The organism is Streptomyces sp. NPDC029044, assembly GCF_040637495.1.
Classification (GTDB): Bacteria; Actinomycetota; Actinomycetes; order Streptomycetales; family Streptomycetaceae; genus Streptomyces.
The window spans coordinates 1-57,109 of the sequence record NZ_JBEZWN010000047.1 but is presented as its reverse complement, the minus strand read 5'-3'; the positions used below and the strand labels follow the sequence as shown (position 1 = coordinate 57,109).

The window sequence follows — 57,109 nt, the reverse complement described above, 5'->3', positions numbered from 1 at the left end:
GCGGCGCTGAAGGTGGTGGGGGCGTCGGATGCGTTCGCGCTGGGGATCGCGATCGCTGCGGCGGCAACGAGGCCGGTGGAAACGGCGATCAGCCGGGTCCGTCTCGAAATGCCACTGCGGGGGGTGGTGCGCTTGATCCTCACTTTTCGTTCCTCCACAAAGGAAGTAGGGGGCCCTCGTGGGGTTTCGGGCCCGTGAGGCGCAGTCCTGGACCGGCTGTTCGGATTCCGAACACGCCGTGCCCCTGACAAGCGCTGGGGGGAGTATTCGGCCGAACGGCCGGTCGGCGCAAGAGTGCCTTTCGGACTTCAACCTCTGAGCGATCTTTGCGGAGCCGCCCCGCGGCCGGTTCCCGGGCCCTCGCCCGCACCCTTTCCGGAGGGTCGTACGGGTCTTACGGGACGGGTCCTACGGGTCTGCGCCGTGGTCGGGTCAGCCGTCGCAGGGGCAGCAGCAATCGCACCCGTCGCAGTCGCAGTCCCGGCAGACACCCTCGCGCTTCTTGCGGGACCACGGCCCCTCGTACTCCTTGGCGCAGCACAGCTTGCAGGTGCAGCACAGGAGCCAGAACATCCCGCAGCCGGCCCAGAACCCACGCCGGCGGGGCGGCTGGGGCACCGGCGCGCCGCCTCCGAACCCACCGCCTCCGAACCCACCGCCTCCGAACCCGCCGTCGCCGAACCCGCTCCCGCCGTACGCGCCTCCCCCGCCCGCGTACGGGTGCCCGCCACCACCCGCGTAGGGGTGGTGCGGGGAGCCGTAGGGCCCCTGCGGCGGCTGCCCGTGGGGTCCCTGCTGCCCGTAGGGTCCGCCGCCCTGATGGGAGGCGCACACCGGCACCGTGCCGAACGCCCGGTCCACCGAGCGCCGCAGTTCGTGCACGAGCAGCAGATGGACGAGCCGGGCGTCGGCGAAGTCGGCGTCGCGCAGTGCCAGCCGCACCCCGTGCACCGCGTCGTCGGCGAGCCGCCGTACCTCCGCCAGGGAGGTGCCGGTCGCGGCGATCGGGTTCCAGGCGCCTGACGCGGCGTCAGCGTGCAGGTCCTCCACGGCGTCCAGCAGGTGCGCGAGGCGTCCGAAGAGCCGTCCGGCCTCGGCGAGGGGCACGGCGTTGTGCGGCCGGCCGGCGAGGACGGCGGTGTGCGCGAAGGCCGCGGCGGTCGCGGTCTCGGTCGGTTCGGTGACGGCCAGGAGCGGCGTCCCGGGCCCGGCCAGCGCCTCGATTCCGGCCTGCCGGTCCACGGCGTCGACCAGGATCGCAGTGTCGAATCCCACAGCGGTGCCGGTCCGGGCACCCGCCGTGTCCCAGCTCGCGGCGACCCGGCGCGCCGCACGCGCCACCGGCCTGCGGGCCAACAACCCGTCACCGTCCGTGACGTGGTCGCGGACTTTCGCCGAGGCCAGCACCAGGGAAACGGCCGCCGCGAGCCGGGCTCCCTCGCCGTGGGCGACGGAGGCGGTGCGCATGCCGCGCAGCGGGCACGGTCCGGCCGTACGCCGGCCGGTCCCGTCGCTCTCCGACTGAGCCTCCGTCAGAACCGAGACGAGCAGCCCATCATAATTCGTGACTATCCGGGCGAACTGCCCGTGGTCACCCCGTAGGGCGAGGCAGAGCCCGCACAAATGCGCCATCCACTGGCCTGCGAGCTTCTCCCCGAGCCGGTGTCTACAGGGCCTGACGATTCCGAACACAACGCTCCCCCGAGGTTCGTGACGACGTTGAGCTGCGGCATCGTATCGGCCCCGGCATTCACCCGTACGCCCCGGCGTCACCCGTACGCCGAGAAGAATCATATTTCACTCACAGTCAGCAGCCGTTTGGGAAACGGCCCTTGGGACACACGGACTCTCGACGGATTCGCTGTGCACCAGTACCGTCACAAACCCCCCGTGCGGCGTCTATCCACTTGGCGCGCCATCCGCATCATGGACGACCATAGGGATGCGGAAAGCAGAAAGACCGCTGTGAGAGGAGGCGTCCATGGGATCGGTACGCAAGGCAAGTGCCTGGCTTGGCCTCGTCGACGACAACGAAGACGAGCGTTACTACGACGACGACGACTACTCCGACGGGAACGAGCCCGGGGAGGCCTGGGTCACCGATCCGCGTGTCAAGGTGGCCTCGGACGTCGCCGAGGAGAAGGGCCGCCGTATCGGCACGGTGACCCCGGACAGCTTCCGGGACGCACGCGCCATCGGCGAACTGTTCCGCGAGGGCGTGCCGGTCATCATGAACCTCACGGCCATGGAGGCGTCCGACGCCAAGCGCGTGGTCGACTTCGCGGCCGGGCTGATCTTCGGCCTGCGCGGTTCGATCGAGAGAGTGTCGACCCGCGTGTTCCTGCTGACCCCCGCCAACACGGAGATCGTCAACGGCGACCCGGCCGGGCACCGGACGGACGGATTCTTCAACCAGAGCTGAGGCAGGGCCGCTCACCGGCCCTGCCCCCGCGCAGGGTTACCGGACCGGCCTACCGGAAGGCGTCGAGTCCGGTGAGCGCCTTGCCCAGCACGAGCTGGTGCATCTCGACGGTGCCCTCGTAGGTGAGCACCGACTCGAGGTTGGTCGCGTGCCGCATCACGGGGTATTCGAGCGAGATCCCGTTGGCGCCGAGAATGGTCCGGGCCGTGCGGCAGATCTCGATCGCTTCCCGGACGTTGTTGAGCTTGCCGAAGCTGACCTGCTCGGGGCGCAGGCGGCCGGCGTCCATACGCCGCCCCAGGTGATGGGCGAGCAGAATCCCCTTGTGCAGTTCGACCGCCATGTCGGCGAGTTTGGCCTGGGTGAGCTGGAAGCCCCCGATGGGCCGCCCGAACTGCTCCCGTGACTTCGCGTACTCGACGGCGGCCTCGAAACTGCTGCGGGCCGCGCCCATGGCGCCCCAGACGATTCCGTACCGGGCGTGCGACAGGCAGCTGAGGGGCCCGCGCAGGCCGGTGCCCTCCGGGAGGACGGCGTCGGCGGGCAGCCGCACGTCGTCGAGCACGAGCTCACTGGTGACCGAGGCCCTGAGGGACCACTTGTGCTTGATCTCGGGAGCGGCGAACCCGCCGCTGTCGGTGGGCACCACGAAGCCGCGCATCCCGTCCTCGGTCTGCGCCCAGACGACGGCGACGCCGGCGACCGACCCGTTGGTGATCCACATCTTGCGGCCGTTGAGGATCCAGTCGGAGCCGTCGCGCTTGGCGTACGTGCGCAGGGAAGCGGGGTCGGAGCCGTGGTCGGGCTCGGTGAGCCCGAAGCAGCCGATCACCTCGCCGGCGGCCATCCGCGGCAGCCACTGCTGCTTCTGCTCCTCGCTGCCGAAGCGGTGGATGGCGTACATGGCGAGGGAGCCCTGCACGGAGACGAGGGAACGGATGCCGGAGTCGGCGGCCTCCAGCTCAAGACAGGCCAGCCCGTACTGCACGGCGGACGCGCCGGCACACCCGTACCCGTCGAGCGACATGCCGAGGGCTCCGATGCCGCCGAGTTCCCTGGCCAGCTCCCGGATCCCCGGCAGCTCCCCCTTCTCGTACCACTCGGCGACATGGGGCAGCACCCGGTCCGCGGCCCAGGCCCGCACGGTGTCCCTGATCCCGAGGTCCTCCGGCTCCAGGAGGTCGTCCAGGCCGAGGGGATCGGCGGGATCGAAAGGAGGCAGCTTGGATGAACCGGACATGATCGACACCCTCCGAAGCTCATTAACTAGCAGCGCTAGTCAGACGCTACGGCCTCGACCCGTCCCCGCACCACCCGTGCCGCGAACCGCAAGCCGCCGACGGCGAAGCACCCCACGGGCGACCCTCACCCCTCAGCCGAGAGCCACGGGCGGTGCGGTGCGCGGGTGGGCGAAGGGGTGTCACACCGAGACGCGGGACTCCGCTGCGTCCCTGGGGGCGGGCAGTTCCACCGGCTCCGAGGACTCGCACTGCATGGCCCGCGGCAGCCGCAAGGCCATCACGGCCCCCAGCAGCAACAACCCCGCACTCACCAGCAACGTCACATGCAGGCCGTGCACGAACGCGTCCCGGGCCGCATGCCGCAGAGCGGCACCGGCGGACCCGCCCAGCTGCGCGGCAACCTCGTACGCCTCCCCCAGCGAATGCCCCGCCGAGGCGGACGCCGACGCCGGCACCCCCGGTACGCCCGACAGCCCGGGCGCGTACGCCGCGTTCATCACCGTGCCGAGCAGCGCGATCCCGATCCCGGCCCCGAGCTGGTACGACGTCTCCCCGATCGCCGCCGCCCCACCGGCCTGCTCCGGCGGCGCCTCGCTCAGCATCGATTCGTACGCCCCGAACAACGTCGTCTCCAGCCCGAAGCCGAGCAGCACGAACCCGCTCAGCATCAGCGCGCAGTCGTCCGTCCGGCCCAGCGCCGTCAGCAGCACCACCGCGAACGCCGTGAGGCAGAACCCGGCGCACACCATCCGGCGCGGCCCGAACCGCCGCAGCATCCGCGCCCCGGCCAGCCCGGCCGCCATCGCCGCGAAGGTCAGCGGCAGCAGCCGCAACCCCGTCTCCAGCGGCGACAGCCCGAGCACCAGCTGGAGGTACTGCGCCGCGATCAGCTCCAGCCCGACCAGTGCGAGCATCGCCAGCACGATGCACCCGACGGACGTACTGAACGCCGGCCGCGCGAACATCTTGAGGTCGACCAGCGGGTACGTCCGCCGACGCTGCCGCCGTACGAAGCCCGCCAGCAGCACCGCGCCCACCACCAGCGGCAGCACGGTGAGCAGGCTGCCCACCGACTCCCCGCTGCCGAGCCGCTTCACGCCCAGTACGACACCGAACAGCCCGGCCGCCGCCATCAGCGCACCGACCACGTCCCAGGGACCCTTGCCGTCCCCCTTCGACTCGGGCAGCAGCAGTCGTCCCACCGGGAGGCTGACCAGCATCAACGGAATGTTGACGAGGAACACCGAGCCCCACCAGAAGTGCTCCAGCAGGAAGCCGCCGAGCAGCGGACCGACCGCCGCACCCACCGCGGCCACGGCGCTCCAGATGCCGATCGCGAGCGCCCGCTCGCGCCGGTCCGGGAAGACCTGCCGCAGGATCGACAGGGTCGCGGGCATGATCATCGCGCCGCCGACGCCGAGCAGCGCCCGCGCCACGATCAGTACCTGGGCGCTGTCGGCCAGGGCGGCGAGGCCGGAGGCGACGCCGAACAGCGTGTAGCCGAGGAGCAGCACTCTGCGGCGGCCGATGCGGTCGCCCAGCGTGCCGAACAGGATCAGCAGCGAGGCGCAGACCAGTGGGTAGACGTCGACGATCCAGAGCAGCTCCATCCCGCCGGGCCTCAGGTCCTCGGTGACGGCGGGGACCGCCACGTGCAGCACGGTGGCGTCGACGGCGACCAGCAGCAGGCTGACGCAGAGGACGACGAGAACCACCCAGCGGTTGGCACCGGCCCCGGCCGCCCGACGGCGCAGCGCAGCGGCGGCCGTGGTCGTCCCGGACATGTACGTACCTCCCAGATGTTCCCTCGCGATCGGCGGGCTCGCGGGGTGGGGGACGCCCCCGCGACTCGGCCGGAGAGGAGCGGTGGTCTCCGGCCCGCGCAAACGAAAAGCGAGTGACACGTCAGAGTACGCGAGTCCCTGGCGGAGACCAGTGGCGGACCTCTCACACCTCCGGCGGAAGGATGTGGCGTACGCCACTCTCTCCGTGATGGTTCACGCCCCGGCCGGCCGGGCGGTTCCGGGCCGGGTCGATAATCGGGCCCGTGACCGATCTTGAGACGCGCGTGGCCTCGCCCCGCGCCGGGGCGCTGCGCCGGGCGGCTCCGGCGCTCGCCGGGTACGCGGCCGTCCGCGCCCTGGGCCTGCTCGCCCTGTTCCTGTGGAGCGCGGCGCGGGACAAGAACGCGTACACGCTGCTGACCGCCCGCTGGGACGCGCTCTGGTACGTCAGGGTCGCCGAGCTCGGCTACGGCTACGAGGTGCGGCTGGCGAACGGGGACGTGCACTCGAACCTGGCGTTCTTCCCGCTGCTGCCCTGGCTGGAGCGGCTGGTGGCGGCGGTGTCGCCGCTGTCGTACGCGGACGGGGGGTTCCTCGTCAGCCTGGTCGCCTCGCTCGCCGCGGCCTGGGGGATCTTCGCGGTGGCGGACCATGTGTACGGCCGCCGGGCCGGGGTGTGCGCGGTGCTGCTGTGGGCCGTTCTTCCGGTCGGAATCGTGCAGTCGATGGCGTACAGCGAGTCCCTCTTCACGGCGCTCGCGGCCTGGGCGTTGTACGCGGTGCTGACCGGCCGCTTCGTGACGGCCGGCGTACTGGCCCTGTTCGCCGGGCTGACCCGCCCCGTGGGGCTGGCCGTCGTGGCGGCCGTGTGGGTGGCGGCGGTGGCCTCCTTCGTACGGGACCGGCGCGCGCCCGGGCCGGACGCCCCGCACGTCCCCGCCGAACCCGCCGTCCCCGCCGAGCCCGCCGAGCCCGCGACCCGGGTCCGGCGCGCCCTGGGCATGGCTCTGGCCCCCCTCGGCACCGCCGGCTACGTGCTCTGGGTCGGCCACGACACCGGCAAGGGCCCGCTGGGCTACCTGGACGTCCAGGCCGGATGGCGCAACGGCTTCGACGGCGGCTACGCCTTCGCCCGGTTCGTCGCCGAGAAGTTCACGTCGTTCCCGTCGGCACTGGCCGGTGTGGGGCTGATCGTGGGAGTCGCGTCAGTCGTCTGGCTGTATGTGACCGGAGTACGTCAGCGCCAGCCGCTGCCGCTGCTGGTCTACACCGGGGTCGTGACCGCGCTCGCGCTGTGCGCGTCGAGCTACTTCGGCTCGAAACCGCGTCTGCTGCTGCCCGCCTTCCCGCTGCTGCTGCCGCTCGCGCTGGCCCTGGCCAGAGCGCGTCTGCGCAGGTCAACGGCCATCCTGGGGACCGTAGCGGTGGCCTCCGCGGTGTACGGGGCGTTCTGGCTGAACGGCTCCGGTCCGCCCTGACCCGCTGTGAGCGCAGGGGGAATTCCGCACCATGCCCCGGTGAACGAATTCAAAAGCGCAATAAAACCCGCATCCGGAATGATCAAAGGAATTGAAGGCCGCAGCGGCTGGCGATTACAGATTCACTGGAAATAAACCCCCTCCTGAGAGGAATCCCACATCACATCGTCATCACAAAGCCGTTGATTCGCCGGGGATCCGAGCTCACTCGCTGTAACGTCGATTGGGTGCGTACCGAACCGAAGCTCACCCGTCTGGACCGGGTGTTCGCCCGGCTGGACCGTGAGCCGGAACGACCGGCCCACATCGATGTGCCGAAGATGAGCAGGCACCGCATCGTGCTCTTCGCGGGAACCCTGGCCTTCTACGGCGCGATCGTGTGGGCCGTGGTGATCACGTCCTGGCTGGTCCGGCTCGACTGGCAGGTCATGTTCTTCCGCCCGTACCAGCAGTGGTCGGAGATCCACTGGTTCGTCGACTACTACGTGGTCCTCGGCCAGCGCGGCCCGACCGCCGTGATGGTCGCGGCCTGGCTGGGCTGGCGCTCCTGGCGGCAGCACACCCTGCGGCCGATGCTCGCGCTCGGCGTCTCCCTGCTGCTGCTGAACATCACGGTCGGCGCCGCCAAGTACGGCATGGGCCGCCTGGGCCCGCACTACGCGACCGTGATCGGCTCGAACGAGATGTGGCGCGGCGGCGATATATTTCCGAGCGGTCACACCGCCAACGCCGTGGTGACCTGGGGAATCCTGGCCTACCTGGCGTCCTCCGCGAGAGCGCAGCGCTGGCTGTCCGCCGTGTCCGCGGTGACCTCGCTCGGCGTAGGGATGGCCACGGTCTACCTCGGTACGCACTGGCTGAGTGATGTGCTCCTCGGCTGGACCGCGGGTCTGCTGATCCTGCTCGGCCTGCCGTGGTTCGAGCCGCTGATCGCCCGTGCCGAGGCCGCGATCTTCGATCTGCGCGACCGTCTGCGGGCCCGCGGGCGCCGTACCGCGGCCGGCTCTCCCATCGTGATCACGCCCCTGCCCGCCGACCGGGAGGACGTGGCGGCCCACCCGTCCCGGGCTCCGGCCTACCTGGCGCCCGGCCCGCACACGGCCCGCTCGGAGCGCACGCCGATCACCCCCGCCGGCAGCCGCCGTCCTCAGCACCCGGAGCGTCACCCGCGCGGTTCGGCCTCGTCGGCGCGCCCGCTGACGGGCGGCTGACCACGACCGGTACGCGTCCTCTCCGGCAGCGCGAGGCCCCGGTTCCGGAGTGGAACCGGGGCCTTCGCCGTGTCTCAGCCCTTCCAGGCCCGCGCCACCCGGCCGCCCTTGACCTCGAAGTTCAGCCGGCCCACGCGGTACTCCATCGTGATGATCGCCCCCGGCGGCAGCGAGCGCACGGTCGGCCAGCCGCGCTCGCGCGCGCGGCGTTCGGCCCGGTCGGCCTCCAGGCCGACATAGGTGTCCGGGCTGTCGTCGGGTTCAGCGGAAGGTGTCGGAGTCGGTGCCATGCCACCACGCTATGCGCCGGCCGCAGACCGCGGAAGTCCGGGCTCGGGCCCCGGTCACTGTCCGCCCCCCGTCACGCTTCTGTCACAAGATCACGACAGGCGTTTCGGGAGCTGTCCGTCACACGGACGAGCGGTTCCGTACGCCTTCCGCAGGCATTCGATCGGAATTCCCGCGTGTCACATGAGCTCATGGAAAAGTTCGGCGGAAAGTGCCGGGTGAAGTGCCTCCGGGGCTCCATTCCATTCCTGTGCCGCACCGGCCGGGCGTAGCCGGCGCGGCACAGGAAAGGCATGACTTCGGCATGCGGAGGCCGATACGCCCCCTGTCGGAGCGCGCGGTGACGCGAGCATCATGGCGTGAGCTCGCGGGTACGTGAGGCGCGGGCTGCGGCGGGCCCGGGGCGCGATCAGCGAAGGGGCGAGCGAGCGATGGGGACGCAGACCGTACAGGCGGCGGCGCCGTCCGAGCCGCGGACGCGGCACGGGCGGGTGGTGGTCGACTGGCTGACGACGACGGACCACAAGAAGATCGGCCATCTCTACCTGATCACGTCGTTCGTGTTCTTCCTGGTCGCCGGAGCGATGGCGCTGCTGATGCGCGCCGAGCTGGCCCGCCCCGGTCTCCAGATCATCGACAACGAGCAGTTCAACCAGGCGTTCACGCTGCACGGCACGATCATGCTGCTGCTGTTCGCAACGCCGACCTTCGCGGGCTTCGCCAACGAGCTGATGCCGTTGCAGATCGGCGCGCCCGACGTGGCCTTCCCACGGCTGAACATGTTCTCGTACTGGCTGTTCCTGTTCGGCGGGCTGATCGTGCTCGGCTCGCTGCTGGTGCCCTCCGGGCCGGCGGACTTCGGCTGGACCGCCTACGCTCCGCTCAACAGCGCGGAACGCTCGCCGGGGATCGGGGCCGATCTGTGGATCATGGGGCTGGCGCTGTCGGGCTTCGGCACGATCCTCGGCGCGGTCAACTTCATCACCACGATCATCGGGATGCGCGCCCCGGGCATGACGATGTTCCGGATGCCGATCTTCGTGTGGAACACCCTGTTCACGTCGATCCTGATCCTGATGGCCTTCCCGATGCTCGCGGCGGCGCTGCTGGTGCTGGAGGCGGACCGGCGGTTCGGCTCGCAGGTGTTCGACGCGGCCAACGGCGGGGCGATCCTGTGGCAGCACCTGTTCTGGTTCTTCGGCCATCCCGAGGTGTACATCATCGCGCTGCCGTTCTTCGGCATCATCACGGAGATCATCCCGGTCTTCAGCCGCAAGCCGTTGTTCGGCTATCTGACGCTGGTCGGGGCGACGATGGCGATCACCGGCCTGTCGATGATCGTGTGGGCGCACCACATGTTCGCCACCGGTGCGGTGCTGCTGCCGTTCTTCTCCTTCATGAGCTTCCTGATCGCGGTGCCGACGGGGGTGAAGTTCTTCAACTGGGCCGGCACCATGCTGAAGGGCTCGCTGTCCTTCGAGACGCCGATGCTGTGGGCGACGGGCTTCCTGGTCACGTTCCTGTTCGGCGGCCTGACCGGGGTGATCCTGGCGTCGCCGCCGATGGACTTCCACGTGACGGACACGTACTTCGTGGTGGCGCACTTCCACTACGTCGTCTTCGGCACCGTCGTCTTCGCGATCTTCGCCGGGTTCTTCTTCTGGTGGCCGAAGTTCACCGGGAAGATGCTCGACGAGCGACTGGGCAAGATCCAGTTCTGGGTGCTCTTCGTCGGCTTCCACACCACGTTCCTGGTGCAGCACTGGCTGGGCGCCGAGGGCATGCCCCGCCGCTACGCCGACTACCTCGCGGCGGACGGCTTCACCGCGCTCAACACGGTGTCGACGATCGGCGCGTTCCTGCTCGGCATGTCGACGCTGCCGTTCCTCTACAACGTGTGGAAGACGGCCAAGTACGGCGAGAAGGTCCAGGTGGACGACCCGTGGGGCTACGGCCGTTCCCTGGAGTGGGCGACCTCGTGCCCGCCGCCGCGGCACAACTTCACGACGCTGCCCCGGATCCGTTCCGAGTCGCCGGCGTTCGACCTGCACCATCCCGAGTACGCGGCGGTGACTGCGCAGCCCGAGCCAGAGCGCCATCAAGCCGGTCCCGAGTCGTCCTGATCGCCTCGATGAGCCCGTCCGGCTCCAGCACCTCGAAGTCGAAGCCCAGCATCACCACGTGGATGACCATCACGTCGAGGCTGCCGGCGCCGCAGCGCAGCAGGCAGGTGTCCGCGCTCTCCGCCTCCAGCACTCCGGCGGAGGGCGAGATGTGTTCGGCTGCTTCCTCCAGGGGCACCAGGAGCCGCACGACGGCGTGGGTGGCGTACGCGCGCGTGGAGACGCCCTGGGAGACGTAGGCGGCGAGGTCCTCGGCGGGCGGCTTGCGCGGGGTGAAACGCGGGCCGTGCGGCGGCCTGGGCGTGACCCGGTCCACGCGGAACGTGCGCCAGTCGTCCCGGTCGAGGTCCCAGGCGACCAGGTACCAGCGGCGCTCGGTGCACACCAGACGGTGCGGTTCGACCGTGCGGCGGCTGGGGGTGCCGTCGTGGCCGCGGTACTCGAAGCGCAGCCGTTCGGTGTCCCGGCACAGGTGGGCGAGTTCGGTGAGCACGGCCGGGTCGACGGACGAGGGCAGCGTGCTGCGCAGCATCGGCACGGTGAAGGCGTTCAGGGCTCCCACGCGGCGGCGCAGCCGGTCCGGCAGCACCTGCTCCAGCTTGGCGAGGGCCCGGACCGAGGTCTCGCCGATACCGTCGATGCCCTGCCCGGCGGCCGTACGCAGCCCGACCGCCACGGCGACGGCCTCGTCGTCGTCCAGGAGCAGCGGCGGCAGTTCGGCGCCCGCGCCCAGCTGGTATCCGCCGCCGGTGCCGGGGCTGGCGTTGACCGGGTAGCCGAGTTCGCGCAGCCGGTCGACGTCCCGGCGCAGGGTGCGGGCGCTGACGCCGAGCCGGCCGGCCAGGTCGGCGCCGGACCACTCGCGGTGGGCCTGGAGCAGGGACAGCAGACGCAGCAGACGGGCCGAGGTCTCCAACATGGGGCGAGTCTGCCAGGCCTTGCGGACAAGGACTGTCCTCAAGGCGCGTAGGCCAGTTGCGGGACGGTGAAGCAGGTGCGGTTCATGTCCCCCTGGCCCACCCAGCCCTCGCCGTCCTGCCAGCGGGCCACCGACAGGCAGGTCCTGCTGCTCCTCGGCGGCTCGGGCAGGCGCTCGAAGCGGACGGGGAGCAGCAGTCCCCCGGCGGTGTAGCCCTGGCTGCGGTTCATGAAGGCGTCGACGCACGCGCGCGTGATGCCCGTGTTCGCGCAGGACTTCGCCGCGTCCGTGAACCACCGCGCGGCCGCCCACCCCTCCAGCTGCCACTGGGAGTGCGTTTTCAAGTCCTTCGTCGCCTCGCGGAACTCCCGTACGGCCGGGTGGCCGGTGTCCTCGAAGTTGCGGCTGGCGCCGGTCGCCCACAGGGCGTTGCGGCAGCGCGGCGCGTCCTTGTAGTCGTCGGCGACGGTGGAGGTCCAGTTCTGCACGTTGGTCACCTTGGCGGTGACGTCGGCGCCGGCCTCGTCCATGGCCTGGCAGAGCCGGGCGTTGCCGTGCCCGTCGATCGCGTCGAACACCAGGTCGGCGCCCTGCTCCTTCAGATCGGCGGCGACGGCGCGGAAGTTCGGCAGGGCGAAGTCGACCTGCTCGGTGACGACCTCGTAGCCCTCGGCGCGCAGGCCCCGCTCGACGAGCCGGGCGTAGGCGGCCGAGGCGGACTGGTTGTAGGAGACGACGGCGGCCGTGCGGGCGCCGTGCTCGCGTTTGAAGTAGCGGTAGACCTCGGTGCCGCCGTACAGCTTCCCGTCCCAGCCGGGGGTGCCGTCGCGGGGCGCGAGACTGCCGTAGATGCCGTAGAGGTGCGGGAAGGTGTCGTAGGCGGTGCCGATGGGCTGGCCGCCGATATCGGGCACGCGCGCACGGGCGACCCGGGAGGCTCCCGCGTAGTCCAGGGCGGTGGTGGCGACCAGGGCGACGACTTTGTCCTTCTCCACGAGCTGGTGCACGCACTCGTTGTTGCCGACGCCGCTGCCGCCGTCGTCGCAACCGCGCACCTCGACCCGGCGGCCGTCGACGCCCCCGCGCGCGTTGAGCCGGTCGAAGAAGGCCTTGGCGCCGTCGCGCGGGCCGGTGAAGGCGCTGCCGCCGACCGGGCTGGTGGCGCTGGTGATGATGCCGACCCGCAGGGGCACGGGGTCGCGGGGCGGGCGGGTACGGTCGTCGTGGTCGAAGTCGCTCTCCGGGAGCCGGCTGCCGCAGGCCGCGCTCAGGGCGAGCAGCAGCACCGCGACCAGGGCCTCAGCAGCCCGGGATCGGCGATGCATTGCCGCTCAGCTGCACCAGCGCGCACAGCGTCTTGGCGGACACCTTCCAGGTGCCGTCCTGCTCGACGGCGCTTCCGGAGGCGTCGGGCAGGGCGGTGGCGCCCTTCAGGGTGAGTGTGTACGTCACGTCCGCCCCGGTCGCCGAGGTGAACTCGACCTTGGTGACCTTCGCCTGAACCTGCCCGCCGCGCTCGTCACCGCTGAAGGCCTGGAGGACCGGGCCCATCCGGTCGCCGTTCTCCAGGACGGCCTGCTTCTCCTCGGTCGAGGTCTTCGGGTCGAAGAATTTCTGCCAGTTCTGCCGGATCTCCGCCTCCGCCGCGGCCCGGTCCGCCGGCGCGGAGGCCGGGGCGCTCGTGGTCCGCTCCGCGGTCGGGGTGGGCGGCGTGGCCTCGCTGCCGCCGCCGCTGTCGTCGCTACAGGCCGCCATGGCCGGGGCGAGGGCCAGGATCAGGGCGGCGGCGATCGCCGTACCCCGTCGCGCGGTGCGTGGACCCCCCGTCGCGTTCCCCCGCTCGAGGTCGCTGCCGAGAACCATCTGGCTCACCACCGGGTGTCGGTCCGGGCCATGTGCGCCCGGTGCTTTCAGGGTCAGCTTCCACAGGGCATAGTGCAAGCGATCGGCGGACTTGAACAGGCAGCCCGACGCACGCACAGCCGAATCCGATGTGTGGGAGCCAGCGATGCGGACCAGCCGACTGCGGACCGTGCATCCCGTCCTGTGGGCGGGCTGGACCGCCCTGGCCGCCGGCGCGGTGCTGTGCGTCGTCGGCTGGTACGGAGTCTCCGGGGAGCGTTACGCCGAACGGCAGTTGCCCTACCTCGCCTCCTGCACGATTCCCGGTGCCGCGCTGATCGTCGCCGGGGCGGTGCTGCTCGCCCGGGGCCGGGAGCCGATCGCCGCCGCGCGCGTGGAGGAGCTGTACCACCTGCTGGTGGCGGCGGAGCCGGACGAGCCGGAGGCGGCCGGCCGGGCCGCGCTCGCGCCGCTCGCGGTCAGCGGCGACCTGCTGATGGTGCCGGGCGGCACGCTGTGGCACCGCGCGGACTGCCCGCTGGTCGCGGGCAAGGCGGAGGCGGTGCCGGTGGACTCCAAGCTGGTGGCGAGCGGTGAGCTGGACCCCTGCCCGATCTGCGAGCCGGCCGAAGAAACCGACTGATGTCGTCACTGACGTACGACCTCACCCTCGCCGGGCTCTCGGTGGGCAGCGCGGCGGCGCTGACCGGGATCGGCCTGATCGTGACGTACCGCGCGACGGGCGTGCTGAACTTCGCCCACGGCGCGATCGCGATGGTGTGCGCGTACGTGCTGCGGCAGTGCGTGGTCGAGTGGGGCTGGCCCCTGTGGCTCGGTGCGGCGGTGACGCTGCTGGTGCTGGCGCCGGGGCTCGGGGTGGTCCTGGAACGGTTCGTCTTCCGGCCCCTGGCGGTCCTGGGCGGCGACCCCGCGCAGACGCTGGTGGCGTCCATCGGGGTGTTCGTGCTGCTGGTGGGCGGGGCGGCGCTGCTGTGGGGGCAGGGGGCGCGGGACGACGCGCCGGTGCTGGTGCCGGACGAGCCGTGGGGGCAGCTGGCGGTGGTGCTGGTGCTGGCCGCCGGGGTCGCCGCGGTGGTCCGCCGGACGCGGTTCGGGCGGGAGCTGCGGGCCGTGGTCGACGACCGGCGGCTCGCCGTGCTGGGCGGTATCGACGCGGACCGGGTCGCGGCAACGGGCTGGGCGTTCGGCTCGTTCACGGCCGGTCTGACGGGGGTGCTGCTGGCACCGTACGTGCGGCTCGACCCGTACGGCCTCTCGCTGCTGGTCATGGAGGTCGTGGCGGTCGCGGTGGCCGCGCGGATGCGGAGCCTGCCCGTCGCGGTGGTGGTGGCGCTGGGCATCGGGGTGGCGCAGAGCCAGCTGACGCGGCTGCACCCGACGGGCTGGGCCGAGCCGCTGCTCCAGGCGGTGGGCACGAACCTGTTCGTCGTCGCGCTGCTGGTAGCGGCGCTGGTCCTGCCGGGCGTCGGGGAGCGGGACGCGCTGCCCCGCACGGCCACGGCCCGCGTGGCGACCCCGCCGGGCGCCTGGATCGTGGTGCTCGTGCTGTTCCTGCTGCCGCTGGGGCTCGCCGGCCAGGATCTGCACACCTCGGTCCAGGTGCCTGCACTGGCCGTGATCCTGCTGTCGCTGGTGGTCGTCACCGGGCGCGGCGGCCAGATCTCGCTGGGGCAGGCGGCGTACGCGGGCCTGGGCGCCCTGTTCACGGCGCTGCTGGCGGCGGGCCGCTTCCCAGGGCTGCCGGGCCTGCCGGAGCTGGCGGCCCTCGTGGTGTCGGTGGTCCTGGTGGCGCCGCTCGGTCTGCTGACGGGCTGGCCGGCGATCGGCCGCCGGGGCCTGGCGCTGGCCCTCGCGACCTTCGCGGTCGGTGTCGGGGTGAGCCGCTTCGTCTTCGCCCAGCCGTACGCCACGGCGGGCCTCACGCTCGGCCGCCCGGCGGGCTTCGACGGGGACCGGGCGTACTACGTCCTGGAGCTGGTCCTGCTGGCGGGCGCGCTGCTGGCCACGCACGCGCTGCGCCGGGGGCGGACGGGCCGGGCCCTCGCCGCCATGCGGGATCACGAGCGGGGCGCGCAGGCGGCGGGAGTCCGGGTGCCGTCCCTCAAGCTGCTGGCCTTCGTCGCGGGCGCGGCGCTGGCCGCGCTGGGCGGCGGCATGCTCGGCATGGGTCTGCGCGCCTTCGACGCCGCCGCCTACGACCCCGTGCGCGGCCTGTTGTGGTTCGCAGCGGTGGTGGTGCTGGGCGCCGACAGCACGCTCGGCGCCCTCGCAGCGGCGGCTCTCCTGGTCGGGCTGGACGCGGGCACCCGGGGCGGCGTCGCGGCGGCCCTGATCGGCGTCCTGGCGATTCTGGTGGGCCGCTTCCCGGACGGCCCGTACGAGGCCCTGCGCACGGCCGCGGAACGTCTCCGTCCGCGCCGCACACCCGCCCTGACTCCGGCGGGCGCCCGTGCCCGCCGACTCCTGAGCCCGGCGGAGCCGCAGACGGCTGCGAGGGCCCGGGTACCGGCCGGGGCGACGCGCGTGGCCCACAGGGCTGGAGCACCCGCCCGGCGCGAGCCGAGACTCAAGCCCTCACCAGCCCCCCGGACCAGGTCAGCCCCGGGCCCGGGTACCCGGCCGTACGCCCCGGCGCACGAAGGAGACGTCCCGGCGGCCCCGACCCCGACCGCCACTCCCCTCCTCACCGCCCGCCGCCTCCACGCCCGCTACGGCGGCTTCACCGCCCTCGACGGGGTGGATCTGGAGCTCTCCCCCGGCCGGATCACGGCGGTCGTCGGGCCCAACGGGGCCGGGAAGAGCACCCTGTTCCACTGTCTGGCAGGGACGCTGCCGCCCGCGCGAGGGACCGTGCTGCTCGGCGGGCGGGACATCACCGCGCTGCCCGCCCACGCCCGGGCCCGGCTCGGTGTCGCACGGACGTTCCAGCAACTGGCCGTCTTCCCGTCGCTGACCGTGGCCGAGAACGTCCGCGTCGGCGCCGAGCAGGGCCGGGTGACCGACCCGGGGGCCGTGGAGCGCGCCCTCAGGCTGCTCGGGCTCGACGGCCCCCTGCGCGCTCGGCCCGCCGCCGGGCTGCCCACCGGGACGCTGCGCCGCGTCGAACTGGCCCGGGCCCTCGCGGGAAGCCCCCGGGTCCTGCTCCTCGACGAGCCCGCCGCCGGGCTCGACACCGCTGAAGTGACCGCCCTGACCCGGGTCCTGAAGGCCCTGGCCGCCGACGGCACGGCTTTCCTCGTCGTCGAGCACGACCTGGACCTGGTGGCCGGACTCGCCGACGTCGTGCACGTGATGACCGCGGGGCGGATCGTCGCCTCCGGCCCGCCCGGACGCGTGCTGGACGCCCTGGAACCGGGGGCCGGCCGATGACGACCGTCTCCCTGCGCCACGCACGCGTGCGCTACGGCCCCCTGGAAGCGCTGCACGGCATCACCCTCGCCGCTCCCGGCCCGGGCCTCACCGTGCTGCTGGGGCGCAACGGGTCCGGCCGCAGCACGGCCCTGCGCGCCCTGGCCGGCACCGTGCCGCTGTCGGGCGGCACGGTGGTGTGGGACGGCACGGACGTGACCCGCGTCCCGGCGTACGAACGGGCCCGGCGGGGACTGTGCCTGGTGCCGGAGCGGCAGGCCGTGTTCGGCTCGCTCACCGTGCGCGAGAACCTCGCACTCGCCGCGCGCGACCACACCCCGGCCCTCGACGCCTACCCGCAGCTGCGGTCGCTGCTGGAGCGGCGCGCCGGCACCCTCTCGGGCGGGGAGCAGCGCATGCTCGCCCTCTCCCGCGCCCTGCTCGCCCGCGCGCGCGTGGTGCTCGTCGACGAGCCCGCCCAGGGCATGTCGCCCTCGGTCGCGGCCCGGACGTACGAGCTGCTGGGCGCACTGGAGGCGTGCGTGGTGGTCGCCGAGCAGCGGCTGCCGCCCGTCCTGCGGGACCGGTCCGCGATCGTCTACGAACTGCGCCGCGGGAACGTCGTGTTCGCCGGGGAGGCGGGCGAACTCACGGGCTGATGCCGGACGAGCTCACGGGCTGACGCCGGGCGAACTCACGGGCTGCTGCCGGACGCGCGGGCCCCGTCCGGTCGGCGACCGGACGGGGCCCGTGGCCCGGCGAAGGGGAGCGGCGTCTCAGAACCTGAGGCGCAGGCCGGGCACGATCACGTCGGGATCCCCGCCGATGGCGTCCTTGTTGACGGCGTAGAGGCGCTGCCAGGTGGTCCCGTGCCGGGCTGCGACACCGCTCAGCGTGTCGCCCCGGCGGACGGTGTAGTCACCGCGGGAGGAGCCGCGGTCCGCGTGTTCCGTGGAACGCGCCGGTGCCTTCGGCGGTTTCGCCGGGGCCTGCGCGGTGGAGGTCACGGGGTCGGCGGCGGGTGCGCCGCCGCTCGCCCCGGCTCGTGCCGAGCAGGTCGGCCAGGCGCCCCGCCCTTGGGCGCGCTGGACCTTGGTGGCCACGGCGATCTGCTGGGACCTGCTCGCCCGGTCAGCGGTGGGCGCGTAGGCCGTGCCGCCGTAGGCGTTCCAGGTGGAGGCGGCGAACTGGAGTCCGCCGTAGTAGCCGTTGCCGGTGTTGATGTGCCAGTTGCCGCCGCTCTCGCACTGGGCGATGCGGTCCCACACCCCGCTGTCGGCCGCCGCGGCGTTCCCGGTCGCGGCGAGCAGTCCGAGGGGCGCGAGCAGTGCCGCCCCGGCGAGGACCGCCGTCGTACGAACCTGGCTCTTGCGGGCATCGGGGCGAGAGGAATCGGCACACTCGGACATATAGGTCCCCTTCGAAACACCCGGGATCCCCCAAGGCGGAGCGCCACTCCCGCGCCATGGGGCGCGAGGGTCGCGCTCGCCCCGTCCACCGGTGCGGTGCCGCGCCGGGTTCCTGGGAACCCGGCGGCCGGTGGACGTACCCGAGCGGTGCTCGTTGCACACGGCGGAGGAATCTAAGGAGGTCGGAGGCCGGCATCAACCAGTCGCCCGTCCGGGCAGGCCAGTTCACCGATACCTTGGGTAACAGCCATTTCCGGACACCCACTTCATTCGCGGATTTCCGGATTTGTTCACCAACTCCCCCGTCTGCCTGTGACCCACTTCACCCCTTCAACGCCCTTTACACAACAGCGAGTTGACCGGGAGTGTGCGATTCCGCGCGAAGCGTGACCCTGCGCGCCGGTTGGTTCGATTCCGTTCGCCCTGGGGCGTGACTCCCGCCACAGATCGCCCGTTGTCTTCTTCATGAGCCGGGACCGACCCGGACCACGGGCCGGGAGCCACCCGGCTTTGCCACGCACCGCATCCCCGAGGGAGCCACCCGTGCCGCGCATGCTCGACGTCAGCGACGAGGTACGCGCCGAGATCGGCGACGAAGAAGCCGACCGCCTGCTCGCCGGAGAGACCGCCCCGGGCAGTTACGACTGCACGTCCTGCCGCACACCGGGCGACTCCGAGCAGGAGCGCACCAGCACCGTTCTGTTCATCGGTGACGAGACCGCCGTCCTCGCCTTCGCCCACTCCGGCTGTCTGCCCTCGCAGGTCGTGCAGGTCACCGAGGAGCAGCTGCGGGGCGCCGTGAAGTCCATCGCCGGCGACACCGTCGACCTGGAGCCCGACCGGGTGGTGCCCGACAAGGCGGTTCCCGAGCAGGCGGTGCTCGGTGTGACCAGCGGGCTCGTCCTGATCGGCGGGGAGCTCCACCCGGCCCTGGTGGTGGAGCCGACCGGGCCCATCGCCCGGCCCGGCACGACCGGCACCGGCGACGACTTCCTGCCGCTGCTCATCGAGCAGGGCTTCATGCCGCTGTCGGAGCTGTCGGCGGTGCCTCCGGTGCTGCACGGCTGGTCGGTGCTGCTCGCCGTGGGCCAGCTGCACGCGGTGCTCCAGCCGGGCAGCAACGGCGGCCAGCCGGTGGCCTGGTGGCAGGCGCACCAGCCGCTCCAGGTGACCGACGGCTGGCGCGCGGCCGCCAACAAGCACCAGCAGGTGCTGATGTTCGCCGCGCCCGCCGGCTCGATCGGCCGCCAGCCGCGCGAGGACCTGCTGCGGGACGCGCTGGACAAGGCGGCGGCGAACGGAAAGCTGGTCGGCTCGGCGCTGCCGCTGGCCGGCACCTGAGCCGCCCGTCACCCGAGCACGCCGCAGACCCGCGAAAGCCGTACCCGGGCCGCATCCCTTGACCCGCGGGGTCGTTTGGACATACGTGCACGCATACGACGTTCCCCGCCGCCAGTCCTTCTCGCCGATCCCGTCCGCGCGATCGGCTCAGGACGCCCAGGGCGGCCCATCGGCCACGCCGATCTACGACGCGCTCTACGCCGAGTACGTCAAGTCCTTCCGCGCACTGCCCGGCGACCGCAGCGGCGAGGAGAAGCTGGGATTCACCGCATTCGGGAACACCCCGCACGGCTCGGGCTCGTACACAGGGGCGTACGGCAGCTCCTACAGTGCCTACAGCGCGGGCGCCCAGAGCGCCCGCCATGCCGCCGGGCAGCAGCCGCAGTGGCAGCGTGTCGGAACCGTCGCCGCACACAGCACGGGGATGCACCACGTACCGGCCGCGCTGCCGCCCGTGCGGCGGGGCGGCGTCTGAGCGAGCACCGGACACGGGAAAGGGCGGCCCCGAACGGGGCCGCCCTTTCCCGTGCTGCGCGCTACTTCTTCTTGCCGCGCTTCTCGCGCACCCGCACGGAGATGTGGATCGGCGTCCCGTCGAAGCCGAACTCCTCGCGCAGCCGGCGCTCGATGAAGCGCCGGTAGCCCGCCTCGATAAAACCGGAGGCGAACAGCACGAACCGCGGCGGCTTGGTGCCCGCCTGCGTGCCGAACAGGATGCGCGGCTGCTTGCCGCCCCGGACGGGGTGCGGGTGCGCGGCGACCAGCTCACCGAGGAAGGCGTTCAGCCGGCCTGTCGGGACCCGGGTCTCCCAGCCCGCCAGGGCCGTCTCGATCGCCGGGACCAGCTTCTCCATGTGCCGTCCGGTGCGTGCCGAGACGTTCACCCGCGGTGCCCACGCCACCTGGCCGAGCTCGGTCTCGATCTCCCGCTCCAGGTAGTAGCGGCGCTCCTCGTCGAGGGTGTCCCACTTGTTGTACGCCATGACGATCGCGCGGCCGGCCTCGACGGCCATGGTGACGATCCTCTGGTCCTGCACCGAGACGGACTCGGAGCCGTCGATCAGGATGACCGCGACCTCCGCCTTCTCGACGGCGGCGGCCGTGCGCAGCGAGGCGTAGTAGTCGGCGCCCTGCTGGAGGTGGACCCGCTTGCGGATGCCCGCGGTGTCGACGAACTTCCAGGTGACGCCGCCGAGTTCGATCAGCTCGTCGACCGGGTCGCGGGTGGTGCCCGCCAGCTCGTTGACGACGACGCGCTCCTCGCCCGCCACCTTGTTCAGCAGGGAGGACTTGCCGACGTTGGGGCGTCCGATGAGGGCGATGCGGCGCGGGCCGCCGACGCCGCCCCCGCCGAACGTCTCGCGCGGCGCCTCGGGGAGCACCTCAAGGACCTGGTCGAGCATGTCGCCGGTGCCGCGGCCGTGCAGCGCGGAGACCGGATGCGGCTCCCCCAGGCCCAGCGACCACAGGTAGGCCGCGTCGGCCTCGCCGCTCGGGCCGTCCACCTTGTTGGCGCAGAGCACGACCGGCTTGCCGGCCTTGCGCAGCAGCCGGACGACGGCCTCGTCGGTGTCGGTGGCGCCGACCTTGGCGTCGACGACGAAGACGACGGCGTCGGCGGCCTCGATGGCGTACTCGGCCTGGGCGGCCACGGAGGCGTCGATGCCGAGGACGTCCTGCTCCCAGCCGCCGGTGTCGACGACCTTGAAGCGGCGGCCCGCCCACTCGGCCTCGTAGGTCACCCGGTCGCGGGTGACGCCGGGCTTGTCCTCGACGACGGCCTCGCGGCGCCCGATGATGCGGTTCACCAGAGTCGACTTGCCGACATTGGGGCGGCCGACGACGGCGAGGACGGGCAGCGGGCCGTGCCCGGCCGCCTCGATGGCGCCTTCGACGTCTTCGAGGTCGAAGCCCTCCTCGGCGGCGAGCTCCATGAACTCCGCGTACTCGGCGTCGCCGAGCGCCCCGTGGTCGTGCTCGTACGCGCCGTCGGGGGCGGCGTCCGAGCCGTCGGGCTGGATGTGGTCGTTCATGAAGTCCGTACCTCGTAGTTCATCGTGGTGGTCGGTGGAGTACCCGCTGTTCCGGGCTGATCCACTACTCAGTGTCGCCTAGCGCCCGGTGAGGCGCCTGGCGTTTTCCAGGTGGGCCGCGAGCTGCTTCTGGATGCGCCCGGTCGCCTCGTCCAGCGCCTTGCGCGTCCGGCGGCCGCTGCCGTCGCCCGCCTCGAAGGGCTCGCCGAAGACGACGTCGACGCGGGAGCGCAGCGGAGGCAGCGCCTTTATCAACCGTCCGGGCTTGCCGGAACTTCCCAGCACGGCCACCGGGACGATCGGGGCGCCGCTGCGCACCGCGAAGTACGCGAGGCCGGCCCGCAGCGAGGCGAAGTCGCCCTCGCCCCGGGTGCCCTCCGGGAAGATGCCGAGCACGCCGCCGCCCGCCAGGACGCCCAGCGCGTGGGTGATCGCCGTGCGGTCGGTGGTGTCGCGGTCGACCTTGACCTGCCCGATGCCGAGCAGGAAGGGGTCCAGCGGCCCGATGAACGCTTCCTTCTTGATCAGGAAGTGCGTCGGCCGGGGCGCCACGCCCATGACCATCGGGCCGTCGATGTTGTGGGAGTGGTTGACCGCGAGGATCACAGGTCCGCTCGCGGGCACCCGCCAGGCGCCGAGCACGCGTGGCCTCCACAACCCGTACATCAGGCCGACGCCGATGCGCCGCCCGACCTCGGCACCCCGCGCCGAAGGCAGATCGGTCACTTTCCGGCCCGCTTCTCCTCGACGAGGGTGACGACGCACTCGATGACCTGGGCCAGCGTCAGTTCGGTGGTGTCCACCTCGACGGCGTCGTCCGCCTTGGCGAGCGGGGAGGTCTTGCGGCTGGAGTCGGCGGCGTCCCGCTTGATCAGGGCCTCGCGGGTGGAGTGGACGTCGGAGCCCTTCAGCTCGCCGCTGCGGCGGGCGGCGCGCGCCTCCGGGGAGGCGGTGAGGAAGACCTTGAGGTCGGCGTCGGGCAGCACGGTGGTGCCGATGTCCCGGCCCTCGACGACGATGCCCTTCTCCGCGGAGGCGGCGATCGAGCGCTGCAACTCGGTGATCCGGGCGCGCACCTCGGGCACCGCGCTGACCGCGCTGACCTTGGAGGAGACCTCCTGGGTGCGGATCGGGGCCGCCACGTCCACGCCGTCGACCGTGATGGCCGGGCCGTCCGGGTCGGTACCGGAGACGATCTCGGGCTTGCCCGCGGCGGCGGCGATGGCGGAGGGGTCGTCGATGTCGATGCCGTTGCTCACCATCCACCAGGTGATCGCCCGGTACTGGGCGCCGGTGTCCAGGTAGCTCAGCCCGAGCTGGGCCGCCACGGCCTTCGAGGTGCTCGACTTGCCGGTGCCGGCGGGGCCGTCGATGGCGACAATCACTGGCGTGGCGCTTTCCACAGTTGGGGACCTTCCTGAACCGGGCTCGGCGGGGTGAGGGCGCGTCTGCCCCGCACAAGGTTACTGGGTTCGCGTCACTCGTCCGGCCGCGCGTCGGCCGGTCCCGTCCGGCACGCCCTACTGACGGATCGCCCAGCCCCTCTCGCGCAGCGCGGCGCTCAGCACCGGGGCCGCCTTGGGCTCCACCATCAGCTGCACCAGACCGGCCTGCTGCCCCGTCGCGTGCTCGATCCGCACGTCCTCGATGTTGACCCCGGCCAGACCCGCGTCGGCGAAGATCCGGGCCAGCTGTCCGGGCTGGTCGTCGATGAGCACGGCCACGACCTCGTAGGCCCGGGGCGCGGACCCGTGCTTGCCGGGGACGCGGACCTGCCCGGCGTTGCCGCGCCGCAGCACGTCCTCGATCCCGCCGGCGCCCTCGCGGCGCTTGTGGTCGTCGGAGGACTGGAGGGCGCGCAGGGCCCGTACGGTCTCCTCCAGGTCGGCGGCGACGTCCGTGAGCAGGTCGGCGACCGGCGCTGGGTTCGCGGAGAGGATGTCGATCCACATCCGGGGGTCGGAGGCGGCGATCCGCGTCACGTCGCGGATGCCCTGCCCGCACAGTCGCACGGCGGACTCCTCGGCGTGCTCCAGCCGCGCGGCGACCAGGCTGGAGACCAGGTGGGGCATGTGGGAGACGAGGGCGACGGCCCGGTCATGGGCGTCGGCGTCCATGACGACCGGCACGGCCCGGCAGTGCGAGACCAGCTCCAGGGCCAGGTTCAGCACCTCGGTGTCGGTGTCCCGGGTCGGGGTCAGCACCCAGGGGCGGCCTTCGAAGAGGTCGGCGCTCGCGGCGAGCGGGCCGGACTTCTCGCGGCCCGACATGGGGTGCGAGCCGATGTACGCCGACAGGTCGAGGCCGCGTCCCTCCAGCTCGCGGCGCGGCCCGCCCTTGACGCTGGCGACGTCGAGGTAGCCGCGTCCCGCACCGCGGCGGACGGCGTCGGCGAGCACGTCCGCCACGTGCGCGGGCGGGGCGGCGACGATCACGAGGTCGACGGGCCCGTCCGGCGCCTCGTCCGTGCCGGCGCCGAGGGCGGCGGCCGTACGGGCCTGCTCCGGGTCCGGGTCGGCGAGGTGCACGGTGACGCCCCGCTGGGCCAGGGCCAGCGCGGCCGACGTGCCGATGAGGCCGGCTCCGATGACGAGTGCGGTCCTCACTGGGCGATGTCCTTGCGCAGGGCGCCCGCGGCGCCGAGGTAGACGTGGGCGATGTCGGCGCGGGGCCGGCCGGACTCGACGTGCGCGAGGACCCGGACGACACGCGGCATGGCGCCCTCGACGTCCAGCTCCTGGGCGCAGATCAGCGGCACGTCGACGATGCCCAGCTTGCGGGCGGCCGCCGCCGGGAAGTCGCTGTGCAGGTCGGGCGTGGCCGTGAACCAGATGCTGATCAGGTCGTCGGCGGCGAGATCGTTGCGTTCGAGGATCTCCGTGAGCAGGGCTCCGACCTGCTCGTCCATGTGCCCGGCCTCGTCCCGTTCGAGTTGGACGGCGCCCCGGACCGCTCGTACCGCCACGGCGATGCTCCTTGCTGACGTGCGTGTCGCTCTACGTCCGACCAGCCTAGTCAGCCCGCGCGGACCGGGTGCGCGGCGCCCGCTCGCTGAGACGCCAGGATCGATACCTTTGACCAAGTTCAGTGCAAAGATGATGCAAATGCCGTTTTGGTCCCTTTTGCGCTTTCCGGAGTGACGACATGACCCACGAGACCACACGCCGCACGGTTCTCCTCGCGACGGGCGCCACGGGCGCGGCGGCGCTCGTCGCGGCCTGCGGCGGCGGGGGCGACGACAACGGTTCCGAGTCGACGAGCTCCCCCACCGGCCAGGACGCGACGAGCGCCCCCGCCGGCCAGGTCCTGGCCAACATCGACGAGATCCCGGTCGGCGGCGGCAAGATCTTCAAGGACGAGGAAGTCGTCGTGACCCAGCCGGAGCAGGGCCGGTTTAAGGCCTTCTCGGCGATCTGCACCCACCAGCGCTGCACGGTGGGATCCGTCTCCGACGGCACGATCAACTGCCCTTGCCACGGCAGCAAGTTCAAGATCGCCGACGGCGCGGTGTCCCAGGGCCCGGCGACCCGGCCGCTGCCCGCCGAGCAGATCACCGTGGAGGGAAACGCGATTCGCCTGACGTGAGGACCCGTCGGCCGCTCTGCGGTGTCACGCGTCCCACAGCGCCCCGAGGGTCAGCAGGTCGCTCCGGTACTCGACGCGGTCGGCCCATTCGGTGGGCCAGGCCTCCGCACCCAGGTATGCGCCCGCGAAAGCGCCCGTCAGGCAGGCGATCGAGTCCGAGTCGCCGGCGGTGCAGGCGGCGCGGCGCAGGGCCGTGACCGGTTCGTCGACGAAGAGCAGGAAACACAGCAGCCCGGTCGCCAGGGCCTCCTCGGCGATCCAGCCCTCGCCGGTGGCCAGACACGGGTCGGTCTCCGGCGAGACGGTGCGCACGGCGTGCCGGAGCCGTTCGAGGACCTCCAGGCACTCGTCCCAGCCGCGCGCGATGAACCGCTCGGGGCTCGGGTCTCCGGCCCGCCGCCACAGGTCGCCGAGCCAGCGCTCGTGGTAGCGGCCGCGGTTCTCCAGGGCGTAGGAGCGGAGCAGGCCGATCAGCCCGGTCGGCTCGGCGCCCTGCGCGAGCAGACGCACGGCGTGCGCGGTGAGGTCGGAGGCGGCGAGCGCGGTGGGGTGCCCGTGGGTGAGGGCGGACTGCAACTGGGCGGCGCCCGCGCGCTGTTCGTCACTGAGGCCGGGGACGAGACCCAGGGGCGCGACGCGCATGTTGGCGCCGCAGCCCTTGGATTCGATCTGACTGGCGTCCTGCCAGGGGCGGTCCTGCTCCAGCAGCGCGCAGGCTCGCAGACAGGTGTTGCCGGGGGCTCGGTTGTTCTCCGGAGAACGATTCCAGGCGATGAACTCCTGACGTACCGCCTCGGACATCCCCTGGGGCCCGAGCACGCCCCGGTCCATCGCTGTCCGTATCCCCCGCCCGAGCGCCAGCGTCATCTGCGTGTCGTCGGTGACGATCGCCGGGGCCGGAAGGCGCATCTGCCGCCAGGGCCCGCACTTGGCCAGGATCGAGGGGACGTCGTTGAACTCGGTCGGAAAGCCCAGCGCATCCCCGAGGGCCAGGCCCGTGAGCGCTCCGGTGGCGGCTTGCTTGTGGACGAGCGTGGTCATGCGGGGCGTCCTTCCCGGGTGGGCCGGAGGAGAGGCGGGTGGAGGGCGGTGGCGGTTCCGGCGCGGTACAGAGCGGCGGGTTTGCCGCGGCCGCCGGTCAGTCGCGCGGCGCCCGGGACGGCTTCGACGAAGCCCGGCGTGGCGAGCACCTTGCGCCGGAAGTTGGGCCGGTCCAGCTCGGTACCCCACACGGTCTCGTAGACCTGCTGGAGCTCGCCGAGGGTGAACTCGGGCGGGCAGAAGGCGGTGGCGAGGCAGGTGTACTCGAACTTGGCGCCGACGCGGTCGTGAGCGTCGGTCAGGATGCGGTCGTGGTCGAAGGCGAGCGGACCCGCCGTGCCGTACGGCACCCAGTCGGCCCGGGCCGCGTCGCTGCCGCCGTGCACCTCGGGAGCGTCGGGCAGCAGGGCGGCGAAGGCGACCGACACCACCCGCATCCGGGGGTCGCGGCCGGGCTCGCTGTACGTCCGCAGCTGCTCCAGGTGCAGCCCCGAGACGTCGGACAGACCGGTCTCCTCGGCGAGTTCGCGCCGGGCGGCCGTCTCCGCGGACTCGTCCGGCCGCAGGAATCCGCCGGGCAGGGCCCGGCGCCCGGCGTACGGCTCCTGTCCGCGCTCGACGAGCAGCACGTGCAGCGCGTCCTCCCGGAGGGTGAACACGGCCAGATCGACGGTGACGGCGAAGGGTTCGTGGGCGTACTTGTCGTAGCCGTCCACGCAGCAGCACCCCCTTTAATAGTCAGCACGACTATAAAAGGGGGTGCGGGTCGCTCACAAGGTCTAGAGGTCGACCTCCTGCATCAGCATCCCGACCTCGGTGTTGGACAGCCGCCGCAGCCAGCCCGACTTCTGGTCGCCCAGGGTGATCGGCCCGAAGGCGACCCGGACCAGCTTGTCGACCGGGAAGCCGGCCTCCGCCAGCATCCGGCGCACGATGTGCTTGCGGCCCTCGTGGAGGGTGACCTCGACGAGGTAGTTCTTGCCGGTCTGCTGGACGACCCGGAAGTGGTCCGCGCGGGCGTAGCCGTCCTCCAGCTGGATGCCGTCCTTGAGCTGCTTGCCCAGGTCGCGCGGGATGGGGCCGACGATGTGCGCGAGGTAGGTCTTCTTCACACCGTACTTCGGGTGCGTCAGCCGGTGGGCCAGCTCACCGTGGTTGGTGAGCAGGATGACGCCCTCGGTCTCGGTGTCGAGCCGGCCGACGTGGAAGAGCCGGGTCTCGCGGTTGGTGACGTAGTCACCGAGGCACTGCCGGCCCTCCGGGTCCTCCATCGTCGAGACGACACCGGCGGGCTTGTTCAGCGAGAAGAACTGGAAGCGCTGCGTGGCGACGGTCAGCCCGTCGACCTTGATCTCGTCCTTCTCGGGGTCGACGCGCCGCCCCTGCTCCAGGACGATCTCGCCGTTGATCTCGACCCGGGCCTGCTCGATCAGCTCCTCGCAGGCCCGCCGGGAGCCGAAGCCCGCCCGGGCGAGGACCTTCTGAAGCCGCTCGCCCTCCTGCTCGGCGCCGGGGAAGGTCTTGGGCAGCTTGACCTCCTTCTTCCCGGCGTACCGGTCGCGGTTGCGCTCCTCGACCTGCGCCTCGTACTCGCGCGGGCGCGCCGGGGCCGTACGCCCCTGCCTCTGGGGCTGCTTGGGCCCGCCCTTGGCGCCGCCTCGGGCGGAGCCGCCCCGTCCGGACTTGGGACCGTCCTTGGTCGCCCCGGGGCCCACGTCGTAGCGGCGCTCCTCGGGGCGGGGCTTGCTGGGGCGGCCCTGCCCCTGCTTCTGGTCCCTGTTGTTGCCGGCGCCGCGGTGGTTACCGCGTCCGCCGCTCTTGCCGCTGCCGCTGCTTCGCATCAAAGTTCCGTCTGGTCGTCTTCGTCGTCGGTACCCGGGGTGGCCGGGCGGCTGCCCGGCACGTCGTCGTCAGGCGCGTCCGGGTCGAACGACGGTACGCCTTCCTGGGTCTCGGCCTCGATCGCCTCCGCCTCCGGGAGGAAGGGCGCGAGCTCCGGGAGCTCGTCCAGACCGCGCAGGCCCATCCGCTCCAGGAAGTAGTTCGTCGTCCTGTACAGGATCGCACCTGTTTCGGGTTCCGTGCCCGCCTCCTCTATGAGACCGCGCTGGAGGAGGGTGCGCATGACCCCGTCGCAGTTGACTCCGCGGACGGCCGAGACCCGGCTGCGGCTGACCGGCTGCCGGTAGGCGACGACGGCCAGGGTCTCCAGGGCGGCCTGGGTGAGACGGGCCTGCTGGCCGTCCAGGACGAAGCGCTCGACGGCCGGCGCGAAGGCTGCCCGGGTGTAGAAGCGCCAGCCGTTCGCGACGTACCGCAGCTCGAAACCGCGGCCCTGGACGGTGTACTCGTCGGCCAGCTCGCGCAGGGCGTCCGCGATCTGGCGCCTGGGCCGCTCCAGTATCTTCGCGAGGTGCTCCTCGGTCGCGGGCTCGTCCACCACCATGAGGACGGCCTCCAGGGCGGGCTTGAGGTCGAGATCGGCGACACTGCGCGTCCCGGCCGGCAGATCGGTCGTTCGCTCGCTCACGCCTTCTTCTCCTCCTTCGGCGGCTCGGGCGGCCGGTCGAACTCGTCGGTGACGGTCGGTGCCTCGTCCCCGTCCCCGCCGGTCCACCGCACGAGCAGGTCCCCGAGCGCGGTCTCCTGCTCCAGCGCGACGGCCTTCTCGCGGTACAGCTCCAGCAGCGCGAGGAACCTCGCCACGACCGTCAGGGTGTCGTCGGTGTCCGCCACGAGGTCCCGGAAGCCGGCCTCACCGAGCTCTCTGAGCCGGGCCACGACGATCTGCGCCTGCTCCTGCACGCTGACCAGCGGGGCGTGGATGTGGTCCACGTAGACCTGCGGCTTGGGCCGCGGCTGCATCGCCTTCACGGCGAGCTTGGCGAATCCTTCCGCCCCGATGCTGATGACGACGTCGGGCAGCAGCTCGGCGTGGTGCGCTTCGAGGCCGACGGTACGGGGGTAGCGCCGGGCCTCGTCGTCGAGGCGGCCGCTGAAGATGTCGGCGATCTGCTTGTACGCGCGGTACTGCAACAGCCGGGCGAACAGCAGGTCCCGCGCTTCGAGCAGCGCGAGATCGCCCTCGTCCTCCACCTCGGCGGCGGGCAGCAGACGCGCGGCCTTCAGATCGAGCAGGGTCGCGGCGACGACCAGGAACTCGGTCGTCTCGTCCAGGTCCCAGTCCGGCCCCATCGCCCGGATGTAGGCCATGAACTCGTCGGTCACCTTCGACAGCGCGACCTCGGTGACGTCCAGCTTGTGCCGCGAGATCAACTGCAACAGCAGATCGAAGGGCCCCTCGAAGTTGGCGAGCCGGACCTTGAAGACCCCGCCGTCCGCCTGAGCCTCGGCGTCACGGCCCGGGGCGGGCGCGGAAGCCCTCTCGGCCGCGGTCGCCGCATCCGCGGCCGGCGTCCCGGCAGCAGCCCCACTCAGCTCCCCCACGAACCCCGGCCCGGCAGCACCCGCAGGCGACGCGACGGACTCGGCCGCGCCCGCAGCCGGCGCAACGGGACCGGAGGTGCCGGCGAGCGGTGCCGAGGTCCCGACCGTCTCCACCGGCCCAAGGGCCTCGGAGGTGCCGGCGGGCGGTGCCGAGGCCCCGGCCGTATCCACCGGCCCAAGGGCCTCGGAGGTGCCGGCGAGCGGTGCCGAGGTCCCGACCGTATCCACCGACCCAAGGGCCGTGGCCGCCGCTTCCGCAGGCAACGCCTCCGGCCCGGACGCGTCCACCGACTCAGGGGCCGTGCCAGTCAGAGAGCCGGCCGACGACGCCACAGGCCCGGCGCCGCGCGGCGACAAGCCCGGCTCGGGCACCGGCCCACCCGCGCCCGCAGACCGCCCGAGAGGCTCGGCCACGTCCACAGGCGGCGCCCAGGGACCGGCCGCGTCCGCAGCCGACGCCAAGGGACCGGAGGTGTCCACAGGCGGTTCCATGGGCCGGGCCGTGCCCGCAGGCCGCGCAACCGGTCCAGCCGCCTCCGCAGGCAACGCCTCCGGCCCGGACGCGTCCACCGACTCAGGGGCCGTGCCAGTCAGAGAACCGGCCGACGACGCCACAGGCCCGGCGCCACGCGGCGACAAGCCCGGCTCGGGCACCGCGGCGGCCGCGCTCGCGGGCGGCGCTCCGTACCGGACCGGCTCCGATTGCGGCTCGGCCGGAGGAGCCTTCCCGTCGCTCTCCGCGGGAGGCATGGGCGACTCGGCCGCCTCGCTCCCGGGCCGCTCGGCCCGCGGAGCCGCGGGACCGGCCTTCTCCGGGGCAGGGGTCGGCTCGACCTCCTGCGGCTCAGCCGGCGGAGCCGTCCGCGGAGCCCCCGGCCCCCTCCCCAGCGCACGCCGGCGGCCGGCCGGGCCGCCGGGGGGAGGTGGGGAAGCGTTCGAGGTCATGGCCCCCGCAGGCTACCGCTACCGTCCGCGCAGTCGTCGTACGAGGATGCTGGCGTCTCCGCGGGTCTCCAGGTCGGCGAGGACCACCGCGACCGCCTCGCGGACGATGCGCCCGCGGTCGACGGCCAGGCCGTGCTCGCCGCGGAGCACCAGACGGGCGTGCTCCAGGTCCATGAGCTCCTCGGCCGACACGTAGACCGTGATCTTCTCGTCGTGCCGCTCACGGCCGCTGGGGCGGCGCGAGGCGTTCCGCCCGCGCTTGCGGGGCGCGGCCCCCGCGCCCCCCGCGGCACCGGCGGCAGAACCTTCCTGCGCCGTCTGCCGACGGGCGGAGCCGGAGCGCTCGGCGGTCGCGGAACGGCTGTGCGCCTCCCCGGCCTCGGCCGGCTCCGCGTCCGCCGCGACATGTTCGGCGCCCTCGCCGTCACCGCCCTGCGCGGGCACCGACTGCGGCGCGTCCTCCGGGGCCGCTGCCGCCGCCGCGTCGCCCTCCCCCGCCGGAGCGGGCACCCGGGCGTCGCCGTTGGCCTGACGCCTGGGCTGGGACGACTGGAGCGCCATCCCCCCTGTCGTACGGAAGAGTTCGTCGGCCCCCGGCAGACTCACTCGGCGTGACACCGGGCGAGCACCTCCCTGGCGAGCTGGCGATAGGCGGCGGCACCGACGGAGTTGGAGGCGTACGTCGTGATCGGCTCACCGGCGACCGTGGTCTCCGGGAAGCGGACCGTGCGCCCGATGACCGTGTGGTAGACGTGGTCGTCGAACGCCTCGACCACACGCGCGAGCACCTCACGGCTGTGCACCGTGCGCGAGTCGTACATCGTGGCGAGGATGCCGTCGAGCTCCAGCTCGGGGTTGAGCCGTTCCTGGACCTTCTCGATGGTCTCCGTCAGCAGGGCCACACCGCGCAGCGCGAAGAACTCGCACTCCAGAGGCACTATCACCTTGTGCGCGGCCGTGAGGGCGTTCACCGTGAGCAGGCCGAGCGAGGGCTGGCAGTCGATGACGATGAAGTCGTAGTCGGGCAGCAGCGGCTTCAGGGCGCGCTGCAACGTGGACTCGCGGGCGACCTCGGAGACGAGCTGGACCTCGGCCGCCGACAGGTCGATGTTGCTGGGCAGCAGGTCCATGTTGGGGACCGCCGTCTTCAGCAGCACCTCGTCGGCCGCCATCCCCCGCTCCATGAGCAGGTTGTAGACGGTGAGGTCGAGTTCCATCGGGTTGACGCCGAGTCCGACCGACAGCGCGCCCTGCGGGTCGAAGTCCACGAGCAGGACCCGGCGTCCGTACTCCGCGAGCGCGGCACCCAGGTTGATGGTCGACGTGGTCTTGCCGACGCCGCCCTTCTGGTTGCACATCGCGATGATCTTCGCGGGGCCGTGTTCGGGCAGCGGTCCCGGGATCGGGAAGTACGGCAGCGGCCGCCCGGTCGGGCCCACACGCTCCCGGCGCTGTCTGGCCGCGTCGGGCGCGAGAGTGGCGGCGTACTCGGGGTCGGGCTCGTACTCCGCGTCGGGGTCGTAGAAGTGCCCCTCGGGCAGTTCGTCGTAGTCGGCGAAGTGGTTGTGGGGCGCGCCACTTCCGTCGCCGGCCATGGCGTTCACGTGATGGCCATCCATCTTCTGGTGTGCAGTGTGAGTCGCCTGCTGACTCTGGTGGGCTGCGAAGGTGCGCACAGCGACGGAGCCGACAGCCGCGAACCCCGCGGGCTCCTGGTCCCGTGCAGGCATTCCTGGTTGGCCACCCCCGGGAGTAAATGTCGACTCATTCACAAGTCGTCTTACCTCCTTGGTGACCAGGAAACTTCTAGACAGGTCAGCGTGGCACCATGCCGACAGCTGGCGACTCTATGGCGTGTCGGGCGTCCGCAGCAACACAATCCGCCGGACCCGGCCCGATGTGTCGGCAATGAAACATCCCGCTGTCAAGGGCGTACGGCCGTCGCACGGCAGGTTTCACCGGTGTGCGAATCGGTTGAAGGGTTACGTTCGAGGCGAGTTGCCCGAGAATCGCGAAGTGACCATACACACATCCGGCCGGACCTTGTCGGGCAAGGTCCGGCCGGATGTGCGGGGTTGACGACCCGTGTTGACGTATCGCCTTTGCCGGTTGGTTACTTAGCCGACTTACCGGCTGTCCGAGGCCGGTGGGCGGCTCAGCCGAGCAGCGAGGACAGCTCGACGTGCTCCACGCCGTGCGCCTCGGCGACCTCGCGGTAAACGACCTTGCCGTCGTGGGTGTTGAGGCCCTTGGCCAGCGCCGGGTCGCGGCGCAGCGCGTCCGCCCAGCCGTGGTCGGCCAGTTCGACGATGTACGGCAGCGTCGCGTTGGTCAGCGCGTAGGTGGAGGTGTTGGGCACCGCGCCGGGCATGTTGGCGACGCAGTAGAAGACCGAGTTGTGGACCTGGAAGGCCGGCTCGGCGTGGGTGGTCGGACGGGAGTCCTCGAAGCAGCCGCCCTGGTCGATCGCGATGTCGACAAGGACACTTCCGGGCTTCATGCGCGAGACGAGCTCGTTGGTGACCAGCTTCGGAGCCTTGGCGCCGGGGATCAGCACGGCGCCGATGACGAGGTCGGCCTCCAGGCAGGCCTTCTCCAGCTCGAAGGCGTTCGAGACGACGGTCTGGATCTTCGTGCCGAAGATCTTGTCCGCCTCGCGGAGCTTGTTGATGTCCTTGTCGAGCAGGGTCACGTGGAAGCCCATGCCGATGGCGATCTGCGCGGCGTTCCAGCCGGAGACACCGCCGCCGATCACGACGGCGCGACCGGCCAGCACACCGGGGACGCCGCCGGGCAGCACACCGCGGCCGCCGTTGGCGCGCATCAGGTGGTAGGCGCCGACCTGCGGGGCGAGCCGGCCCGCGACCTCGGACATCGGGGCGAGCAGCGGCAGCGCGCGGCTGGGCAGCTCGACCGTCTCGTAGGCGATCGCGGTGGTGCCGGACTCCAGGAGGGCGTCCGTGCACTCCTTGGAGGCGGCGAGGTGCAGGTACGTGAAGAGCGTCTGGTCCTTGCGGAGGCGGTGGTACTCCTCGGCGATGGGCTCCTTGACCTTCAGCAGCAGGTCGGCGGCGGCCCACACCTCGTCGGCGGTGTCCAGGATGTGCGCGCCCGCGGCCACGTACTCCTCGTCCAGGATCGAGGAGCCGACGCCGGCGCCGCGCTCGATGACGACCTGGTGGCCATGGCGCACCAGCTCGTGCACGCCGGCGGGGGTGATGGCCACCCGGAACTCGTTGTTCTTGACCTCGCGGGGGATGCCGACCTTCACGTCGATCACGGTCCTTGGCTCAGAGGGTATGGGGGGTCTTACTTAGACATACCCGGGCACGCACGGGCACACCGGGAGAGACCGCAGGAGAACGTGCGGCAGAGCCAGTCTAATGAAGGTGTTCTCGCTGTCTAGCCTTTCATTGCATCAATCTTCAGCTGATGCGGTACGGATTTCGCAGGCGTCTGGGTCGTTTTGAAGGTTTGAGTCGCCGAGAATCCGCTCGGCGGCGCCCCGGTGCAGTCCGGCGGAGGCGGGATCACCCAGGTGTTCCAGGGTGTCGGCGACCCGCAGATGCAGGGCGGCCTGGAGGCGCGGGTCCTCGGCACGCCGCGCCCACTCCACCGCCTCCCGGCAGGTGCGCAGCGACTCCTCGGGCCGGCCCGCGTACTCCTGGACCCGCGCCAGCTCGCTCAAGGCGCGTGCCTGGGCGGCCACGTCGCCGTTCTTGCGGTGGCCGGATACCGCCGCACGCCAGTTCCGCAGGGCCTCGCCGTAGCGGCCCGCGAAGGTGTGGGCGGCGGCGATCCGCCCGTAGAGCCGGGCGGCCTCGGCGCGCTCGCCCCGGGCGAGCCGCTCGACCAGGGCGCGGCCGAACCAGTCGGCGGCCCGGTCGTAGTCGCCGAGCTCCAGGTGCGCGCCGCCTACGGATTCCATCGCGCGGCCGGTCGCGTACGGGTCGTTCACCTCGCGCCCGGCGTCCAGCGCGGCCCGGTAGCGCGCGAGCGCCTCGGCCGTACGGCCGCTCCGGGCATCGAGATCGCCGAGGTTGAGCAGGGCGGCGGCCCGCTCGCGGGGCAGCTCGCGGCGCTCGGCCACGTCGAGGACCAGGCTGTGGATCTCGTAAAGGTCGGCGGCGGCGGCCTGGGTGCCGATGTGCGCGGCCATCGCCCGCACCAGCTGGGACATCAGCCGTCGGGCCAGGGTGTCCAGCCCTCCGTCGGCGACCGCGAGCCGGACCGAGGCCAGCAGCGCGGGCCTGGTCAGGCGCAGCCAGTCGGCGGCCGCCCGCGGGGTGGGGAAGCGCAGGGCGCGCGGCATGTCGAGGAGCTTCTGGCGCGCCTGGAGGCTGTCGGTCTCGGTGATCGCCCGGCAGGCCTGGAGCAGCCGTACGGTCCGCTCCAGCATGCGGGCCCGGGCCAGCTGGAGCTCGGCGGGGCGTTCGTGGTGCTCGGCGAGGATCCGCAGCTGGGGGTGCAGGCAACCGGGTACCTCGTACTGCGGCAGCGGGGACTCCACCGCGTGCAGGAAGCCCAGGGCGACGAAGTCGTCGAGGGTGGTGCGGGCGCTGTCGACCGAGCAGCCGACGAGTGCGGAGGCGGTCTGCGGGTCGACCAGTCCGGCCGGAGCGAGGGCGAGCAGGCGCAGCATCCGGGCGGCGCCGGGGGGCAGGGCGGCGTAGGCGAGCCGGAACACCCGGGTGAGGGCGGTGCCCTCGGTGTCCTCGGCACGCAGCTGCTTGGCGAGGTCGGAGACGGCGGCCTTGGGGCGGGCCGCGAGCCAGCCCCCCGCCAGCATCAGCGCGGCGGGCTGGCCCTGGCACTCCTCGGCGAGGCCCTCGGCGGCCCGGGGGTCGACGGTGATGCGGACCGAACCGGTGTGCCGGGTCAGGAGCTCCACCCCCGACTTGGCGTCCAGGCCGCCCAGCGTGCAGGGGCGGACGTCGGAGATGCCGGTCAGCGGGCCTTCGGACACCGCGACGACGAGGCAGTCCGGGGCGTCGGGCAGCAGGGCGTCGACCTGCTCGGCGTCGGCCGCGTCGTCCAGCAGGAGCAGGGCGCGGCGGTCCGCCAGGGCGGTGCGCAGGGCTTCGGTGAGGTCGTCCTCGCAGGCCCCGGCCGGTGCCGGCGCGTCCAGGGCGGTGAGGAGATCGCGGGCGGCGCGCCCGACGGGGACCGGGGTGCCGCCCGGCTCGGTCAGGCTCGCCCGCAGCACTCCGTCGGGGTAACGGTCCGCAACCTGCCGGACGAGTTCCCCGGCGAGTGCCGTGCGGCCCGAACCGGGCCGGCCGGCGATGAGCAGCACACGGGCGCGGGGTGCTTTGCGGCCTGCCAGGGTGTCCAGCCCGGCGCGCTCGATGTCGGCGCGCAGTTCCTTCAACTCCCGTGTGCGGCCCAGGAACTCGATCTCCCCGGCAGCGCGCCCGGCCGGCCGCACGTCGCCTGTCTCCACGACCTGATCCGCCACGGGCCACACTCCCGTCCCACCGCACACGCGAGCCCGCCGGGACTCCGGTTCGGGCGTGCCCCAGAGCCTAGTTCACGCTCTGCAACGTTCCGGGTCGAGCACGGCGGGAGGGACGGCCACTTCCCCCGATCGGATCAGCAGATGGTAGGACCGACGGCAGAAGGTCGCGCCCCGAAAGGGGCCCGGGGAACCGCGCGACGAGCCACAACGCCACCGCACCGGGCCGACGACCTCAGCGGCACCCACCCTCACGGCACCCCCAGCGGAGCGCTACGCCTCGAACGGACGGGCAGGCCAGGGAGCCAGGGCCGGGCGCAGGGCGTCCAGACCGTCACCGCCCCGGGCGGCCACCAGTGAGAGGACGCCCACGACGAGGCAGTTGTTGTGGAGCTCGCCCGCCAGCACACCCCGCACGAGGTCCTCGACCGGCACCCGGTCGAGCAGCATGTCGGCCTCTTCCTCCTCGACCGCGAAGCGCTCGCCCTCGGCCTCGGAGAGGTCACGGGCCAGGAAGATCCGGACGGCCTCGTCGCAGCCGCCGGGCGTGGTGTAGACGTCGGTCAGCACCCGCCAGTCCTCGGCCTTGACGTGCGCCTCCTCGTACAGCTCGCGCTGTGCGGCGTGCAGCGGGTTCTCGCCGGGGACGTCGAGCAGGCCGGCCGGGATCTCCCACAGCTTGTGGCGCACGGGGTGGCGGTACTGGCGCAGCACCAGCACACGGTCGTCCGCGTCCAGGGCGAGGACGGCCACGGAGCCGGGGTGGACCTGGTAGTCACGGCCGACCACGGTGCCGTCGGGCATGACCACGTCGTCGGTGCGGACGGAGGTCTTGTTGCCCACGAAGGGAGTCTGCGTCGCCCGGATCTCCCACTCCTCCGGGGCGTCCTTGATCGTCATGCCTGTCCTTCCACGTGCCGCGCGACCTGCCGAAACGAAACCGGGGTGCACACCCTTTGAAGGGATGCACCCCGGCCACCGTACAACTGGTGTGTTACTTCGAAGTCTTCCGCTCGACCGAGGCCTTGACGAGCCCGGCGAACAGCGGGTGCGGGCGCGTCGGGCGCGAGCGCAGCTCCGGGTGGGCCTGCGTGGCGACCAGGTACGGGTGGACGTCGCGCGGGTACTCGACGTACTCGACGAGCTTGCCGTCCGGCGAGGTGCCGGAGAACAGGATGCCGGTCTGCTTCTCCAGCTCGGCCCGGTAGGAGTTGTTCACCTCGTAGCGGTGCCGGTGGCGCTCCTCGACGTACTCCTTGCCGTCGTACACCTCGCGCACGATCGAGCCCTCGGCGAGCTTGGCCGGGTACATGCCGAGCCGCATGGTGCCGCCCATGTCACCCTCACCGGCGACGATGTCGAGCTGCTCGGCCATGGTGGAGATGACCGGGTGGGAGGTGGCCGGGTCGAACTCGGTGGAGTTGGCGTCGGTGATGTCGGCCAGGTTGCGCGCGGCCTCGATCACGATGCACTGGAGGCCGAGGCAGAGGCCGAGCAGGGGAATCTTGTTCTCGCGGGCGTACTTGATCGCGCCGACCTTGCCGAGCACACCGCGGTCGCCGAAGCCGCCGGGGATGCAGATGCCGTCGACGTCGCCGAGCTGCGCCGCCGCGCCCGCCGGGGTCTTGCAGTCGTCGGAGGTGACCCACTTGATCTTCACGCGGGCCCGGTTGGCGAAGCCGCCGGCGCGCAGCGCCTCGGTGACCGACAGGTAGGCGTCGGGCAGGTCGATGTACTTGCCGACCAGGGCGAGGGTGATCTCGTGGTCGGGGTTGTGGACGCGGTCGAGCAGGTCGTCCCAGGTCGTCCAGTCGACGTCGCGGAACGGCAGGTCCAGCTTGCGGACGACGTAGGCGTCCAGGCCCTCGCCGTGCACGGTCTTCGGGATGTCGTAAATCGAGCGGGCGTCGGGGCAGGCCACGACGGCGGCCTCGTCGACGTCGCACATCAGCGAGATCTTCCGCTTGATCGCGGTGGGCACCTCGCGGTCGCAGCGCAGCACGATCGCGTCCGGCTGGATACCGATGTTGCGCAGGGCCGCAACCGAGTGCTGGGTGGGCTTCGTCTTCAGCTCACCCGAGGGGCCGATGTACGGCAGGAGCGAGATATGGACGACGAAGACGTTGTCACGGCCGACCTCGTGACGGACCTGGCGGACGGTCTCCAGGAACGGCAGCGACTCGATGTCGCCGACCGTGCCGCCGACCTCGGTGATCACGACGTCGACCTCGTCCGTCGCCATGCGGCGGATGCGGTGCTTGATCTCGTTGGTGATGTGCGGGATGACCTGCACGGTGTCACCCAGGTACTCGCCGCGCCGCTCCTTGGCGATGACGGTGTTGTACACCTGGCCGGTGGTGACGTTCGCGGAGCCGTCGAGGTCGCGGTCGAGGAAGCGCTCGTAGTGGCCGATGTCCAGGTCGGTCTCGGCGCCGTCGTTGGTGACGAACACCTCACCGTGCTGGAAGGGGTTCATCGTGCCCGGGTCCACGTTCAGGTACGGGTCGAGCTTCTGCATCACGACGCGCAGACCGCGGGCCTTGAGCAGCATGCCGAGGCTGGAGGCCGTCAGGCCCTTGCCGAGCGAGGAGGCGACACCCCCGGTGACGAAGATGTGCTTGGTCGTCGAATTACGAAAAGCGGCGGGCGGCATGGCCAAGACGGGGCTCCCGTGGTCGCGGTCTGGGGGTGCGGTGCGGCTGCCCACCGGAGAACTCCGGGGTGCCGTCGCTGCGGTTCGGGGGTTCCCTGTCGGGAAGGGGCCCACCGGTCCACGGGCTACCAGCGTATCAGCGCCGCGGGGCGACGGCTTCCGGCCACGCTCCGCACACATCTCGACACAGAGATGGCCACACTCACCGCTTCCTCACCCGTTGCTCACTCGTTCGGCGTACTCCCCTTGTCCGGACGGGCACCCGGATCATCCGCCTGCGTCGTATCCTGCTCGGACACTCGCTGCCGAGCCCGTCCGGCCCCACGGCACCACCCACCGCCCGTAACCACCGGAACAACGTGAGCTCGGCAGTTCGTTGAGCAACAATGGGCGCTTTGCGTCACGGCTGAGTGACCTGTTTTGCTTCATCGCTCAACGACGCATTTGCAAGACTTGCTGAAACCCCCCTTGACCGCACTAGCGACAGCCCCCTCGTGGGGTGACGTGGCCGTTCGACTGGAGTTGCACGTGGCCGGGCGCATCGAAGACTACGCACTCATCGGAGACATGCAGACCGCTGCCTTGGTCTGCCGGGACGGCACAGTCGACTGGCTGTGCCTGCCCCGCTTCGACTCGCACGCCATCTTCGCCGGCCTGCTGGGCACCGAGGAGCACGGCTTCTGGCGGCTCGGCCCCGCGTACGCCTCCGACCAGCAGCCCCCCACCGCCGCGCGGCGCAGCTACCGGGGCGACTCGCTGATCCTGGAGTCCGAGTGGGACACCCAGCGGGGCACGGTCCGGGTGACGGACTTCATGCCGCCGCGTGACGGCGCCCCGCAGCTGATCCGGATCGTGGAGGGCGTCTCGGGCCGCGTGCCGATGCGCTCGGCGCTGCGGATGCGGTTCTCCTACGGACGGGTGGTGCCGTGGGTGCACAAGCACGAGGGGCGCACGGTGGCCGTCGCGGGCCCCGACTCCGTGTGGTTCGACACATCCGCGGAGACCTACGGCAAGTCGCTGACGACGTACGCGGACTTCACGGTCGCGCCGGGTGACCGGATCGCGTTCACGATCTCCTGGCAGCCCTCGCACAAGGAGCCGCCGCCGCTGCCCGAGCCCGAGCAGTCGCTGGAGGCGACGGAGGACTTCTGGCGCGAGTGGGTCGACCACTGCACGTACCACGGCCCCTACCGCGAGGCCGTGGTCCGCTCGCTGATCACGCTGAAGGCCCTGACGTACGCCCCGACCGGCGGCATCGTCGCCGCGCCCACCACCTCCCTGCCGGAGGACATCGGCGGCGTCCGCAACTGGGACTACCGCTACACCTGGCTGCGCGACGCGGCGATCACGCTGTCCTCGCTGCTGCGCACCGGCTACCGCGAGGAGGCCCGCGCCTGGCGCGAGTGGCTGCTGCGGGCGGTCGCCGGCGACCCGGAGAACCTGCAGATCATGTACGGCATCGCCGGTGAGCGCGAGCTCGGCGAGGCGGAGCTGGACTGGCTTCCGGGCTACGAGAACTCCGCCCCGGTCCGGGTCGGCAACGGCGCGGCCCACCAGCTCCAGCTGGACGTGTACGGCGAGGTCACCGAGGCCCTGCACCTGGCCCACATGACGGGCCTCGCCCGCAACGACTACGCCTCGCTGCTCCAGCTGAAGCTGATCCGCTACCTGGAGGACCACTGGCAGGAGCCGGACGAGGGCATCTGGGAGGTGCGCGGCCCGCGCCGCCACTTCGTGCACTCCAAGGTGATGGCCTGGGTCGCGGTCGACCGCACGATCAAGCTGATCGAGTCCGGCGACGCGGACGGCCCGCTGGAGCGCTGGCGCGAGCTGCGCGACGACATCCACCGGGACGTGTGCGAGCGGGGCTACGACAAGGAGCGCAACACCTTCACACAGTCCTACGGCTCCAAGGAGCTGGACGCCTCCCTGTTGCTGATCCCGCAGATGGGCTTCCTGCCGCCGGACGACAAGCGCGTCATCGGCACGATCGAGGCGATCCAGCGGGAGCTGTCCACGTCGGACGGCTTCATCCTGCGCTACCCGACCACCAGCGGCGACGAGAACGTCGACGGTCTGCCCGGCGACGAGGGCGCGTTCCTGGCCTGTTCGTTCTGGATGGCCGACGACCTGGCGATGATCGGCCGCGTGGACGAGGCCCGCAAGCTGTTCGAGAAGCTGCTGTCCCTGCGCAACGACCTCGGTCTGCTGGCCGAGGAGTGGGACCCGCGCCTTCAGCGCCAGGTCGGCAACTTCCCGCAGGCCTTCAGCCATGTGCCGCTCATCGACACGGCACTGCGTCTGACGGCTTCGGGGGCGTACGGCGGCTGAACCGGGCGGCCCGCGGGGGTCTCACTCCGGCCTGAGGGCCGTGAGCGTGCGCTCCCCCGCGGGATCACCGGCCGTGGCCGGGACCAGGGCTATCTCGTCGAGTCCGGCCTCGGCGTAAGCGGCGATGCGGGCACGGACGGTGTCGGCGTCCCCGACGAGGGCAACCGTGCCGGCGGCCTCGGGCGGCAGTGCCCGCAGCAGGGTGTCGGCGTCGGCGCCCTTGGCGGCCAGCTCCACGACCTCGGCGAACCCCGCGTCGACGAACATGTCGCTGTAGCCCGGCACCGCGAGGTAGCCGACGACGCTGCGCAGGACCTGCGTGAGCGTCTCCGGTTCCGGATCGACGGCGGCGGGGAGCCAGGCGGCCAGCCGCGGCGGCGTACGGTCCGCCTCCTCGGCGGCCGCGAGCATGCGGCCGCGCAGCATGCGGACCTGCTCGGGCGAGACGAGGTCGAGCAGCATCCGGTCGGAGTGCGCGACGGCGGCGGCGACGGCCCGCTCCCCGAACGCGGCGACGGTGACCATGCCTCCGGGCGGCGGCAGGCGGCGCGGGAAGCCGCTGCCGGGCACGATCGGTTCGCCCGGCACGCTGTCCATCAGCGCCCGTACGGCCGCCGCCGACTCCGCGAGGGCCGCCGCGGGCCGGGTGCGTGGCCGGCCGTGCACGCCTTCGACGACCCGCTTGCTGGAGGTGCCCAGGGCCACGCCTACGGGCCGGCCGGTGACGGCCGCGGTGGAGGCGGCGCCGCGGACGATGGTGAGCGGATCGCGCACCGACACCGGTACGGGCCCGGCGGTCAGCGTGGCCCGCTCGGTGGCCGCGCCGATCGCCGCCGCCAGGACGAACGAGTCCCATGTGGGCCCCTCGCCCGCCCAGACCTCCCGGTACCCGAGCCGGTCGGCGAGCACCGCGACCCGCAACGGCTCCTCGACCGGACTGTCGTCTTCCCGACCTACCGCCACCACGCTCATGTCCATGACGGCGCCCGTACCCGGCCGATCACCCGCTAATCCGGGGAGATGCGGGGCGGATTCCGGGAGGTGATCATTCCGGTGCCCGCCGAAGATGTCCGGGAGGCACCCGCCCGGGTAGCGTCCGGACCATGGACAGCGGTACGGACAGCGGTTACGACACCCAGGGCGCCGGGATCACCGTGCAGCGGGCGCTGGAGCTGCCGGGGCTGCGCAGCGGACTGCCCGAGGTGCTGGCGGGTGCCGAGCGGCTCGGGCGGACCGTGCGCTGGGTGCACGCCGGCGAGGTGCCGCACATCGCCTCCCTGCTCAAGGGCGGCGAACTCCTGCTGACCACGGGCTACGGCCTCGGCACCCGCCCCGCCGAGCAGCGGGCGTTCGTACGCACCCTGGCCGAGCGCGGCATCGCGGCCCTGGTCGTGGAGCTCGGTCCGCGCTTCACCCGGCTGCCTGCTGCCCTCGTCGACACGGCACGCTCCGCCGGGCTGCCGCTCGTCCAGCTGCACCGCGAGGTGCCCTTCGTGACGGTCACGGAGGAGGTGCACACCGAGATCGTCAACGGCCACTACGCGCTGCTCCAGCGGGCCGAGGAGGTGCACCGGCGGTGCACACAGGCCCTGCTGAGCGGCGGCGGGGTGCCCCAAGTGCTGGGCATCCTCGCGGACTTCGCCGGAAACCCCGTCTTCCTGGAGACGGCGGACGGGCAGTTGCTGTACGCGGCCGGGTCCGGGCCCGAGGGCGCGGACCCGCTCCAGGTGTGGGAGGGGCTGCGCGGCCAGCACAGGGACGAGCCGCCGCTCGCGGGGTCGGTGCTCGTGGACGTGCCGGGCGGCGGGCCGGGCAGCGGGGGCGTGCGGGCGCGGCTCATCCTGTTGCCGGTGCGGACTCCCCTGGCGCCGGTGCACCGGATGGCCGCCGAGCGGGCCGCGGGCATCCTGGCCGTGGTGCTGATGCAGGCCCGGCAGGAGGAGGAACTGGCGGCGCGCGGGCGCGGCGACTTCCTCACCGACCTCGCCGAGGGCCGGGTCACGGCCGAGGACGCCCCGGCGCAGGCCCGCGTGCTGGGTTTCCGGCCGGGCAGCGGCCCGCTGCTGCCGGTGGTCATGCGGCTCGGGGACGCCCTGTCCCCGGACGGGGGCGGTGCCCGCTCCGGCGGGGCCGAGAGCGGGGGTGGCTGGGCGGTGCTGGCCCGGGCGGTCTCGGAGGAGCTGGCGTCGGTGGGCGTGCCGGTGCTGCTCGGGGTGCGGCCGCTGGAGGGCCGGGTACTGGTGCTGCTCGGGCTGCGCGCGGAGTCGGAGCGGGCGGCGGTCGCGGACCGGGTGGCGGCGGCGCTGCGGGCCGGTGTGGGCCGGGCGGGGCTGCCGCGGCCGGGCGGGCAGCCGCCCGTGATGGTCGTGGGGACGCCCGGCGGCTGGCCGGCGGCCGCCTCGGGCCTGCGGCACGCGGCCGAGACGGCCACGGCGGCCCAGGGCCTGCCGGACCGGCCCTGGTACGACGCCCGCCGTCTCGACATCGACCTGTTGCTGTGGCGGCTGCGCGACCACGAGGACCTGGCGGCCTTCGTCGACCGCGCCCTCGGCCCGCTGCTGGAGCACGACCGCCGCTCCCGGCCGCCGCTGCTGCCCACCCTCACGACCTACCTCGCCCACGCGGGACGCAAGGCGGAGACGGCCCGCGAGCTGCACCTGAACCGGCAGACCCTGTACAACCGCCTGGCCCGCATCGGGGAGTTGCTGGGCACGGACCTCGACGACCCGCAGACGGTCCTGGCCCTGAGCCTGGCCCTGCGGGCCCGCAGGCACGTGCCGTAAGGGCTCCTAGGGAAGCGGCCGGGGCTGGGTCAACTCGTCGTACACGCTGAGCACTTGGGCGACCGTCTCGTCCTCGGTCGGCCAGCCGGCCGCCTGCCGGGCGCCCTTGGCCGCCAGCAGGTCCCGCCGCTCCTGGTCGCCGAGCAGCCCCACGACGGCGTCGGCGAGGGCCTTCGCGTCCCCGTAGGGAACGAGTTCGGCCGCGTCACCGACGAGCTCCGGGATGCCGCCGACACCCGTCGCGACGAGCGGCACACGTGCGTGCAGGGCCTCCTGGGCGAGGACGGAGCGCGCCTCCCAGCGACTCGGCAGCAGGGCGAGGTCGGCCGCGGCGAGCAGGTCGGTGATGTCGTCGCGGCGCCCGATGAGCCGGACCGGCAGCCCCTCCTCCTCGATCCGCGCCTGGAGTTCACCGCGCAGCGGGCCCTCGCCGGCGATCACGACCAGCGGCACGGGTTCGAGGCGGCGCCAGGCGCGCGCGGCGTCCAGCAGCACGTCGTATCCGCGGTGGCGTTCCAGGGAGCCGACGGCCATGAGCAACGGCCGCCCGATGGCGCCCAGTTCGGCGCGCACCTTGGGCCGCCGCCGGTCGGGGTCGTCGGGCTCGCGGGGCCTGCGGGGACCCGGCAGTGCGACGGCCGCGAGCCGGGCGTCGCGCGCGCCGGTGAGCCGGGCCCGGTCCACGAGCGCCGAGGTCGTCCCCAGCACCACCGTGGCCGCCTTCACGACCCTTCGCTCCAGTACGCGCAGCATGTGGGCACGCGCGCCGTCGGCGTGCGCCCGGTCGTGCCACGTCACCACCAGCGGAGTACGCACGCGTCGGCCGCTGAGGGCGAGCACGGTACGGAAGGAGGCGTGCAGCCCGTGCGCGTGCACCAGGTCGGCGTTGGCGCAGGCCGCCCGCAGCGCGGCCACCGACACCGGGTCGCTGCTGCGCGGCACGTGCACGTGGTCGGCCCCGACGCCGCTGAAGTCATAGGCGCGATCGGCCTCAAAGGGGGCGCACACCGTGACTTTCACGCCCCGCGCGACGAGCCCCGCTGCCAGCGAGCGCACATGCGCACTGCTGGCGGCGTTGCCGCCGCCCAGCACCTGCACGGTGCGCAGCGGCAACTGGCCATGCGGTGAGTGGCTGCTCACGGGGGTCACGTGGCCGGGCTCCTGGTTCGGGTCGGGCGGTCACGACGCGGTTTCGCACGCGTACTCCGCCAAGGATGCCAGGACACAAGGGGGTTCCGGGAACGCCGGAACCCCTGTGCCGCGGCAGCGGGGCGCGGCACCGGGGGAACGCCCCGGGCCGGGTCACCCACACGAGTGAAATCGGGCGACCCGCCCGGTCTTGGCGCACCACCCCGGTGCGCCGCTGCGGCCTAGCCGTCCGCCCGGGCCGCCGCCAGCAGTTCCTCCGCGTGCGCCCGGGCCGTCTCGGAGTCCTCCTGCCCGGCGAGCATGCGGGACAGCTCGCGGACCCGGTCCTCTCCTTCGAGGACCTTGACGCCGGAGCGGGTCACCGACCCGTCGTTGGTCTTCTCGACCAGCAGCTGCCGGTCGGCGAAGGCAGCCACCTGGGGCAGGTGGGTCACGACCACGACCTGAGCGGTCTTCGCCAGCCGGGCGAGCCGCCGGCCGATCTCGACGGCCGCCTTGCCGCCGACGCCGGCGTCGACCTCGTCGAAGAGGTACGTGGGCACCGGGTCCGTCCCCGCGAACACCACTTCCACGGCCAGCATCACGCGCGACAGTTCACCGCCGGACGCGCCCTTGGCGATCGGCCGCGGCGGCGCCCCCGGGTGCGGGGCGAGCAGCAGCTCGACCTCGTCGGCGCCCGCGGGACCGTAGGCGACCGGACGCCCGCCGACCTCGACGCCTTCGGGGTCCTCGGTCTGCCGGATGTCGAAGGACACGCGCGCGTGGGGCATGGCGAGCGAGGCCAGCTCGGCGGTCACGGCGGCGGCGAACCGCTCGGCGGCCTCCGTCCGGGCATCCGTCAGCGCCTGCGCCAGCCCGCCCAGTTCGGACCGCAGCGCGTCCCGCTCGGCGGTCAGCTCCCCGATCCGCTCGTCGTCGCCGTCCAGCTCGGTGAGCCGGGCGGCGCTCTGCTCGGCCCAGGCCAGCACGGTGGCGATGTCCTCGCCGTACTTGCGCGTCAGCCCGGTGAGCGCGGCCCGCCGCTCCTCGACGGCCGCCAGCCGCAGCGGATCGGCGTCCAGGTCGTCGGCGTACCCCGCCAGGTCGCCGGCCGCGTCGCGCAGCAGGATCCCGATCTCCCCGATGCGGTCGGCGAGCGCGGCCAGCGCCGGGTCGTGCGACCGTACGGCGTCCAGGGCCCGCTGCGCGCCCGCGACGAGCGTCCCGGCGTCGACACCCTCCGGGTCCTCGGGGTTGCCCGCGAGACCGGCGTGCGCGACCGCGGCGGCGGACGCCAGCGCCTCTGCGTGCCCGAGCCGCTCGGCCTCCTCGGCCAGCTCCACGTCCTCACCCGCGCGGGGTTCGACGGCCGCGATCTCGTCGAGCCCGAAGCGCAGCAGATCGGCCTCCTGGGCCCGCTCCCGGGCCCGGGTGGTGATCTCGTCGAGCTCGGCGGCTACGGCCCGCAGCCGCTTGTACGCCTCGCCGTACTTGGCCAGCGGCCCGGCGACCGCGTCGCCCGCGTACCGGTCGAGCGCCTGCCGCTGCCGGGACAGCTTGAGCAGCCCCTGCTGGTCGGTCTGCCCGTGCACGGCCACCAGCTCGTCGGCGAGCTCGGCCAGGACACCCACCGGCACGCTGCGCCCGCCCAGGTGCGCCCGTGAGCGCCCCTCGGCGGAAACGGTGCGGCTGATCAGCAGGGCCCCGTCGTCGAGCTCGGCCCCGGCCTCCTCGGCGCGTACGGCGACCGCGGCGTCCCGGGGGACGGTGATCCGCCCCTCCACGACGGCCTTCCCGGCCCCGATCCGCACGAGCGCCGGGTCGGCGCGCCCGCCCAGCAGCAACCCCAGGCTGGTGACCACCATGGTCTTGCCCGCACCCGTCTCACCGGTGACCGCGGTGAACCCGGGCGACAGCTCGACGACAGCATCGTCGATCACGCCCAGCGACCGTATCCGCATCTCCTCCAACACGGACAAGACCTTACGAGGTCCGGGCGGGCGAGTGCGACTGGCCCGCCCCTGTCACCCACGAGAGTGGTGCTCGGCCCCTGGGGGCGGGGGAAACTGCGCGCCTGGCCACAGAGCACCCGCGCCCGCCGACGACGAGCAGCCCCCTGACGACGAGCAGCCCCCTAGTGAGGTGCGCCCCGCCACCCGGAAACAGGCAGCGCGAACTTCGCCACCAGCCGGTCCGTGAAGGACGCGTGGTGCAGCCGGGCGAGCCGGACCGGCACTGCTCCCCGCCGCACCTCCACCCGCGCCCCGGGCGGCAACTCGACCGTCCGCCGCCCGTCGCACCACAGCACACCCGGCGGAATGTGGGGCAGAACCTCCACAGCCAACACAGAATCCGGCGATGTCACGAGCGGCTTCGCGAACAGCGCGTGCGCGGAGATCGGCACCATCAGCAGCGCCTCGACCTCCGGCCACACCACCGGCCCGCCCGCCGAGAAGGCGTACGCCGTCGACCCCGTGGGGGTCGCACACACGATCCCGTCGCAGCCGAAGCCCGTCACCGGCCGCCCGTCGATCTCCAGGACGATCTCCAGCATCCGCTCGGCGGACACCTTCTGCACGGCCGCCTCGTTCAGCGCCCAGTCCGTGTGCACGATGTCCCCGTTGCGGTGCACGACGACGTCGACGGTCATCCGCTCCTCGACCTCGTACGCCTTGGTGACCACCCGGTCGACAACCTTGTCGAGGTCGTCGCGCTCGGCCTCCGCGAGGAACCCGACGCGCCCGAGGTTGACGCCGAGCATCGGCACACCCGACGCCCGCGCGAACTCGGCACCGCGCAGCAGCGTGCCGTCACCGCCCAGCACGATGAGCAGCTCACAGCCGTCGAGGCACTGCGGAGTGGCCTCCTTGACCAGCTCCACCTCGGCCGGCAGGGGCAGGTCGCGCGCCTCGGCCTCCAGGACGCGCACGCCCAGACCGGAGCGCAGCAGCCCCTTCACGACGAGTTCGGCACTGCGCACGGCGGCGGGCCGCCCCGTGTGGGCGAGCAGGAAAACAGTACGAGCTCGGTTCTCGGTCAACGCGGCCCCTCCGCCACTGCACGGTCTGCCTCGGCCGGGTCCAGTTCCGGTGCCCCGGACCGCAGCCACAGAAAGTATTCGACATTCCCCGACGGCCCGGGCAGCGGACTGGCCGTCACACCCTTCACCCCGAGCCCCAGCCCCCAGGCCTTCTCGGCCACCCCGCGTACCGCCTCGGCCCGCAGCTGGGTGCTGCGTACCACTCCCCCGCTGCCGAGGCGCTCCTTGCCCACCTCGAACTGCGGCTTGACCATCATCACCAGATCGGCGTCCGGCTTCACGCACCGCACCAGGGCGGGCAGGACCAGCCCGAGCGGGATGAAGGACAGATCCCCCACGACAAGATCCACTGGCTCCCCATCGATCGCTTCAAGCGTCAACTCGCGTACGTTCGTACGGTCCTTGACGGTGACGCGTTCATCCTTCTGGAGGGACCACGCGAGTTGTCCGTATCCGACGTCCACGGCGACGACGTGCGCGGCGCCCGCCCGCAGCAGGACATCGGTGAAACCGCCGGTGGACGCGCCGGCGTCGAGCGCCCTGCGCCCCTCGACGGGCAGCCCCTGCGGACCGAACACCGCGAGCGCGCCGGCCAGCTTGTGGCCGCCGCGCGAGACGTAGTCGGGGTCGCTGTCGTCCTGGGCCACCACGATCGCGGCCGCGGTCTCCACCTGCGTGGCGGGTTTGGTCGCGACGGTCTTGCCGACGGAGACCCGCCCCGCGGCGATCAGCTGCGCGGCGTGCTCGCGCGAACGCGCGAGCTTCCGGCGGACCAGCTCCGCGTCCAGACGGCGACGTGCGACTCCTGCCACGTTCGGTTCAGCTCCTAGGTCCAGGCGGCGATCAGAGGGGGCGACCCGAAGGGTCTCGTTGAGGGGTGGTGGTCGGGTGACGGGCGGGAGCCGGAGGTCCCGGGCGTACGTCGAGCGCGGTGAGCGCGTCGCGCAGCCCCCGGTGTACATCCTCGTACACCTCGACATGCCCGTCCGTGGCGAGGTGGTCAGCGTCGCCGAGCCGGCCCAGGGCGGCGTCCACACCGGCGTCGCCGGTGGGCGTGCGGGGCACGTTCAGGGGAGCGGGGGCGGCGGGGTCGTGCGCCGGCTCTTCCTCCGCCGCCGGAGGGGCCTCGGGAACTGCGTCGTCCATGCCCCGACGCTACCGCGAACCGCTGCGGTACCGTCGACCGCGATGGCCACGATCGAGGAGTGCCGCAGCGCACTCGACAAGCTTTCGGACAACATGCAGCGCGCCGAAGGGGCCGTCCGCGACGCCGCGGCCCTGGACCGCTCGGTGAGCTGCCACATCACGGACCTCGACGTCACCTTCACCGGCCGGATGCGCGGCGGGCGGATCGAGGTGCACGACACCGTGCCGGGGCCGCCGCCCGGCAAGGCCGAGATCAGACTCGCCATGACCGGCGACGACCTGGTCGCGCTGGTCGGCGGCGAGCTGAGCTTCGCCAAGGCCTGGGGCTCCGGCCGGGTGAAGCTGCACGCGGGCGTGCGGGACCTGCTCCAGCTCAGGAAGCTTCTGTAGCCGCGGCCTTCCCGACCGCGGCCATGGCCCCGGCCCGGGCCTTGCGGGCCGCCGGCACGACCAGCGGCGTGCCCGTCTCCGGGTCGTCGATGACCTGGCAGCGCAGCCCGAAGACCTCCTCGACCAGTCCGGCCGTGACGATGTCCTTCGGTGCGCCCTCGGCGATCACCCGGCCCTCGCGCAGGGCGATGAGGTGGGTGGCGTAGCGGGCGGCGTGGTTCAGGTCGTGCAGCACGGCGACGAGCGTGCGCCCCTGCTCCTCGTGCAGCTCGGCGCACAGGTCCAGGACGTCGATCTGGTGCTGGATGTCCAGGAATGTCGTCGGCTCGTCGAGGAGCAGCAGCGGCGTCTGCTGGGCGAGCGCCATGGCGATCCACACGCGCTGGCGCTGGCCGCCGGAGAGTTCGTCGACGTAGCGGTCGCCGAGTTCGGCCACGCCGGTCTGCCGCATCGACTCCTGGACGACCCGCTCGTCCTCGGCCGACCACTGGCGCAGGATGCCCTGGTGCGGGTAGCGGCCGCGGCCGACCAGGTCGGCGACCGTGATGCCGTCGGGCGCGATGGACGACTGGGGCAGCAGGCCGAGGGTCCGCGCGACCTTCTTGGCGGGCATCGACTGGATGACGTTGCCGTCCAGCAGCACCCGGCCCTCGCTCGGCTTGAGCATCCGCGACAGCGCCCGCAGCAGCGTCGACTTGCCGCACGCGTTGGGGCCCACGATCACGGTGAAGGAGTTGTCGGGTATCTCCACCGACAACCGCTCCGCGATGACCCGCTGGTCGTAGGCGAGGGTGACGTTCTCGGCGGACAGGCGGTTCACGGTGCTCCCTTGGTTGTTCGGTCCGCTGGTGCTCTTCTCCACCCCGGTGCTCATATCCGGCCCGCCCGGCGCTCGCTGACCAGCAGCCACAGCAGGTAGACCCCGCCGAGCACACCGGTGACCACACCCACGGGCAGCTGCTCGGCGCCGAACGCCCGCTGCGAGACCCAGTCGGCGACGACCAGCAGGGCCGCGCCCATGCACAGCGAGGGCAGCAGGTTCGGCCCGGGCGAGCGGGTCAGGCGCCGGGCCAACTGCGGCGCGGTGAGCGCGACGAAGCTGACGGGGCCGGCCGCGGCGGTGGCGGACGCGGTGAGCAGCACGGCCGCCACCATCAGCAGCAGCCGCACCCGCTCGACCCGCACCCCGAGGGCGTACGACACGTCGTCGCCCATCTCCATCATCCGCAGCCCGCGCGCGTTGACGAGGACGAGCGGCACCAGCACGGCGGTCAGCGCGAGCAGCGGCCACACCTGGTCCCAGTCCCGGCCGTCGAGGGACCCGGTCATCCACACGACCGCGCGGGCCGCGTCCACGATGTCGGACTTGGTGAGCAGATAGCCGTTGACCGCCGTGACGATCGCGGAGACGCCGATCCCGACCAGGACCAGCCGGTAGCCGTGCACGCCCCGCTTCCAGGCCAGCACGTAGATGGCGAGTCCGGTCACCAGGCCGCCGACCAGTGCGCCGGCCGCGACCTGGTTGGCGCTCCCGGAGCTCAGCACGATCACCACGAGCGCGCCGGCCGTCGCCCCCTGCCCGAGACCCAGTACGTCCGGACTGCCCAGCGGATTGCGGGAGATGGCCTGGAACAGGGCCCCGCCCAGTCCGAGCGAGGCGCCTACCAGCAGCCCGACGAGGACCCGCGGCAGCCGCAGCTCGTTGACGATGAACTCCTGGCCCGGGTTGCCCTCGCCGACCAGCGTCCGCAGCACGTCGGCGGCCGGGATCGGGAAGTCGCCGGTGCCGATGAGCACGACACTCGCCACGAGCGCCGCGACGATCAGCAGGAGCACGACGGTGACGGCCCGTGCGTCCAGGCGTACCGAGAGGCCGCCCGGCGTCCGCACGGCACGGTTGGTGGTCTTCACAGCTGCGCCGTCCTCCGCCGTCGTACGAGAAAGATGAACACCGGCCCGCCGAGGATCGCGGTGACGATGCCCACCTGGAGCTCCGAGGGCCGCGCCACGATCCGGCCGACGACATCGGCGCCGAGCAGCAGCACGGGCGACAGGATCGCCGCGTACGGCAGGATCCAGCGCAGGTCGGGCCCGGTGAAGGAGCGCACCACGTGCGGCACCATCAGCCCGACGAACACGATCGGCCCGCACGCGGCGGTCGCGGCCCCGCACAGCACGGTCGCGGCCAGCATCGACAGCGCCCGGGTGCGGTTGAGGTCGGCGCCGAGGGCCTTGGCGGTGTCGTCGCCCATGGCCATCGCGTTGAGCGGGCGGGCGAGCGCCAGCGCCAGGACCGTGCCGGTCAGCAGGAACGGCAGGACCTGCGTGATGGTCGAGTCGGTCGCCGAGGCCAGCGAACCGACCGTCCAGAAGCGCATCTTGCCGAGCGCCGCCTCGTCCATGATCATCACGGCCTGGAGGTAGCCGTACAGCGCGGCGCTGATGGCCGTGCCGGCGAGCGCGAGCCGCACCGGCGTCGCCCCCCGGCTGCCGCCGAGGAACCACACCAGCGCCCCGACCGCGGCAGCGCCGAAGAACGCGAACCAGACGTAACCGCTGAGCGAGGTGACCCCGAAGTACGTGATGGCCGTGACGACCGCGGCGGAGGCACCGGCATTGATGCCGAGCAGACCGGGATCGGCCAGCGGGTTGCGCGTGAGGGCTTGCAGGACCGCCCCGGCCAGGCCGAGCGCGGCGCCCGCGAGCAGCCCGAGCACGGTCCGCGACAGCCGCTCCGCCACGACGACGTCCCCATAGGTCCCCGACTCCTCGAACAGGCCGTGCCAGACCTGGCCGAGGGACAGCTCTTTCGCACCGATCGCGATACTCGCCAGCGCGACGAGCACCAGGATCGCGAGGGACAGCAGGAGCCCGAAGGCTCGCACCGCCCGTCGGGCCGGGGGCGCGGGGGCGGTCTCCGCGCGCGGTTCAGGGGGACTCTCGACCAACACGCAGGTTAGGTTAGCCTACCCTCGCATTCGAGCAAGATTCGGATCCCGGCCCCGCTGCGGGTACCCGGCCCGGGCGCTGACAAGTGCTCAGATACCCAGCCGCGCCAGCGCCTTCCCCCCGTCCAGCTCGCACCCACCCTCACCGGCCGCCGTCCACGCCGCCGCGCACAACGCACGCAGCCCGTCCAGAGACTCGCCCTCCCCGTCGAGCTCCAGCCGGTCCGCACCGGCCGTCGCCGTCCAGCCACCGCACCGGAATCCGCCCTCGCCCGCTTCGACGACCTCCGGCTGACGGCCGAGCATCCCGCGCAGATCCGCGTCCACGTACGTCGGCCGGTGCTGCGGAGGCGCGGCCAGCAGCTGAGCGCCGTCGGTGACGCCGGTCAGGACCAGCAGCGAGTCGACCTCCCCGTTGAACGCGCCCTCGATGTCCGTGTCCAGCCGGTCCCCCACCACCAGCGGCCGCTGCGCGCCGGTCCGCAGGATCGTCTCCCGATGCATCGGGGGCAGTGGCTTGCCCGCGACCTGCGGCTCGGCACCCGTGGCGATCCGGACGACCTCCACCGCGGCGCCGTTGCCCGGCGCGATCCCCCGCCCGCTCGGGATGGTGAGGTCGGTGTTGGACGCGAACCACGGCACGCCCCGGGCCACCGCGTAGGACGCCTCGGCGAACCGGCCCCACGGCAGATCGGGCCCGCCGAACCCCTGCACCACCGCCGCCGGATCGTCGTCCGCCGACTCGACGGGCACGAGCCCGCGCTCGCGCAACGCCACCCGCAGCCCCTCACCGCCGATCACCAGCACCCGGGCACCCTGCGGCACCTGCTCACTGATCAGCCGCGCGACCGCCTGCGCCGAGGTGATGACGTCCTCCGCGCCCGTCGGTATCCCCAGCTCCGTCAGATGCCCGGCCACGGTGTCCGGCGTCCGCAGCGCGTTGTTCGTGACGTATGCGAGCCGCATACCGCCCTGCCGGGCCCGGGCCAGCGACTCGACCGCGTGCGCGATCGCGCTCCCGCCCGCGTACACGACACCGTCGAGATCGAGCAGCGCCGTGTCGTACGCCTCGCTCAGGGCCTGCCCACAGCCCTCGGGCCTCGTCCTGACGCTCCGGCTCATCCCGCATCGCTCCTCGTTCGACGGCTTTCCCCCGATCATCCCCCATGCCACCGACACCCGTACGATGCCGGGATGGATACAGCAGGTCACTCGGAGGCAACGGCGCGCCGAGGCCTGGAACTCACCCCGTTCCGAGGCCTTCGTTACGACCCCGACCGGGTCGGCAGCCTAGCCGCCGTCACATCTCCGCCGTACGACGTCGTGGTGCGCCCCGATGGCCTGCACCACCTCGAGGCCGCCGACCCGCACAACATCGTCCGACTGATCCTCCCCCAGGCCGCCACGCCCAGCGCCCGCAACGAACAGGCCGCCGACACCCTGCGCCGCTGGCTGTCGGAGGGCGTCCTGACCAGCGACCCGGAACCGGGGCTCTACGTCTACGAGCAGCAGGACGGCGACGGCATGCTGCAACGCGGCATCATCGGCGCCCTGCGCGTGTCCGACCCCGCCGAGCAGGTGGTGCTGCCGCACGAGGACGTCATGCCGCACATCGTCGCCGACCGCGCCGCCCTCATGCGCGCCACCTCGGCCAACCTGGAACCCCTCCTGCTCACCTACCGGGGCGACGACGCCACGGCTGCCACGGCCGACCTGATCGAGCGCACCGCCGAACAGCCTCCGCTCCTCGCCACCACCACGGAGGACGGCTTCCACCACCGCCTGTGGTCGGTCACCTCTCCCGAGGACCTGGCCGCGATCCAGACCGGCCTCGGCCGGCACCAGGCCCTGATCGCCGACGGCCACCACCGCTGGGCGACCTACCGCCGCCTCCGAGCGGAGCACCCCTCGCCCAGCCCGTGGGACCACGGCCTGGTGCTCCTCATCGACACGGTCCGCTACCCGCTCCGGGTCCGCGCCATCCACCGTCTGCTGCACGACCTGCCGGTCGGCGAGGCCGTGGCAGCCCTGGAGGGCCGTTTCCGTGTACGCCGGCTCGAAGTGCCCCTCCCCGAGGCCCTGGACGCCCTGGCCGACGCGGCCGGCGCCGGCAACGCGTTCCTCCTGGCCGGCGACGGCGCCTTCCACCTCGTCGACCAGCCCGACCCCGACCTGCTGGCCCGCACGATCCCCGCCGACCGCCCCGAGGCCTGGCGCACCCTGGACGCGACGGTCCTGCACGCCACGCTGCTGGAGCACGTCTGGCGCATCCCCGAGGACTCCCCCGCCCACATCGCCTACATCCACGACACGGCGGCCACGGTGGAGAAGGCGGAACGCGACGGCGGAACGGCCGTGTTGATGCACCCGGTCCGCGAGGAGGTCGTCCGCGACCTGGCCCGCCAGGGCGTGACGATGCCCCGTAAGTCGACGTCGTTCGGCCCGAAGCCGGCGACGGGCCTGGTGCTGCGGGCGCTGGACCTCTGACAGGGCGAATGACAGGGCGAAGCCGGTGACGACACGACGAAGGGGCGGGCCCCAGGCCTCACGGCCGGGATCCCGCCCCTCCTTCGACGGACGTCAGTCCTTGTCGTCCTGATCGTCGTTGTTGTCGTCGTTGTTGTCGTCGTTCTTGTTCTCGTCCTCGTCCTCGCCCGCCTCGGACGAAGCCGGAGCCTGGACCTCGTCGTCCTCGTCCTCGGTCATGGCGTCGACGAACTCCACACCGTCCAGCTCGGCAAGCCGGTCCGAGGCGTCGGTGCTGCCGTCGCGGTCGGCCTCGACGGCCTTCGCGAACCACTCCCGCGCCTCGCTCTCCCGCCCGGCGGCGAGCAGCGCGTCGGCGTAGGCGTACCGCAGTCGCGCGGTCCACGGCTGCACGGAGTTCGCGGCCAGCTCCGGGCTCTGCAGCGTCACGATGGCCGCGTCCAGCTGCCCCATGTCCCGCCGCGCGCCGGCCGCGACGAGCCGCATCTCGACCTGCCCGGCCTTGTCGAGCTTGTGCACCTCGGGGGCTCCGGCCATGTCCAGCGCCTTCTCCGGCCGTCCGAGCCCGCGCTCGCAGTCGGCCATGACGGGCCAGAGGTCGATGTTCCCGGTCATCCGCTTGGCGGCCCGGAACTCGGCCAGCGCCTCGCCGTACTTCTGGTTGGCGTAGGCGGCGAACCCGGCGGCCTCCCGCACGGCGGCCACACGCGAAGCCAGCCGCAGCGCGACCCTGGAGTAGCCGTACGCACCCTCGGGGTCCTCGTCGAGGAGCCGCGCGACCATCACCAGGTTCCTGGCGACGTCGTCCGCGAGCGTCTTGGGCAGGCTCTGCAGCTCCTGCCGCACGTCCTTGTCGATCTCCTCGCCGGTGACGTCCTCGGGGATCGGCAGCCGCTTGATGGGCTCCCTGTCCCGGTCCCGCTCCTCACGGAACCGGCCGGGGGCACGCCGGTCGTCCCGGCCTCGGAAGCCCCCGCGGTCGCCGTCACGCCGGTCACCGTCACGCCGGAAGGCCGGACGGTCGCCACGGTCGTCCCGACGGGGCCCGCGCCCGCCGCGGTCGTCACGGCCGCGGAAGCCACCGCGATCGTCCCCGCGGCGGTCGTCACGACGGTCGTCACGACGGAACTCGCCGCGGTCGCCACGGTCGCTGCGAGGGCCGTCCTCGCGACGGAACCCGGGACGCCCGCCCCGGCCGGCGTCGTCACGGCGGAAGCCACCGCGCTCCCCGCGGTCGTCCCCGCGACGCTCGTCACGGCGCTCGTCACGGCGCTCGTCACGACCCCGGAAACCACCGCGGTCATCACGCCGGAAGCCCCGGTCACCGTCCCTGGGGCGGTCCCGGTCGCCACCGCGGAACCCGCGATCGCGGTCGTCGCCGCGGAAGCCACGGTCGCGGTTGTCGTCGCGACGGAAACCGCCACGCTCACGATCGTCGCGACGGGGGAACCCGCCACGGTCGCCCTCGCGCCGCTCGCCACGACGGTCGTCACGTCGGTCGTCGCGTCGGTCGTCACGCCTGTCATCACGCCGGAAGGCGGGGCGGTCGCCGCGGTCCTCGCGGCGGAACCCGCCACGGTCACGGTCGTCCCTGCGCGGTCCGCGATCGCGGTCGTCACGCCGGCCGTACCCACCGCCACGGTTGTCGTCACGCCGGAAACCGCCACGGTCCCGGTCGTCGCGGCGCTCACCGCGGTCATCCCGGTCGTCGCGCCGGAAGGCAGGGCGGTCGCCGCGGTCCTCGCGGCGGAACCCGCCACGGTCACGGTCGTCCCTGCGCGGTCCGCGATCGCGGTCGTCACGCCGGCCGTACCCACCGCCACGGCTGTCGTCACGCCGGAAACCGCCACGATCCCCTCGATCCGGGCGGTCGCCACGGTCGTCCCGACGGAACCCGCCTCGGTCGTTGCCGCCTCGGTCGTTGTCACGGCGGAAGCCCCCACGGTCTCCGCCGCGGCTCCCGCGCTGACCGCCGCGGTCGTTCCGCTCGCTCCGGTCCCCCTCCCGTCGCCGCTGGTCGCGCTCCGGTCGGTCGTCGGGAGAGTTGGTGGACATGGTGACTCCTGTCTTCGGTACCGCAAGTCATTCTCGCGCAGCCGGGTGCCCAGCGCGCAGTGCAAAAACAAAAAGGACCCGTGGTCCCAGCTGAACGCTGGGACCACGGGTCCTTCCAAAGATTGTTCGGCGGCGTCCTACTCTCCCACAGGGTCCCCCCTGCAGTACCATCGGCGCTGTAAGGCTTAGCTTCCGGGTTCGGAATGTAACCGGGC

At 72.6% G+C, this 57,109-nt stretch carries 50 protein-coding genes, 1 rRNA gene and 1 pseudogene (1 of these 52 cut by a window edge); 14 read left to right on the top strand and 38 right to left on the bottom strand.

The window, feature by feature from the left end; genetic code table 11:
• Both AB0E85_RS29235 and AB0E85_RS29230 read right to left on the bottom strand, forming a co-directional pair.
• A protein-coding gene (locus tag AB0E85_RS29235; RefSeq protein ID WP_361933181.1) for a S1 family peptidase crosses the window boundary here: on the bottom strand, positions 1-143 show its beginning. It extends 763 nt beyond the left edge of the window; the window shows 143 of its 906 coding nt (coding positions 1-143); its start codon is at positions 141-143; its stop codon lies off the left edge, out of view.
• A gap of 289 nt (positions 144-432) precedes the next feature.
• On the bottom strand, positions 433-1,692 hold the full coding sequence (locus tag AB0E85_RS29230; protein ID WP_361933178.1) for a DUF5685 family protein: 1,260 nt from the start codon (positions 1,690-1,692) through the stop codon (positions 433-435).
• Positions 1,693-1,981: 289 nt separating this feature from the next.
• On the opposite strand from AB0E85_RS29230, the gene AB0E85_RS29225 reads away from it, so the two are divergent.
• Positions 1,982-2,422: a cell division protein SepF gene (locus AB0E85_RS29225; protein ID WP_030850887.1), complete on the top strand. Its 441-nt coding sequence runs from the start codon at positions 1,982-1,984 to the stop codon at positions 2,420-2,422.
• A 49-nt stretch (positions 2,423-2,471) separates the two neighbouring features.
• On the opposite strand, the gene AB0E85_RS29220 is transcribed toward AB0E85_RS29225, so the two are convergent.
• Together AB0E85_RS29220 and AB0E85_RS29215 are read right to left on the bottom strand one after the other, a co-directional pair.
• Positions 2,472-3,662, bottom strand: coding sequence for an acyl-CoA dehydrogenase family protein (locus tag AB0E85_RS29220; RefSeq protein ID WP_361933175.1), 1,191 nt, complete (start codon positions 3,660-3,662; stop codon positions 2,472-2,474).
• 180 nt (positions 3,663-3,842) lie between these two features.
• Positions 3,843-5,447 carry an MFS transporter gene (locus AB0E85_RS29215; RefSeq protein WP_361933172.1) on the bottom strand — a complete coding sequence of 535 codons (1,605 nt, stop codon included), beginning with the start codon at positions 5,445-5,447 and terminating at the stop codon, positions 3,843-3,845.
• Positions 5,448-5,710: 263 nt separating this feature from the next.
• On the opposite strand from AB0E85_RS29215, the gene AB0E85_RS29210 reads away from it, so the two are divergent.
• A complete protein-coding gene (locus tag AB0E85_RS29210) occupies positions 5,711-6,925 on the top strand; it encodes a glycosyltransferase family 39 protein (protein ID WP_361933170.1) in 1,215 nt (404 codons plus the stop codon).
• A gap of 227 nt (positions 6,926-7,152) precedes the next feature.
• Positions 7,153-8,136: a phosphatase PAP2 family protein gene (locus AB0E85_RS29205; protein ID WP_361933168.1), complete on the top strand. Its 984-nt coding sequence runs from the start codon at positions 7,153-7,155 to the stop codon at positions 8,134-8,136.
• 74 nt (positions 8,137-8,210) lie between these two features.
• On the opposite strand, the gene AB0E85_RS29200 is transcribed toward AB0E85_RS29205, so the two are convergent.
• Positions 8,211-8,426, bottom strand: a complete 216-nt coding sequence (locus AB0E85_RS29200; RefSeq protein ID WP_361933165.1) for an I78 family peptidase inhibitor — start codon at positions 8,424-8,426, stop codon at positions 8,211-8,213.
• Positions 8,427-8,855: 429 nt separating this feature from the next.
• On the opposite strand from AB0E85_RS29200, the pseudogene ctaD reads away from it, so the two are divergent.
• A pseudogene (gene ctaD, locus AB0E85_RS29195) lies at positions 8,856-10,382 on the top strand (cytochrome c oxidase subunit I); the annotation flags it as partial.
• Positions 10,383-10,425: 43 nt separating this feature from the next.
• Here the strand turns inward: ctaD and AB0E85_RS29190 are convergent.
• From AB0E85_RS29190 to AB0E85_RS29180, 3 genes are read right to left on the bottom strand one after another with little or no spacing between them, the layout of a single operon-like run.
• Entirely contained in the window at positions 10,426-11,466 is a 1,041-nt protein-coding gene (locus tag AB0E85_RS29190) for a YafY family protein (RefSeq protein WP_361933162.1), read from the bottom strand.
• 38 nt (positions 11,467-11,504) lie between these two features.
• Positions 11,505-12,791, bottom strand: a complete 1,287-nt coding sequence (locus tag AB0E85_RS29185; protein ID WP_361933160.1) for an ABC transporter substrate-binding protein — start codon at positions 12,789-12,791, stop codon at positions 11,505-11,507.
• Positions 12,766-13,329, bottom strand: a complete 564-nt coding sequence (locus AB0E85_RS29180) for a hypothetical protein (RefSeq protein WP_361933158.1) — start codon at positions 13,327-13,329, stop codon at positions 12,766-12,768. The genes AB0E85_RS29185 and AB0E85_RS29180 overlap by 26 nt, the downstream gene beginning before the upstream one ends.
• A gap of 145 nt (positions 13,330-13,474) precedes the next feature.
• On the opposite strand from AB0E85_RS29180, the gene AB0E85_RS29175 reads away from it, so the two are divergent.
• From AB0E85_RS29175 to AB0E85_RS29165, 3 genes are read left to right on the top strand one after another with little or no spacing between them, the layout of a single operon-like run.
• On the top strand, positions 13,475-13,951 hold the full coding sequence (locus AB0E85_RS29175) for a hypothetical protein (RefSeq protein WP_361933156.1): 477 nt from the start codon (positions 13,475-13,477) through the stop codon (positions 13,949-13,951).
• Positions 13,951-16,698, top strand: a complete 2,748-nt coding sequence (locus tag AB0E85_RS29170) for an ATP-binding cassette domain-containing protein (RefSeq protein ID WP_361933154.1) — start codon at positions 13,951-13,953, stop codon at positions 16,696-16,698. Before AB0E85_RS29175 ends, AB0E85_RS29170 begins: the two co-directional genes overlap by 1 nt.
• A complete protein-coding gene (locus tag AB0E85_RS29165; protein WP_361933151.1) occupies positions 16,695-17,336 on the top strand; it encodes an ATP-binding cassette domain-containing protein in 642 nt (213 codons plus the stop codon). Before AB0E85_RS29170 ends, AB0E85_RS29165 begins: the two co-directional genes overlap by 4 nt.
• A 117-nt stretch (positions 17,337-17,453) precedes the next feature.
• Here the strand turns inward: AB0E85_RS29165 and AB0E85_RS29160 are convergent, their stop codons facing one another.
• Complete coding sequence (locus tag AB0E85_RS29160) at positions 17,454-18,086, bottom strand: transglycosylase family protein (protein ID WP_361933148.1); 633 nt, start codon at positions 18,084-18,086, stop codon at positions 17,454-17,456.
• A gap of 543 nt (positions 18,087-18,629) precedes the next feature.
• Between AB0E85_RS29160 and AB0E85_RS29155 the strand changes: the two genes are divergently transcribed.
• Positions 18,630-19,427, top strand: a complete 798-nt coding sequence (locus AB0E85_RS29155) for a hypothetical protein (protein WP_361933145.1) — start codon at positions 18,630-18,632, stop codon at positions 19,425-19,427.
• Between the two features lie 85 nt (positions 19,428-19,512).
• Positions 19,513-19,902, top strand: coding sequence for a hypothetical protein (locus AB0E85_RS29150; protein ID WP_361933142.1), 390 nt, complete (start codon positions 19,513-19,515; stop codon positions 19,900-19,902).
• Between the two features lie 61 nt (positions 19,903-19,963).
• On the opposite strand, the gene der is transcribed toward AB0E85_RS29150, so the two are convergent.
• From der to aroH, 5 genes are all read right to left on the bottom strand, one after another.
• Positions 19,964-21,460, bottom strand: coding sequence for a ribosome biogenesis GTPase Der (gene der, locus AB0E85_RS29145; RefSeq protein ID WP_361933139.1), 1,497 nt, complete (start codon positions 21,458-21,460; stop codon positions 19,964-19,966).
• Between the two features lie 78 nt (positions 21,461-21,538).
• Complete coding sequence (locus AB0E85_RS29140) at positions 21,539-22,186, bottom strand: lysophospholipid acyltransferase family protein (protein ID WP_361933137.1); 648 nt, start codon at positions 22,184-22,186, stop codon at positions 21,539-21,541.
• Positions 22,183-22,863 carry a (d)CMP kinase gene (cmk, locus tag AB0E85_RS29135; protein ID WP_361933135.1) on the bottom strand — a complete coding sequence of 227 codons (681 nt, stop codon included), beginning with the start codon at positions 22,861-22,863 and terminating at the stop codon, positions 22,183-22,185. Before cmk ends, AB0E85_RS29140 begins: the two co-directional genes overlap by 4 nt.
• A 117-nt stretch (positions 22,864-22,980) precedes the next feature.
• On the bottom strand, positions 22,981-24,066 hold the full coding sequence (locus tag AB0E85_RS29130) for a prephenate dehydrogenase (protein ID WP_361933132.1): 1,086 nt from the start codon (positions 24,064-24,066) through the stop codon (positions 22,981-22,983).
• The gene (aroH, locus tag AB0E85_RS29125) at positions 24,063-24,425 is read right to left on the bottom strand and encodes a chorismate mutase (RefSeq protein ID WP_361933129.1); all 363 of its coding nucleotides are present in this window, start codon (positions 24,423-24,425) and stop codon (positions 24,063-24,065) included. The genes AB0E85_RS29130 and aroH overlap by 4 nt, the downstream gene beginning before the upstream one ends.
• 179 nt (positions 24,426-24,604) lie before the next feature.
• On the opposite strand from aroH, the gene AB0E85_RS29120 reads away from it, so the two are divergent.
• Positions 24,605-25,045, top strand: a complete 441-nt coding sequence (locus tag AB0E85_RS29120) for a Rieske (2Fe-2S) protein (RefSeq protein WP_361933127.1) — start codon at positions 24,605-24,607, stop codon at positions 25,043-25,045.
• Between the two features lie 24 nt (positions 25,046-25,069).
• On the opposite strand, the gene AB0E85_RS29115 is transcribed toward AB0E85_RS29120, so the two are convergent.
• The 11 genes from AB0E85_RS29115 to AB0E85_RS29065 form a co-directional block, all read right to left on the bottom strand.
• Positions 25,070-26,086, bottom strand: a complete 1,017-nt coding sequence (locus AB0E85_RS29115; RefSeq protein ID WP_361933125.1) for an ADP-ribosylglycohydrolase family protein — start codon at positions 26,084-26,086, stop codon at positions 25,070-25,072.
• The gene (locus AB0E85_RS29110) at positions 26,083-26,802 is read right to left on the bottom strand and encodes an NUDIX domain-containing protein (protein ID WP_361933122.1); all 720 of its coding nucleotides are present in this window, start codon (positions 26,800-26,802) and stop codon (positions 26,083-26,085) included. Before AB0E85_RS29110 ends, AB0E85_RS29115 begins: the two co-directional genes overlap by 4 nt.
• A 63-nt stretch (positions 26,803-26,865) precedes the next feature.
• Positions 26,866-27,927 carry a pseudouridine synthase gene (locus tag AB0E85_RS29105; protein WP_361933119.1) on the bottom strand — a complete coding sequence of 354 codons (1,062 nt, stop codon included), beginning with the start codon at positions 27,925-27,927 and terminating at the stop codon, positions 26,866-26,868.
• Positions 27,927-28,616 (bottom strand): SMC-Scp complex subunit ScpB, encoded by a 690-nt coding sequence (gene scpB, locus AB0E85_RS29100; protein ID WP_361933116.1) that lies wholly within the window; start codon positions 28,614-28,616, stop codon positions 27,927-27,929. The genes AB0E85_RS29105 and scpB overlap by 1 nt, the downstream gene beginning before the upstream one ends.
• Complete coding sequence (locus AB0E85_RS29095; RefSeq protein ID WP_361933197.1) at positions 28,613-29,704, bottom strand: segregation/condensation protein A; 1,092 nt, start codon at positions 29,702-29,704, stop codon at positions 28,613-28,615. Before AB0E85_RS29095 ends, scpB begins: the two co-directional genes overlap by 4 nt.
• Positions 29,705-30,496: 792 nt before the next feature.
• The gene (locus tag AB0E85_RS29090; protein ID WP_361933113.1) at positions 30,497-31,096 is read right to left on the bottom strand and encodes a hypothetical protein; all 600 of its coding nucleotides are present in this window, start codon (positions 31,094-31,096) and stop codon (positions 30,497-30,499) included.
• Entirely contained in the window at positions 31,081-32,208 is a 1,128-nt protein-coding gene (locus AB0E85_RS29085) for a ParA family protein (RefSeq protein WP_078625596.1), read from the bottom strand. Before AB0E85_RS29085 ends, AB0E85_RS29090 begins: the two co-directional genes overlap by 16 nt.
• A gap of 425 nt (positions 32,209-32,633) precedes the next feature.
• The gene (gene ald / locus AB0E85_RS29080) at positions 32,634-33,758 is read right to left on the bottom strand and encodes an alanine dehydrogenase (protein ID WP_361933109.1); all 1,125 of its coding nucleotides are present in this window, start codon (positions 33,756-33,758) and stop codon (positions 32,634-32,636) included.
• Positions 33,759-33,896: 138 nt separating this feature from the next.
• A complete protein-coding gene (locus AB0E85_RS29075) occupies positions 33,897-35,936 on the bottom strand; it encodes a tetratricopeptide repeat protein (protein ID WP_361933106.1) in 2,040 nt (679 codons plus the stop codon).
• A 270-nt stretch (positions 35,937-36,206) separates the two neighbouring features.
• Positions 36,207-36,833 carry an NUDIX hydrolase gene (locus AB0E85_RS29070; protein WP_359637805.1) on the bottom strand — a complete coding sequence of 209 codons (627 nt, stop codon included), beginning with the start codon at positions 36,831-36,833 and terminating at the stop codon, positions 36,207-36,209.
• 94 nt (positions 36,834-36,927) lie between these two features.
• Positions 36,928-38,586 (bottom strand): CTP synthase, encoded by a 1,659-nt coding sequence (locus tag AB0E85_RS29065; RefSeq protein ID WP_107458074.1) that lies wholly within the window; start codon positions 38,584-38,586, stop codon positions 36,928-36,930.
• A gap of 528 nt (positions 38,587-39,114) precedes the next feature.
• Between AB0E85_RS29065 and AB0E85_RS29060 the strand changes: the two genes are divergently transcribed.
• Positions 39,115-40,917 carry a glycoside hydrolase family 15 protein gene (locus AB0E85_RS29060; protein ID WP_361933194.1) on the top strand — a complete coding sequence of 601 codons (1,803 nt, stop codon included), beginning with the start codon at positions 39,115-39,117 and terminating at the stop codon, positions 40,915-40,917.
• A gap of 21 nt (positions 40,918-40,938) precedes the next feature.
• Here AB0E85_RS29060 and AB0E85_RS29055 read toward each other — a convergent pair whose 3' ends face one another.
• Entirely contained in the window at positions 40,939-41,895 is a 957-nt protein-coding gene (locus AB0E85_RS29055) for an LLM class F420-dependent oxidoreductase (protein WP_361933104.1), read from the bottom strand.
• A gap of 125 nt (positions 41,896-42,020) precedes the next feature.
• On the opposite strand from AB0E85_RS29055, the gene AB0E85_RS29050 reads away from it, so the two are divergent.
• A complete protein-coding gene (locus AB0E85_RS29050) occupies positions 42,021-43,700 on the top strand; it encodes a PucR family transcriptional regulator (RefSeq protein ID WP_361933101.1) in 1,680 nt (559 codons plus the stop codon).
• 6 nt (positions 43,701-43,706) lie between these two features.
• Here AB0E85_RS29050 and AB0E85_RS29045 read toward each other — a convergent pair whose 3' ends face one another.
• The 5 genes from AB0E85_RS29045 to AB0E85_RS29025 form a co-directional block, all read right to left on the bottom strand.
• Positions 43,707-44,849 (bottom strand): glycosyltransferase family 4 protein, encoded by a 1,143-nt coding sequence (locus AB0E85_RS29045; RefSeq protein ID WP_361933099.1) that lies wholly within the window; start codon positions 44,847-44,849, stop codon positions 43,707-43,709.
• 221 nt (positions 44,850-45,070) lie between these two features.
• A complete protein-coding gene (gene recN, locus AB0E85_RS29040) occupies positions 45,071-46,789 on the bottom strand; it encodes a DNA repair protein RecN (RefSeq protein ID WP_355836561.1) in 1,719 nt (572 codons plus the stop codon).
• 173 nt (positions 46,790-46,962) lie between these two features.
• Entirely contained in the window at positions 46,963-47,868 is a 906-nt protein-coding gene (locus AB0E85_RS29035; protein WP_031112347.1) for an NAD kinase, read from the bottom strand.
• Complete coding sequence (locus tag AB0E85_RS29030; protein ID WP_361933096.1) at positions 47,865-48,680, bottom strand: TlyA family RNA methyltransferase; 816 nt, start codon at positions 48,678-48,680, stop codon at positions 47,865-47,867. The genes AB0E85_RS29035 and AB0E85_RS29030 overlap by 4 nt, the downstream gene beginning before the upstream one ends.
• Positions 48,681-48,711: 31 nt before the next feature.
• On the bottom strand, positions 48,712-49,014 hold the full coding sequence (locus AB0E85_RS29025; RefSeq protein ID WP_361933093.1) for a hypothetical protein: 303 nt from the start codon (positions 49,012-49,014) through the stop codon (positions 48,712-48,714).
• 42 nt (positions 49,015-49,056) lie between these two features.
• On the opposite strand from AB0E85_RS29025, the gene AB0E85_RS29020 reads away from it, so the two are divergent.
• Positions 49,057-49,404 (top strand): SCP2 sterol-binding domain-containing protein, encoded by a 348-nt coding sequence (locus AB0E85_RS29020; RefSeq protein ID WP_361933089.1) that lies wholly within the window; start codon positions 49,057-49,059, stop codon positions 49,402-49,404.
• Here the strand turns inward: AB0E85_RS29020 and AB0E85_RS29015 are convergent.
• The 4 genes from AB0E85_RS29015 to AB0E85_RS29000 form a co-directional block, all read right to left on the bottom strand.
• Positions 49,388-50,278 (bottom strand): ABC transporter ATP-binding protein, encoded by an 891-nt coding sequence (locus AB0E85_RS29015; protein WP_361933086.1) that lies wholly within the window; start codon positions 50,276-50,278, stop codon positions 49,388-49,390. The two genes, AB0E85_RS29020 and AB0E85_RS29015, sit on opposite strands and share 17 nt — an antisense overlap.
• Positions 50,275-51,315, bottom strand: a complete 1,041-nt coding sequence (locus AB0E85_RS29010) for an iron chelate uptake ABC transporter family permease subunit (RefSeq protein ID WP_361933084.1) — start codon at positions 51,313-51,315, stop codon at positions 50,275-50,277. The genes AB0E85_RS29015 and AB0E85_RS29010 overlap by 4 nt, the downstream gene beginning before the upstream one ends.
• Positions 51,312-52,355, bottom strand: a complete 1,044-nt coding sequence (locus AB0E85_RS29005) for an iron chelate uptake ABC transporter family permease subunit (protein ID WP_361933081.1) — start codon at positions 52,353-52,355, stop codon at positions 51,312-51,314. Before AB0E85_RS29005 ends, AB0E85_RS29010 begins: the two co-directional genes overlap by 4 nt.
• 87 nt (positions 52,356-52,442) lie before the next feature.
• The gene (locus AB0E85_RS29000) at positions 52,443-53,474 is read right to left on the bottom strand and encodes an HAD hydrolase-like protein (protein WP_361933078.1); all 1,032 of its coding nucleotides are present in this window, start codon (positions 53,472-53,474) and stop codon (positions 52,443-52,445) included.
• 72 nt (positions 53,475-53,546) lie between these two features.
• On the opposite strand from AB0E85_RS29000, the gene AB0E85_RS28995 reads away from it, so the two are divergent.
• Positions 53,547-54,839 carry a DUF1015 domain-containing protein gene (locus AB0E85_RS28995; protein WP_361933075.1) on the top strand — a complete coding sequence of 431 codons (1,293 nt, stop codon included), beginning with the start codon at positions 53,547-53,549 and terminating at the stop codon, positions 54,837-54,839.
• Between the two features lie 93 nt (positions 54,840-54,932).
• On the opposite strand, the gene AB0E85_RS28990 is transcribed toward AB0E85_RS28995, so the two are convergent.
• From AB0E85_RS28990 to rrf, 3 genes are all read right to left on the bottom strand, one after another.
• Positions 54,933-55,730: a tetratricopeptide repeat protein gene (locus AB0E85_RS28990; RefSeq protein WP_361933191.1), complete on the bottom strand. Its 798-nt coding sequence runs from the start codon at positions 55,728-55,730 to the stop codon at positions 54,933-54,935.
• Positions 55,622-57,001 carry a hypothetical protein gene (locus AB0E85_RS28985; protein WP_361933200.1) on the bottom strand — a complete coding sequence of 460 codons (1,380 nt, stop codon included), beginning with the start codon at positions 56,999-57,001 and terminating at the stop codon, positions 55,622-55,624. The genes AB0E85_RS28990 and AB0E85_RS28985 overlap by 109 nt, the downstream gene beginning before the upstream one ends.
• Positions 57,002-57,018: 17 nt before the next feature.
• Positions 57,019-57,109, bottom strand: a 5S ribosomal RNA gene (gene rrf / locus AB0E85_RS28980); the annotation flags it as partial.

Excerpts from the sequence above, each read along its gene's own strand:
- AB0E85_RS29175 (WP_361933156.1), top strand. The coding sequence starts at position 13,475 with ATGCGGACCAGCCGACTGCGGACCGTGCATCCCGTCCTGTGGGCGGGC.
- AB0E85_RS29000 (WP_361933078.1), bottom strand. The coding sequence starts at position 53,474 with ATGAGCCGGAGCGTCAGGACGAGGCCCGAGGGCTGTGGGCAGGCCCTG.
- AB0E85_RS29020 (WP_361933089.1), top strand. The coding sequence starts at position 49,057 with ATGGCCACGATCGAGGAGTGCCGCAGCGCACTCGACAAGCTTTCGGAC.
- AB0E85_RS29065 (WP_107458074.1), bottom strand. The coding sequence starts at position 38,586 with ATGCCGCCCGCCGCTTTTCGTAATTCGACGACCAAGCACATCTTCGTC.
- AB0E85_RS29015 (WP_361933086.1), bottom strand. The coding sequence starts at position 50,278 with ATGAGCACCGGGGTGGAGAAGAGCACCAGCGGACCGAACAACCAAGGG.
- AB0E85_RS29115 (WP_361933125.1), bottom strand. The coding sequence starts at position 26,086 with ATGACCACGCTCGTCCACAAGCAAGCCGCCACCGGAGCGCTCACGGGC.
- AB0E85_RS29025 (WP_361933093.1), bottom strand. The coding sequence starts at position 49,014 with ATGGACGACGCAGTTCCCGAGGCCCCTCCGGCGGCGGAGGAAGAGCCG.
- AB0E85_RS29070 (WP_359637805.1), bottom strand. The coding sequence starts at position 36,833 with ATGACGATCAAGGACGCCCCGGAGGAGTGGGAGATCCGGGCGACGCAG.
- AB0E85_RS29170 (WP_361933154.1), top strand. The coding sequence starts at position 13,951 with ATGTCGTCACTGACGTACGACCTCACCCTCGCCGGGCTCTCGGTGGGC.
- AB0E85_RS29190 (WP_361933162.1), bottom strand. The coding sequence starts at position 11,466 with ATGTTGGAGACCTCGGCCCGTCTGCTGCGTCTGCTGTCCCTGCTCCAG.
- AB0E85_RS29220 (WP_361933175.1), bottom strand. The coding sequence starts at position 3,662 with ATGTCCGGTTCATCCAAGCTGCCTCCTTTCGATCCCGCCGATCCCCTC.
- AB0E85_RS28995 (WP_361933075.1), top strand. The coding sequence starts at position 53,547 with ATGGATACAGCAGGTCACTCGGAGGCAACGGCGCGCCGAGGCCTGGAA.
- AB0E85_RS29200 (WP_361933165.1), bottom strand. The coding sequence starts at position 8,426 with ATGGCACCGACTCCGACACCTTCCGCTGAACCCGACGACAGCCCGGAC.
- AB0E85_RS29185 (WP_361933160.1), bottom strand. The coding sequence starts at position 12,791 with ATGCATCGCCGATCCCGGGCTGCTGAGGCCCTGGTCGCGGTGCTGCTG.
- AB0E85_RS29160 (WP_361933148.1), bottom strand. The coding sequence starts at position 18,086 with ATGTCCGAGTGTGCCGATTCCTCTCGCCCCGATGCCCGCAAGAGCCAG.
- AB0E85_RS29105 (WP_361933119.1), bottom strand. The coding sequence starts at position 27,927 with ATGCGAAGCAGCGGCAGCGGCAAGAGCGGCGGACGCGGTAACCACCGC.
- AB0E85_RS29180 (WP_361933158.1), bottom strand. The coding sequence starts at position 13,329 with ATGGTTCTCGGCAGCGACCTCGAGCGGGGGAACGCGACGGGGGGTCCA.
- AB0E85_RS29215 (WP_361933172.1), bottom strand. The coding sequence starts at position 5,447 with ATGTCCGGGACGACCACGGCCGCCGCTGCGCTGCGCCGTCGGGCGGCC.
- der (WP_361933139.1), bottom strand. The coding sequence starts at position 21,460 with ATGAACGACCACATCCAGCCCGACGGCTCGGACGCCGCCCCCGACGGC.
- AB0E85_RS29085 (WP_078625596.1), bottom strand. The coding sequence starts at position 32,208 with ATGCCTGCACGGGACCAGGAGCCCGCGGGGTTCGCGGCTGTCGGCTCC.
- AB0E85_RS29120 (WP_361933127.1), top strand. The coding sequence starts at position 24,605 with ATGACCCACGAGACCACACGCCGCACGGTTCTCCTCGCGACGGGCGCC.
- AB0E85_RS29055 (WP_361933104.1), bottom strand. The coding sequence starts at position 41,895 with ATGGACATGAGCGTGGTGGCGGTAGGTCGGGAAGACGACAGTCCGGTC.
- AB0E85_RS29165 (WP_361933151.1), top strand. The coding sequence starts at position 16,695 with ATGACGACCGTCTCCCTGCGCCACGCACGCGTGCGCTACGGCCCCCTG.
- recN (WP_355836561.1), bottom strand. The coding sequence starts at position 46,789 with ATGCGGATACGGTCGCTGGGCGTGATCGACGATGCTGTCGTCGAGCTG.
- AB0E85_RS29225 (WP_030850887.1), top strand. The coding sequence starts at position 1,982 with ATGGGATCGGTACGCAAGGCAAGTGCCTGGCTTGGCCTCGTCGACGAC.
- AB0E85_RS29050 (WP_361933101.1), top strand. The coding sequence starts at position 42,021 with ATGGACAGCGGTACGGACAGCGGTTACGACACCCAGGGCGCCGGGATC.